Origin of the sequence: Dokdonella sp. (assembly GCF_019634815.1) — a bacterium.
Lineage (GTDB): Bacteria > Pseudomonadota > Gammaproteobacteria > Xanthomonadales > Rhodanobacteraceae > Dokdonella_A.
Window position 1 is genome coordinate 1 of record NZ_JAHCAP010000028.1, and the last position, 43,434, is coordinate 43,434.

General features: G+C 65.0%; 33 protein-coding genes and 1 pseudogene. 16 read left to right on the forward strand and 18 right to left on the reverse strand.

The genetic code is table 11. The annotated features are described in order from the left end of the window. Positions 1-1,713 (forward strand): hypothetical protein (locus tag KF759_RS12380; protein ID WP_291225970.1); only part of this gene is annotated, 1,713 nt, incomplete at its 5' end. A gap of 10 nt (positions 1,714-1,723) precedes the next feature. Continuing rightward, positions 1,724-3,787: a hypothetical protein gene (locus tag KF759_RS12385; RefSeq protein WP_291225972.1), complete on the forward strand. Its 2,064-nt coding sequence runs from the start codon at positions 1,724-1,726 to the stop codon at positions 3,785-3,787. A 53-nt stretch (positions 3,788-3,840) separates the two neighbouring features. Here the strand turns inward: KF759_RS12385 and KF759_RS12390 are convergent, their stop codons facing one another. The 3 genes from KF759_RS12390 to rpsU all read right to left on the reverse strand — a co-directional run bounded on the left by KF759_RS12390 (position 3,841) and on the right by rpsU (position 6,537). Further along, positions 3,841-5,661 carry a DNA primase gene (locus KF759_RS12390; protein ID WP_291225974.1) on the reverse strand — a complete coding sequence of 607 codons (1,821 nt, stop codon included), beginning with the start codon at positions 5,659-5,661 and terminating at the stop codon, positions 3,841-3,843. 54 nt (positions 5,662-5,715) lie between these two features. Continuing rightward, complete coding sequence (locus KF759_RS12395) at positions 5,716-6,159, reverse strand: GatB/YqeY domain-containing protein (protein WP_291225976.1); 444 nt, start codon at positions 6,157-6,159, stop codon at positions 5,716-5,718. 162 nt (positions 6,160-6,321) lie between these two features. Then, positions 6,322-6,537, reverse strand: coding sequence for a 30S ribosomal protein S21 (gene rpsU, locus KF759_RS12400; RefSeq protein WP_131996031.1), 216 nt, complete (start codon positions 6,535-6,537; stop codon positions 6,322-6,324). A gap of 61 nt (positions 6,538-6,598) precedes the next feature. On the opposite strand from rpsU, the gene tsaD reads away from it, so the two are divergent. After that, positions 6,599-7,657 carry a tRNA (adenosine(37)-N6)-threonylcarbamoyltransferase complex transferase subunit TsaD gene (tsaD, locus tag KF759_RS12405; protein ID WP_291225978.1) on the forward strand — a complete coding sequence of 353 codons (1,059 nt, stop codon included), beginning with the start codon at positions 6,599-6,601 and terminating at the stop codon, positions 7,655-7,657. Between the two features lie 69 nt (positions 7,658-7,726). On the opposite strand, the gene KF759_RS12410 is transcribed toward tsaD, so the two are convergent. After that, positions 7,727-9,757, reverse strand: coding sequence for a choice-of-anchor Q domain-containing protein (locus KF759_RS12410; RefSeq protein WP_291225980.1), 2,031 nt, complete (start codon positions 9,755-9,757; stop codon positions 7,727-7,729). 221 nt (positions 9,758-9,978) lie between these two features. Continuing rightward, positions 9,979-10,992, reverse strand: coding sequence for an alpha/beta hydrolase (locus tag KF759_RS12415; RefSeq protein ID WP_291225982.1), 1,014 nt, complete (start codon positions 10,990-10,992; stop codon positions 9,979-9,981). Between KF759_RS12415 and KF759_RS12420 the strand changes: the two genes are divergently transcribed. Beyond that, positions 10,991-11,350, forward strand: a complete 360-nt coding sequence (locus tag KF759_RS12420; protein ID WP_291225984.1) for a dihydroneopterin aldolase — start codon at positions 10,991-10,993, stop codon at positions 11,348-11,350. The genes KF759_RS12415 and KF759_RS12420 overlap by 2 nt on opposite strands. After that, positions 11,350-11,754: a 2-amino-4-hydroxy-6-hydroxymethyldihydropteridine diphosphokinase gene (locus KF759_RS12425; protein ID WP_291225986.1), complete on the forward strand. Its 405-nt coding sequence runs from the start codon at positions 11,350-11,352 to the stop codon at positions 11,752-11,754. The genes KF759_RS12420 and KF759_RS12425 overlap by 1 nt, the downstream gene beginning before the upstream one ends. 27 nt (positions 11,755-11,781) lie before the next feature. On the opposite strand, the gene KF759_RS12430 is transcribed toward KF759_RS12425, so the two are convergent. Next, positions 11,782-12,528 (reverse strand): pteridine reductase, encoded by a 747-nt coding sequence (locus KF759_RS12430; protein ID WP_291225989.1) that lies wholly within the window; start codon positions 12,526-12,528, stop codon positions 11,782-11,784. 75 nt (positions 12,529-12,603) lie between these two features. On the opposite strand from KF759_RS12430, the gene KF759_RS12435 reads away from it, so the two are divergent. Continuing rightward, positions 12,604-13,776 carry an SAM-dependent methyltransferase gene (locus tag KF759_RS12435; RefSeq protein ID WP_291225991.1) on the forward strand — a complete coding sequence of 391 codons (1,173 nt, stop codon included), beginning with the start codon at positions 12,604-12,606 and terminating at the stop codon, positions 13,774-13,776. A 27-nt stretch (positions 13,777-13,803) separates the two neighbouring features. Here KF759_RS12435 and KF759_RS12440 read toward each other — a convergent pair whose 3' ends face one another. Together KF759_RS12440 and KF759_RS12445 are read right to left on the reverse strand one after the other, a co-directional pair. Beyond that, on the reverse strand, positions 13,804-15,033 hold the full coding sequence (locus KF759_RS12440) for a multifunctional CCA addition/repair protein (RefSeq protein WP_291225993.1): 1,230 nt from the start codon (positions 15,031-15,033) through the stop codon (positions 13,804-13,806). A 69-nt stretch (positions 15,034-15,102) separates the two neighbouring features. Continuing rightward, positions 15,103-17,193 (reverse strand): transglycosylase SLT domain-containing protein, encoded by a 2,091-nt coding sequence (locus KF759_RS12445; RefSeq protein WP_291225995.1) that lies wholly within the window; start codon positions 17,191-17,193, stop codon positions 15,103-15,105. A 310-nt stretch (positions 17,194-17,503) separates the two neighbouring features. Here KF759_RS12445 and KF759_RS12450 point away from each other — a divergent pair, with 310 nt between their 5' ends. Next, positions 17,504-20,410: a TonB-dependent receptor gene (locus KF759_RS12450; protein WP_291225997.1), complete on the forward strand. Its 2,907-nt coding sequence runs from the start codon at positions 17,504-17,506 to the stop codon at positions 20,408-20,410. Between the two features lie 107 nt (positions 20,411-20,517). Here the strand turns inward: KF759_RS12450 and KF759_RS12455 are convergent, their stop codons facing one another. The 4 genes from KF759_RS12455 to KF759_RS12470 form a co-directional block, all read right to left on the reverse strand. Continuing rightward, the gene (locus tag KF759_RS12455) at positions 20,518-21,312 is read right to left on the reverse strand and encodes an endonuclease/exonuclease/phosphatase family protein (RefSeq protein WP_291225999.1); all 795 of its coding nucleotides are present in this window, start codon (positions 21,310-21,312) and stop codon (positions 20,518-20,520) included. A 53-nt stretch (positions 21,313-21,365) separates the two neighbouring features. After that, the gene (locus KF759_RS12460) at positions 21,366-22,037 is read right to left on the reverse strand and encodes a thiol:disulfide interchange protein DsbA/DsbL (protein WP_291226001.1); all 672 of its coding nucleotides are present in this window, start codon (positions 22,035-22,037) and stop codon (positions 21,366-21,368) included. A gap of 36 nt (positions 22,038-22,073) precedes the next feature. Continuing rightward, positions 22,074-22,787: a thiol:disulfide interchange protein DsbA/DsbL gene (locus KF759_RS12465; RefSeq protein WP_291226003.1), complete on the reverse strand. Its 714-nt coding sequence runs from the start codon at positions 22,785-22,787 to the stop codon at positions 22,074-22,076. Positions 22,788-22,894: 107 nt separating this feature from the next. Further along, positions 22,895-23,629 (reverse strand): c-type cytochrome, encoded by a 735-nt coding sequence (locus KF759_RS12470; RefSeq protein WP_291226005.1) that lies wholly within the window; start codon positions 23,627-23,629, stop codon positions 22,895-22,897. 73 nt (positions 23,630-23,702) lie between these two features. Here KF759_RS12470 and yihA point away from each other — a divergent pair, with 73 nt between their 5' ends. Together yihA and KF759_RS12480 are read left to right on the forward strand one after the other, a co-directional pair. After that, positions 23,703-24,317 (forward strand): ribosome biogenesis GTP-binding protein YihA/YsxC, encoded by a 615-nt coding sequence (gene yihA / locus KF759_RS12475; RefSeq protein ID WP_291226007.1) that lies wholly within the window; start codon positions 23,703-23,705, stop codon positions 24,315-24,317. A 64-nt stretch (positions 24,318-24,381) separates the two neighbouring features. After that, positions 24,382-25,746: a glutamate--cysteine ligase gene (locus KF759_RS12480; RefSeq protein WP_291226009.1), complete on the forward strand. Its 1,365-nt coding sequence runs from the start codon at positions 24,382-24,384 to the stop codon at positions 25,744-25,746. 17 nt (positions 25,747-25,763) lie between these two features. Here the strand turns inward: KF759_RS12480 and KF759_RS12485 are convergent, their stop codons facing one another. From KF759_RS12485 to bioD, 3 genes are read right to left on the reverse strand one after another with little or no spacing between them, the layout of a single operon-like run. Continuing rightward, a complete protein-coding gene (locus KF759_RS12485; RefSeq protein WP_291226011.1) occupies positions 25,764-26,114 on the reverse strand; it encodes a hypothetical protein in 351 nt (116 codons plus the stop codon). 32 nt (positions 26,115-26,146) lie between these two features. Further along, on the reverse strand, positions 26,147-27,499 hold the full coding sequence (locus tag KF759_RS12490; protein WP_291226013.1) for a hypothetical protein: 1,353 nt from the start codon (positions 27,497-27,499) through the stop codon (positions 26,147-26,149). Beyond that, positions 27,489-28,145: a dethiobiotin synthase gene (gene bioD / locus KF759_RS12495; protein WP_345777433.1), complete on the reverse strand. Its 657-nt coding sequence runs from the start codon at positions 28,143-28,145 to the stop codon at positions 27,489-27,491. The genes KF759_RS12490 and bioD overlap by 11 nt, the downstream gene beginning before the upstream one ends. A gap of 216 nt (positions 28,146-28,361) precedes the next feature. Between bioD and KF759_RS12500 the strand changes: the two genes are divergently transcribed. Further along, positions 28,362-28,754 (forward strand): MAPEG family protein, encoded by a 393-nt coding sequence (locus KF759_RS12500; protein ID WP_291226018.1) that lies wholly within the window; start codon positions 28,362-28,364, stop codon positions 28,752-28,754. A gap of 265 nt (positions 28,755-29,019) precedes the next feature. Then, positions 29,020-30,429, forward strand: coding sequence for an FAD-binding oxidoreductase (locus tag KF759_RS12505; protein WP_291226020.1), 1,410 nt, complete (start codon positions 29,020-29,022; stop codon positions 30,427-30,429). Positions 30,430-30,443: 14 nt separating this feature from the next. On the opposite strand, the gene KF759_RS12510 is transcribed toward KF759_RS12505, so the two are convergent. From KF759_RS12510 to KF759_RS12520, 3 genes and pseudogenes are all read right to left on the reverse strand, one after another. Next, positions 30,444-31,160 carry a hypothetical protein gene (locus KF759_RS12510; protein WP_291226022.1) on the reverse strand — a complete coding sequence of 239 codons (717 nt, stop codon included), beginning with the start codon at positions 31,158-31,160 and terminating at the stop codon, positions 30,444-30,446. Next, positions 31,157-33,901: a DUF2339 domain-containing protein gene (locus tag KF759_RS12515; RefSeq protein ID WP_291226024.1), complete on the reverse strand. Its 2,745-nt coding sequence runs from the start codon at positions 33,899-33,901 to the stop codon at positions 31,157-31,159. The genes KF759_RS12510 and KF759_RS12515 overlap by 4 nt, the downstream gene beginning before the upstream one ends. Positions 33,902-33,933: 32 nt before the next feature. After that, positions 33,934-34,338 (reverse strand): annotated as a pseudogene (locus KF759_RS12520) (2-oxo acid dehydrogenase subunit E2); the annotation flags it as partial. 363 nt (positions 34,339-34,701) lie between these two features. Here KF759_RS12520 and KF759_RS12525 point away from each other — a divergent pair. The 5 genes from KF759_RS12525 (at position 34,702) to KF759_RS12545 (ending at position 43,239) form a co-directional block, all read left to right on the forward strand. After that, positions 34,702-40,710: an RHS repeat-associated core domain-containing protein gene (locus KF759_RS12525; protein ID WP_291226026.1), complete on the forward strand. Its 6,009-nt coding sequence runs from the start codon at positions 34,702-34,704 to the stop codon at positions 40,708-40,710. Between the two features lie 19 nt (positions 40,711-40,729). Beyond that, complete coding sequence (locus KF759_RS12530; RefSeq protein ID WP_291226028.1) at positions 40,730-41,128, forward strand: hypothetical protein; 399 nt, start codon at positions 40,730-40,732, stop codon at positions 41,126-41,128. 238 nt (positions 41,129-41,366) lie between these two features. Continuing rightward, complete coding sequence (locus tag KF759_RS12535) at positions 41,367-41,972, forward strand: hypothetical protein (protein WP_291226030.1); 606 nt, start codon at positions 41,367-41,369, stop codon at positions 41,970-41,972. Positions 41,973-42,044: 72 nt separating this feature from the next. Further along, complete coding sequence (locus KF759_RS12540) at positions 42,045-42,899, forward strand: RHS repeat-associated core domain-containing protein (RefSeq protein WP_291226032.1); 855 nt, start codon at positions 42,045-42,047, stop codon at positions 42,897-42,899. Continuing rightward, entirely contained in the window at positions 42,865-43,239 is a 375-nt protein-coding gene (locus KF759_RS12545; protein ID WP_291226034.1) for a hypothetical protein, read from the forward strand. The genes KF759_RS12540 and KF759_RS12545 overlap by 35 nt, the downstream gene beginning before the upstream one ends. The last annotated feature ends 195 nt before the right edge of the window (positions 43,240-43,434 follow it).

The following is a 43,434-nucleotide window of genomic DNA, read 5'->3' on the forward strand; positions in this document are numbered from 1 at the left end:
CCGAGCTGCAACACCTGCACGACCACGCATCCGCTCAACCCGATTGTGAGCCTGGTGAAGGCACTGACCGCCGAGAGTGGAACCGTGATGGGCGTTGCCGAGCCGGGCGAGACCCTCACCTACACCATCACGCTGAGCAACAGTGGCGGTGTGAATGCCACTGGCGTGGGCGTCACCGATCCACTCGATCCGAATGTTGGATTCCTCAGCGCGGACAACGGCGGCGTGTTTGGCGCTGGCGCGGTGACGTGGAGTGGACTCACGGTGCCGGCGGGCGGAACTCTGGTACTGACGGTGCAGACCCAGGTGGCGGATCCGATCCCGGCGAATGCGACGCAGATCGTCAACTTGGCCTATGTGACCGGCTCGACGCCTCCGGCGTGTCCGCCGGACGGTCCGCAGTGCGTGACGATCCCGACCCTGGCCAACCTCGCAGTCAACAAGGTGCTGTCGGGCGAGAGCATCACTGCGGACGGCATTGCCGAGCCGGGTGAAGTCCTCACCTACACGATCACCGTGAGCAACAGTGGTGGTACGGCGGCGCTCAACACGATCGTCAACGAAGTGGTGCCGCAGAACACGACCTTTGTCGCCGACCTGCCCAATATCTGGGTTGGCTGCGCCGACGGCGCGGTGGCGGGAACACCTTGCGTCACGATCGTCAACGTGCCGGCGCAGTCGGGTGGTACGCCGGGCAGCGTGAGCGTGACCTTCAAGGTGCGGGTCGACGATCCATTGGCAGCAGGTGTGACGTCGATCTTCAACGCGGTCGCGCTCAACGACGGTACGCCGCCGGATTGCGTGGCGTTGCCCACGAGTGCCGGATGCGCGGTGGTGCCGACCTCGAACCTGCGTCTGACCAAGGTGGTCGATTCGGTTACGCCGACCGGCCCGGGGCGCTATCTGGTTGCCTATCGGATCGACGTCGTCAACCTTGGCGGCTCGGCGGCGACTTACACGCTGACCGACACCTTCGGCTTCACCAACGCCGGGGTGGTGTTCACCGGCAACGCCCAGGTGACGACGATTGGCGGCACGCTTGATCCGGGGCTGGTCGGTGGCCAGTTCCCGCCGGTCAACGGCTCGATCGTGCAGATCTCGGCGCCCGGAGTGGCGCTGGCAATCGGTGCGACGCACAGCTACACGGTGCGGGTGCCGATCGGGGTGCAGCCGGCGAATCTGCAGAACGGTACCTGTACCGGCGCCGCGGGTCATGGCCTCTACAACGAAGCTTCGCTCACGGGTTCGGCCGATCTCGAAAGTGCCGCGTGTGCGCCGGTGACGGCTGACGTGCCGCTGATCAATCTGGTCAAGACCGTGACACTCGGTCAGGACTTCAACAGTGACCACTACGGCGATGTCGGTGACGTGCTCGAGTACCAGTTCACGATCAGCAATCCGGGTGCGTTGCCGCTCAGTCCGGTGCAGTTGTTCGATCCGCGCCTGCAAAGCCTGCAGTGCGATCCGACGACGATCGGCGGCCAGCCGTTCCGCGTGGTGCCTGGCGACGAGCTGTTCCGCGACGAGTTCAACGGAGCGACCACCGGTACGCTGGTGCCCGGCGATTCGGTACTGTGCACGGGTACCTATACGCTGACCGCAAGCGACGTTGCCCGCCGTCAGGTGGTCAACACAGCGGCGGCGACCGGTATCGCGCCTGGAGGTCAGGCCGTATCCTCGGTTTCGACCGCCATCTTCACAATGTTCCGCTGAGGACCTGCACATGAACGGATTGATCAAACAGGCAACACGTGCACTGGGCCTGCTTACGGCAACGGTCATGGCAGGCATGGCCTTGCCGGCGATCGGTGGAACCTTGAGCTTGAGCCAAACGACCGGTGCGGCCGCGAGCCACGCCAATGCGCTCGCCGGAGAGTTTGCCGTCACCGTCAGCAATGACGGTGACGGGAGTCTGGGCGAAGTGCGATGGCTGTCCGACCGCGATCACATGGTCGATTGCGGCATGCAAACGGTGCAGGGCCGGGGCTTTGCCGGGCAGGTACTGGCTGCGGGTGACAGCCTGCGGTGCATGGTCTATCCGCTGGCGCAGACGCGCCTGCGCAATGCCAGCATCGTGGTGCTGGCGCGCAATGCGGACGGCAAACGCGTGCAGCGCACGCTCAACCTGATGCAGCCGGCGGCAACGCCGGCGCAGGGGATCGCGGTGCTGGCGGGCGGAGCCATCCACATCGACAGCAACACCGATGGCCTGCTGCAGGCCGGCGAGACGATCAGCTACGACTACACCGTACTCAACCTCGGCACGCTGGCGCTGTCATCGCTGGCAGTGACCGATATCGACGGCGCCGTGACCTGTCCGTTCACGACCCTGGCGGTCGGCGCGTCGATGAGCTGCTCGCGCACGCACTCGATCACGATCGCCGAGGCGGGCGCAGGCATGGTTTCCAACCAGGTCGACCTCAATGGCGTGGATGCGGCCAGCACGCCGATCATCGCCGGTGATTTCATCGTCACGCAGAACCTCGGTGGCGATGCCGGCATCCGCGTGTTCAAGAGCCCGATGCTGTTCGACGATGTCGACAACAGCCTGTATGCGAGCCCGGGCGACGTACTGCGCTACACCTTCGTGATCAAGAACGACAACGCGCAGACGCTGGCGTCGGTCAACCTCGTCGAGCCCGATCCGAGCCGCATCGATACGCCGATCACCTGCAATCCGACCACGCGCAATGGCCTGCCGTTTGCGGGCTTGGGCAGCGGCACTCTGCAGTCCAACGACCTCGTGCTGTGCCGCGCCGATTACACGATCGTGCCGGCGGACGCGACGCAGGGTTCGGCCGACAACCTCGCCAATGCGAGTGCGCAGCCGGGGATCGGCGGGCCGGTGCAGGGCACGGGCGCGTCGGCCGTGGTGATCCCGACGCCGGCGAATGTGGCGATGGCCAAGGCACTGACGGGCGAAAGCGGCAGCCAGCCAGGTGTCGCCGAGCCCGGCGAAACGCTGACCTACACGATCACGCTGACCAACAGCGGTGCAGCCACTGCCTTCAATGTCGGCGTGGTCGATCCGCTCGATCCGAACGTGAGTTTCGTCAGCGCCAATAATGGCGGCAGTCCGTCCGGTGCCACCGTGGTCTGGAGCGGACTCACCGTGCCGGGCAATGGCAATCTGGTGTTGACCGTGGTGGTGACGGTTGTCGATCCGCTGCCGATCAACGCCACCCGCGTGATCAACCTGGCCTATGTCGGCGGCACCACGCCGCCCAATTGCAATGCCTTGCCGCTGCCGCCCAATTGCACGGACACGCCCACGGTGGTGCCGCCGCGCCTGCAGGTGACCAAGACCGTGGATACGCCAAGCATCGATCCGGGTGGCGTGGCCACCTACACGGTGACGGTGAGCAATGTCGGACCCGTGGTGGCGAACAACGTGGTGATTTCCGATCCGCTGCCTGCGGGCATCGTTGCCTTCCAGTGGACTTGTGTTGCAAGCGGCGGCGCCAGTTGCGCGAACGCGAGCGGAACCGGCGCGATCAACGAGACCATTCCTTCGCTGCCGATCGGTGGCGTACTCACCTACACCGTCGATGCGACGTTCTCATCAACTGCAGCCGGTACCGTGCTCAATTCGGTGCTGGTCACGCCCTCGCAGAACACCGTGTGCATGCCGCAACAGGTGCCCGGTCCTTGCGATGCAACCGTGCCGGTGACGGTGCGCGGAACCGCGCCGACCAAGGTGCCGACCTTGGGCAATCTGGCAATGCTGTTGATGGGTCTGGCGATGGTTGCGCTGGTCTGGCAGCGGCGCGAGCGTCATTCCCGCTGAGCTTGAGCGGGCGCCGTCCGGTGACGGCGCCCAGCGGCCAGCAAGGGGCGAGTTCAGCGCGGGGTCTGACTGCGCGAGGCAAGCAGGCCGCGCAATTCATCCTTTTCGTCCTCGCCAAGGCCCCCTTCACCGAGGCGGGCCTGCAGGTCCTCGATGCGTTGATGCCGCGTCTGCCGTTCGAGCTGGCGCATGGCGTCGGCAAACTCGCTGCGCGCGGCGTCGACGTCGCCCGGAAATTCGCTGACCGCAAGCGTCTGCAAGGCATTGATCTCGGCGCGGTCGGCAAAATGCTCGAGCAGGGCGCCGGTGGTGAGCTCGGGTCGTGCGCGTCCGAGTTCGATCAGTTCGACCAATAGTGCGACGCCGCGCTGGCGCAAGCTCGCAAACTGCCAGGGCGGCTCGATCGTCGAGGCGAGGCCGGGTTGCTGCACGAGCAGGGTGATGGCGGCGCGCACGAGTGAACGTTGTGGCGGCCGCACCGAAGCGCGGTCGCCCTTGCCGGCATCGGCGCTTGCCACCTTGGCAGGCAGGGTCTTGGCACCACTGCGGCGTTCGAGTTCTTCGAACATGAGGTCGCGGAATGCGCCGTCGGGGATGTGCGCGAGCAAGGGTCGTGCGCGTTCGGCCAGGCGTGCCTTGCCGTCGAGCGTGGCGAGGTTGACATCCTTGGCCAGATCGCCGAACAGGAACTCGCTGAGCGGCGTGGCGTCCTTGAGGCGCTGCTCGAAGCCGGCCAAGCCTTCCTTGCGCACGAGGCTGTCGGGATCCTCGCCATCGGGCAGGAACAGGAACAGCGCCTGACGCCCGTCGCGCATTCGCGGCAGCACCGACTCCAGCGCACGCCACGCGGCCTGGCGACCGGCACGATCGCCGTCGAAACAGAAATAGACATCGCTGCATTGACGAAACAGGATTTCGGCGTGATCGCGCGTGGTTGCGGTGCCGAGCGTGGCCACGGCCTGGGTGATGCCGGCTTGATGCAGGCTGATCACGTCCATGTAGCCCTCGACCACGATCAGGCGCGGAATCTTCGCGTGTGCTTCGCGCACCTGCCACAGGCCGAACAGCTCGCGTCCCTTGTGAAACAGTGGCGTCTCGGGCGAATTGAGGTATTTCGGGCCGGGATCATTCTTGCGCGCGTCGGTGGTGGTCGGTCCGGGATCGGCTGCGCTGCTGGCCTGGCCTGCGTCCGTTGCTGCTGACTTCGCAGCCGGCTGGGTGAGGATGCGCCCACCGAAGGCGATCGTGCGACCTCGGCGGTCGAGGATCGGAAACATCACGCGATCGCGGAAGCGATCGTACTTGGAGCCACGCTCGCCGCCGCTGAACATGCCGGCCTTGTCGAGCAGGGCGATGCGCTGCGCGTTGGTGCCGAGCGCACTCTTTAGGCCATCCCAGGCGTCGGGTGCATAGCCGAGCCGGAAGCGCGCAACGATCGCGTCATCGAGTCCGCGGCGCTGGAAATAGTCGAGCGCACTTGTGCTCGCGGCGAGCTGGCGGCGGTAGTAGCCGGTCGCTGCATCGAGCAATTCGTAGAGCTCGCTGGAGTCCTCGCGCGGCGCCGCCTTGCCTCCTTCGAAGGGCACCTTGAGCCCGGCACGATTCGCCAGTTCCTCGACCGCGTCGGGAAATTCGAGGCGGTCGTAATTCATCAGAAAGCCGATTGCGCTGCCATGCGCGCCGCAGCCGAAGCAGTGATAGAACTGCTTGTTCGGACTGACCGTGAACGAGGGCGAGCGCTCGTCGTGGAACGGGCAGCGTGCCGACCAGTCGCGGCCAGCCTTCTTGAGCTGCACACGCTCCTGGATCACATCGACGATGTCGATGCGGGCGAGCAGTTCGTCGATGAACGTGTCGGGGATGCGTCCGGACATGGGATCACCCGCATGCCATGCTGCAATGATCCGGGCAGGCGGTTGGCCGGGATCTCAGCCGAGGCGGGTCTTGATCAGGGCCGACACCTTGCCCATGTCGGCGCGACCGGCAATGAGTGGTTTGACCAGACCGACCACCTTGCCCATGTCCTTGGCGCTGCTGGCGCCCGCGTCGGCAATTGCCTTGCTGACGATCGCCTCGACTTCAGCCTCGTCGAGCTGGGCGGGCAGATAAGCCTGGATCACCTCCATCTCGAAACGCTCGACCGCGACCAGGTCATCGCGTGCGGCGGCTTCGAACTGTGTAACCGAATCCTTGCGCTGCTTGAGCATCTTCTCGAGCACGGCCAGGACCTGGGCATCATCGAGCGTGATGCGCTCGTCGACTTCGCGCTGCTTGATCGCGGCGTTGATCAGGCGGATCACGCCAAGGCGCTGCTTGTCGCCGCCCTTCATGGCGGTCTTCATGTCGTCGTTGATGCGGAGCTTGAGGGACATGGCGCACTCTTTCGGGTTGGGGCGGGTGATCGGGTGGGGCGGTGGCGCGTTCGGTTCGCGGGCAGGGTCCGGCTAACGCAAAAAGCCGGCGGCGCTTGCGCACGGCCGGCTCTTCACAGCCCTGGAATCGACAGTGGCGGCCGCGCGGGCCGCCCGACCGCATCAATACAGGCGTTGGCGCTTGGTCACGTCGCGCGAAACGCGGCGCAGGTGGCGCTTGACCGCGGCAGCACGCTTGCGCTTGCGCTCCTGGGTCGGCTTTTCATAGAACTCGCGCTTGCGCACTTCGGCGAGCACGCCGGCCTTCTCGCAGGTGCGCTTGAAACGGCGCAGGGCGAACTCGAACGGCTCGTTTTCGCGGACTTTGACGCTGGGCATTGGAACTCCACTTGCCTGTTGCCCGGGGTTTTCGGGCGGGTGAGCCGTGTATTCTAGCGTGATGGACGAGTCATTTGCAAAAGCCCCGGGTGTCGTCCCGGTCGGGCCGGTGCTGGGCATCGAGACCTCCTGTGACGAGACCGGCGTGGCAGTCTACGACGCCGGTCGCGGTCTGCTCGCGCACACGCTGTACAGCCAGATCAAGCTGCATGCCGATTATGGCGGCGTGGTGCCCGAACTGGCCTCGCGCGACCACGTGCGCAAGCTGCTGCCCTTGGTGCGCGAGACGCTCGAGCGTGCCGGGATCAGCAGCGCGGACCTCGGCGGTGTGGCCTATACCGCCGGGCCGGGACTGATCGGTGCCCTTCTGGTTGGCGCCGCGGCCGCACGTTCGCTGGCCTGGGCGCTGGGCGTGCCCGCGATCGGGGTCCACCACATGGAAGGCCACTTGCTCGCGCCCCTGCTCGAAGCCGATCCGCCGCAGCCGCCCTTCGTCGCCTTGCTGGTGTCGGGTGGGCACTCGATGCTGATCGAAGTCGCCGCGGTCGGGCGCTATCGCTTGCTCGGCGACACGCTCGACGACGCCGCGGGCGAGGCTTTCGACAAGACCGCCAAGCTCATGGGCTTGCCGTATCCGGGTGGCCCGGCGCTGGCCAAACTCGCCGAACAGGGACGCGAAGGCGTGTTCCGCTTTGCGCGGCCGATGACCGATCGGCCCGGACTGGATTTCAGCTTCTCGGGCCTCAAGACCCAGGTGCTGCTGGCTTGGCAGGGCAGTGATCGCAGCGCCCAGACCCAGGCCGACATCGCGCGCGCATTCGAAGAGGCGATCGTCGAGACCCTGGTGATCAAGTGCCGCCGGGCGCTGGCCGCGACCGGCGCGAAGACGCTGGTGATCGCCGGTGGCGTCGGTGCCAATCGGCGCCTGCGCGCGCAACTGGCGCAGGCCGGCGAGCGCGAAGGTTTCCGCGCCGCGTTTCCGCGGCTGGAGTTCTGCACCGACAACGGCGCAATGATCGCGCTGGCCGGCGCGCTGCGCCTGGCTGCGGGCCAGCACGAAACACCTTCGATCTTCGTGCATCCGCGTTGGGACCTGCAAAGCCTGCCGGCCTTGCGTTGACTGCGCGCCCGTCGCAGGCATGAAAAAGCCGGCTTGCGCCGGCTCCTTCATTGCGCACATCGGCTTGCGCTACGGGCCACCCAATCGGGCATCGAAGCCATCGGTGAAGATGCGGTCGTTGTCGACTTCGAATGCGCCGACGTCGGGATTTGCTCCCACGGTCCTCGCATAGCCGCGCTGATCGAAATCCACGGGCAGCGGATTGCTGCCGGCGTCGATCGCGGGACTTCCGACGCCCAGTGCATGGGTCTTGGTCGGTCCGCCATTGAATGCGAGCGCTTGCAGCAAGGGATCATCGGTCAACGGCGGCACCGTCCAGGTCACCCCGTTGCTGGTGATGGTGATGTTGTGGTCGCCATCGACCGACGCGCCTGAATCATAGACGACCAGATCAGCTGCGCTCGGGTCGGCGATCGAGGTGTTGTTGGAGATGATCGTGCTTTGTATCACGCGGGCACCCGCGGCCGAACCGTAGAGCATGACACCACCGGCATTGGACGGGGCTGAATTGAAAGCGATCGTGCTGTTGCTCAGCTGCACCGTCGAAGCGGCGATGCCGCCACCCGAGGAGCCATAGCTGGTGAGAATCTGGTTGGCCGAAACCGTGCTGTCGATCAGCGTCAATGGAACGGCGTAGTACATGGCGATGCCGCCGCCCCAGGCCATGGCGCTGCCCGTCTGTGCCTGAGCCACATTGCCGCTGATCGTGCTGGCGAGAACCTGCAGTTCGCCGTAACTCGAGAGTATGCCGCCACCGCCAACGGTGTAGCCGGAATCGACCTCGCTGATCACGTGGTTGTCATGGATCGCACTGCCGGCGATCGTGAGCGGATGTTTGGCATGAATGCCGCCACCGTAGGCATAAGTCGACGTGGTCGTCGCGCTGTTGCCCGCAATCTCGGAATATTTGGCCATGGAATAGGTTGGCGGTCCGGTCACCTCGCGGCCGAGCCATGCGCCTGTCAGCGAACTGGGCGCTGCGCGCCCCGCGCGGGGCGTGGGTGGCACCGCGGCGAGGAACAATCCCCCTCCGAAAGCGTCGCCATTGGCCTGCGCCGTGTTGTTGGCGACGGTCGTGCCCAGGATGCCGGCGAAACCGCTGGCCGTGCCTCCGCCATAGGCTTTGCCGTAGGCGAAGTCGGTAACGGGTGAACCATCGACGACGTGGGTGTAGTAGCCGCCATTGGCGCTGACCGTGTTGCCGCTGACATCCGACTGGATCAGATAAGCCATGGAATCGGGTTGCATCATCGTCACGCCGCCGCCGATCGCCAGGAAGTACGGGGCGGCGGCCGGAAGCGTCCCGTCGGGAGCGAGCACCTGGTTGACATGGTTGCCGCTGATCGTGCCTTGCAGGAACATCAAGTTCTGTCCGGCAATGATGCCGGCGCCGGCGGCAACCCGAAATGCGGTCGCGGAACTGTTGCTGATCGTCGAATACTTGATATAGGCAGTGCCACCCACGGCAACGGCACCACCATAGGCCATTTCGGTTTCGGCGTCGCCAACCGAGCAGCCGCTGATGGTGGCATTCTGCAGATTCAGGTTGCCTGCGGTGTAGAGGCAACCACCCACCGTGCTCCCGCCGCTGGGCGTCGCCCGGCCATTGGTGAGGCTGATGTCCGTAAGCGACAATGAGCCCGCGCTGGTGATCACGCGCCCCTTGCCGCCGCCATCTAGCGTGAGCAGATCGCGGCCCGAGCCTTTGATCGTGACGTCGGCCGAGGTGGTCAGAGGGCTCGACAGCGTGATGCGTCCGGCAAGGCCTTGCAGGTCGATCACGTCGCCATCGGCGGCCGTGGCCAGGGCCTCGCGCAAGGAACCGCTGCCGCTGTCGGCAAGCGAAAGGATCTTGCGCAGGGTCGGCGCTCGCGCAGCGGGCGCAGGCAGCGACTGCGCGAGTGCGAGTGCGTGGTGGAACGGGCCGGAATTCCCGGTTCGCTGCAGAACCTGCAGCGCATCGGCGCGAGCGTGGATCACGCCTGGGCGGCCGGCAGGCTCGTTGGCGGCGGCAGCAGTGCCGACGAGCACCAGGGCGAGTGCCGAGCTCAGGGCGTGGATTTTGAGACGTCGTGTGGTTCGTTTGGTGTGGGTGCGCATGGTTCCTCCTGCAGACGAGATGTCCGGGCTGCGATCGGGCGCGCGTCTGCACGGGGCCGCAAGGCGCGCGTGTTGTCCCGATTCTGCCCCCTGTGAGGCGCCGACATCGCGCGATGTCAGTCGCATCGGTCAATGTGGCCGGGTCAGCATAACGCGATCCGCCCCGATTCTGTGATGCAGTTCGCATTTGATGCCGGCGTCTGCCCGCGATGGGCTCCGCCTCATGGCGGCGCGGCGATGTTCGAGGCCGCCGGCTGCGTGTGGATGAAGGCGAGGATGTCGCGCAGTACCGGTGCCTGGGGGGCGCGGGGGTGGGCCAGCGCAAGCAGCAGTGCTGAATGACCGATCCGCGGATAGACATGCAGGGTGACCGCTTCGCCGTGGGCCTGCAGTGCTGCGGCAAGGCGGCGGCTGTTTTCGGGATCGACCTCGTCGTCATCATCGCCGCTGAGCAGGAGCATCGGCGGTTCGCGGCCGTCCACGAAGGCCACCGGCGCGGCTTGGTGCCATTGATCCGGCGCTTCGCCGAACACGTCCAGCATCTCCTCGTCCTGCGCGTCGGCGGGCAGGAAGGCGTAGACACCGGCCAGACCGATGCAGCCGGCCAGGTCACGCGGCGTCAGGCCTTGCGCCGCGAGCCAGCGCGGGTCGGTGGCCAGCAGGGCGGCAATGTGTCCGCCCGAGGAATGACCCATCACGAACAATCGCTGCGGATCGCCGCCATAGGCTGCAACGTGTGCGCGCACCCAGCCAATCGCGCGCGCCGCGTCACGCATGAAGCCGCCGAGGTCGACATCGGGCAGCTTGCGGTAGTCGGGGATCACCGTGATCACGCCGTGCGCGGCGAGGGCATTGCCGACGAAGCGAAACCAGCCACGTTCGCCACCGAGCCAGCTGCCACCGTAGAAGAACACCACCACCGGGGCGTCATGGACATTGATCGGCGCATACAGATCGAGCGAGAGTGCGCGCCGGTTGTCGAACTCGATGTGGTCGAAGTGGCGAACGCGGTTGCGAGTGCCCGCCGCATCGACGCTGGAGAACCAGCGTCCGTGGCAGGCACCGAGCAGGAGCGCAAGCGCCAGCCAGACGACGCCGAGGCGGCGCCCTGGGCGATGCGTCAGCAGGGCGGTCGCCGCACTCATCGCCGCGCAGTATGCGCCGCTGCCGCCGGCTTGTCGCCGCGCTGTGGAATGTCGATCATCGCTGCCTTCGGGACAACGAACGTGCGTCATGGATCAAGTCTTCATCGATGCCCTGCAAGTGGGAACCTGCATCGGCATCCATCCGGGGGAGCGCGATCGCCTGCAGCCATTGCTGCTCACGCTCGAACTGGGCTTCGACAACCGCGCGGCTGCAGCCAGCGGCAAGCTCGCCGACAGTTTCGACTACGCAGTGATCGCCACGACCTTGCGCGAATGGGCGCAAGCCTGGGACGGTGACTTGCTCGAATCCTTCGCCGAACAGGCTTGCCAGTTGCTGCGCGAGCGCTTCGCCGCGCGCGAAATCGACTTGCGCGTGGCCAAGCCCTTGGCGGCGCAGACGCTCGGCTGCGCCAGCGTCGGTGTGCGTCTGCGCCGGACCTTCGCCTGATGTCCGCGCGCTACCTGCTGCTGCTCGGCTCGACCCGCAGTGATGACGGGCACGTCCGTGCGGCCTTGCATGATCTGGCCAACCTCGGCGCGGTCAAGCTGTGCGCGCCGATCCAGCACGGCCCAGGCAGCCGCGATCCGCGGCGCATGTACTTCAACGCCCTGGCCGAACTCGAGTTCGACGGCGAAGCCGCTGCGCTCGTTGCTGCTCTCAAGGCGATCGAAGCCGGCCTGGGCCGGCAGCGCGGCAGCGCCGAGGTCGCCATCGACATCGACCTGCTCGCGCGCTGGGTCGATGCGCGCTGGCTGGCCGATCCGCACGCGCTGGCGAAGGGCGAATTCGTGCAGGCCCACACGCGCGCGCTGCTGGGCGCCGCAGACATCGACATCGATGGCGTGATCTGAGCAGACCGCTCGGGCGCGTGCCCGGCGTCAGATGTGCAGCAGGCGGCCGCCATCGACCGGCAGCACGATGCCGCTGCAATAGCCCGCATCGCGCAGCAGGAACAGCACCGCGTTGGCGATGTCCTGCGGCGAACCCTGTCGACGCAGGGTGGTGCGCTCGGTCACGGTCTGCTCGGTCTCGGCCTTGATCGGATTGGTCGACCACAGCACGTTGCCCGGTGCGACCGCGTTGACGCGCACCTGCGGCCCGAGTTCGAGCGCGAGGGCTTTGGTCGCCATCAACAGTGCAGCCTTGCTGATGTCGTACAAGGCATGCCCGGCGAGTGGACGCTGCGCGTAGATGTCGGTGATGTTGACGATCGCGCCTTGTGCCTCGCGCAACGCCGGCGCAGCGGCGCGGGCGAGGAAGAACGGCGCGCGTGCATTGACCGCGAGCAGCTCGTCCCATTGCGCGACGCTGACGGTGTCCAGTGGCGTGGCATAGAACTGCGATGCGTTGTTGACCAGTGCGTCGAGCCGGTTGAAGCGCGCCAGTGCGGCATCGACAAGTTCGGGCAGGCTGTCGGGATCGCCAAGGTCGGCATGCAGCGCGATCGTGCTGTCGCGTCGTGCGGCCTCGAGCTCGGCGCTCAATGCCTCGAGCTCGGCGAAGGAATGGCGCCCGTGCAGGGCGAGGTCGTAGCCGGCAGAATGCAGGGTGCGTGCGATCACCGCGCCGATGCGGCGGGCTGCGCCGGTGACCAGCGCCACCGGCCGGGTGGTGTGTGCGTGCATCGTAGGGCGTCCCCGCAGGTTATGCTGGCCACATTGGCACCGCGCGAGTGTCGCAGAAATCCACGCCCCTGTTTCGTGTCCGACCGACTTCCCGAACCCGACGCCGACGAACGCACTCACTCGGACCAGCTCGTTGCCCTGATTGCCCAGGAGATCGCGACGCAGGGACCGATGCCGTTCTCACGCTTCATGATGCTGTGCCTGTATGCCCCGGGTCTTGGCTACTACAGCGCAGGGCGCATGAAATTCGGCGCCGCCGGCGACTTCATCACCGCGCCCGAACTCGGACCGCTGTACGCGCGCTGCATTGCGCGTGCCCTGGTGCCCAGCCTGCGTGAACTCGGGCCGCAGGCCGACTTCCTTGAGTTGGGTGGTGGCAGCGGCGCGTTCGCGGTCGATGCCCTGCGCGAACTTGCGCAACAGGACGCTCTGCCACGCCGCTATTTCATGCTCGAGCCCAGTGCCGATCTGCGCGCGCGCCAGCATGAACACGTGCATGCGCAACTGGATGCAACCCTTGCAGCGCGCGTGAGCTGGATCGAACGGCCCCCGGAAGACGCGTGGCAGGGCGTGCTGTTTGCCAATGAGGTGATCGATGCCTTGCCGGCCACGCGCTTCACCCTGCGTGATGGCGAGGTGTACGAGGAATGCATCGCGCGCGAGCATGGCCGCTTCGTCCGTGTCGATCGTCCGGCCGATGCGCTGGTCGCCGGCGCCGTGCGACAGGTCGAACGCGCGCTGGGTGCGCCTTTTGCCGATGGTTATCGCAGCGAGATCCTGCCGCAGCTGCCGTACTGGCTGCAGGCCATCGCGGCGCCGTTAGAACGCGGCCTGCTCTTGTTTGCCGACTACGGCTATCCGCGCGCCGAGTTCTATCTGCCGGAACGCAGCGACGGCACGCTGGTTTGCCACTACCGCCATCGCGCGCATGCCGATCCCCTGCACTGGCCCGGACTCACCGACCTCACCGCCTTTGTCGATTTCACCGCGTTGGCCGAAGCCGGCGTCGGCGCTGGCTTCGATTTCGTCGGCTATGCGCCGCAGGGCCAGTTCCTGCTGGCCAGTGGCTTGCTCGATCTCGTCGATGCGGAAGGGGATGAAGTCGAACGCGTGCGGCAGTTGACTGCGGTCAAGCGCCTGACCTTGCCGGGCGAGATGGGTGAGCGCTTCCAGTTGATGGCCTTCGCGCGTGGCCTCGACGTGGCATTGCCGTGGCTGCGCGCCGTGGATCTGTCGCGCCGGCTGTAGTCGAGCGAAACGAGCGTACTTGCGGCCTCAGGGCGCCTGATTCCCGAGCGCCGCGATCGCGCGGATACGCGCCTTGCGCAGCGCCGCGCCGATCGCAGGTCCTTGCAATCCTTGCGCGAGCAGCGGCGCCGCCTCGACCGCGCGTGCGGCGGCGAGCGCTGCATGCAGGCGACCGGCTTGCGGATAGGCGGTTTCGGCGTAGCCATGGCGGCCGCGTGCATCGGCCTCGCAGGCGAGCAGGAAAGGCGAGAGGCGTTCGGGCCGGCGCAGGCAATCGAGTGATTCGAGCAGGCGCAGCAGCGTGCTCGCGCGCAGTTCGAGCGCGCGATGCGCGCTGAGGTGATGCCGGCACACCAGTTCGGCGAGCGCGCAATGTTCGGCTGGTGGCTTGAGCCGCGCGCACAGCGCGCGCAATGGCGCCACGCCACGCCGCTCGTGCAGGACATGACGCGGCAGTTCCGCCGCTGGCGTGAGCGCCTTGCCCAGATCATGCGTGAGCGCACAGAAGGCGACGAGATCATCGTCTGGCGCAAGCCGTGCGGCCATGTCGAGCACGAGTTCGATGTGAATGCCGGTGTCGATCTCGGGGTGATACTCGGCGCGCTGCGGTACGCCGTAAAGCGCATCGACTTCGGCAAACAGCACGCGCAAGGCGCCGCAGGCGCGCAGCGCGCGCAGGAAAGCCGACGGCGTCGGTTCGGCAAGGGCCTTGCGCGTTTCCTGCCAGACCCGCTCAGGCACCAGGTGATCGATTTCGCCGGCTGCCACCATCTGTTGCATCAACGCGAGCGTCTCATCGGCGATGCGAAAGCCCAACGGCGCGAAGCGCGCGGCAAAGCGTGCAACGCGCAGCACGCGCACCGGATCTTCGGCAAAGGCCGGCGTGACGTGGCGCAGCAGGCGCGCTTCGAGGTCGCGCTGGCCGCCAAACGGATCGATGAGCGCGCCATGCTCGTCCTGCGCGATTGCGTTGATGGTGAGGTCGCGGCGCGCAAGGTCCTGCTCCAGTGTCACCGAAGGTTCGGCGTGAAAGGCGAAGCCGTGGTAACCGTGACCGCTTTTGCGCTCGGTGCGCGCGAGTGCGTATTCCTCGTGCGTGTGCGGGTGCAGGAATACCGGGAAATCCCGCCCCACCGGCCGATAGCCGTGATCGAGCATGGCCTGCGGCGTGGCGCCGACGACCACGAAATCGCGATCGGCCACGGCGCGACCAAGCAGCCGGTCACGGACCGCGCCGCCGACGAGATAGGTGCGCATCGCTGGATGTTCCTTGGCCACGCCGCATTGTGCCAGCGATGACGCAGACGCCGATCACCGCATGCCGAGCTAATGCGCTGGCGGGGTCGGACTGGCGACGGCCGGTGTGGGCGCAGAATCCTGTGCGGCCGTTGGTGCGGCGTTGGGCGTGGCCACGGTTTCGCCCGGCGCGCAGATCACCGCCTTGCGCGGCGTGTCGGCATCGGGCAACACATAGGCCTGGCCGATGCGGGGCATGCGCGAGGACAGCGTGAGCACCTTGCCGTTGAGGCGCCAGTCGTAGATGACGCTGAAGGCCATCACGCGCGCGACGTATTCACGGGTTTCCTTGTACGGAATGGTCTCGACGAAAAAATCCGGATCGAGCGTGCCGCGTGCCGCCACCCAGCGGTCGACCGCACCTTCGCCGGCGTTGTAGGCGGCGCTGGCAAGCCAGGGGCTGCCCTGGAAGGCGTCGGCCATCTGCGCCAGATAGGCCGTGCCCAGGCGGATGTTGAAGTCGGGCTTGAAGAGGTCCTGCGGGCCGGCATAGGGCAGTTTGAGTGACTTGGCGACCTGTTTGCCGACGGCGGGCAGGAGCTGCATGAGGCCATAGGCATTGGCATGCGATCGCGCATCGCTCATCCACGCGCTCTCGGCGCGCAGGATGCCGTAAGCCCAGCTTGGATCGATGCCTGCCTGGTTGGCGGAACGGTGCATCACATCGGCCATGCCGAGTGGAAAGCGCTGCTCGTAGAGCCGCTGCGTGCCCGGGTCGGCGGAAAACGCGAACACCGCGCGGTCGTACCAGCCGAGGCGGTAGGCTCGGTCGGCGGCGAGCCGGCGATCGTTGTCGTCGAGCTTGGCCATTGCGAACGCCCACTCGCGTCGCGCCTCGCGCAACATGTCGAGGGCATGGAATTCGAAGGCACGGGCGAGATCGGCTTGCTGCGCGATGCGTGCCTCGGCGGCGTCACCACCGGCCAGCGTGTCGGGACAGATCGAATAGGGTTGGTCGAGCCAGTCGGCGGCCAGGAAGCCGTGATAGTTCGCCTCGCGCGCCACGGCGGCGAAAATCGATCGCGCCTCGCTGTCGCGGCCGAGCTTGGCGAGGATGCGGGCACGCAGGTAGCGCCAGCGCGCGTCGGCCTTCTGCGTCTGGGTCATGCGATCGAGTGCGCTCAGGGTCTCGGCGTAGTCGCCGCCGACCAGCGCCATCCTCACGTGCCACTCGCGTGTGGCATCGTCGTCAGCGGCATCGGGCAGGGCCTTGAGGCGGGCCAATGCATCCGGCGAATAGCTGGTCGCGCGATACAGCGCGATCGCGTTGAGCACGCGATCCTTCTGCGTGGCGTCCCATTTGAAACGTGTTTCGAGGTCGGCCCACAGTGTTTGAGCGTCCAGGCTGCTGCGGCGTGCCAGCCGCGTCAGTCCCCAGGCGATCGCGTCACGCGTGCGCGGCGTGTCGGTCCAGGTCTTGGCCTTGGCCAGTTGCGTGGCCGGGTCATTCAGGGTGGCCGTGATGCGATCGGCCTCGGCGCGCTGCTTGCCGGTCAGCAGGGCGGCGGCATCCTTGGCTGCCGCGGGATTTCCGCTGGCGGCGCTGCGCTCGATCCGGGCCCAGACCTCGGCATCGGTGAGCAGGCCCTGCGCGCGAGCGGTGGCCAGCACCGGCGCGCAGGCGTCGGGCAGTGCGCGTTCGCTGTGCCAGATCGCTTCCAGATCCTTGGCAAAGGAGAGCGTATCGCCCGCGGACAGCCGTGCCTGCAGCGCGTCGCATTGCAGGTCGAGGTCGGTGAATGACGCTGCGAATTGACGAAACCTGGCCCAATCGCCACGGCGCGCAAGTTCGCGCAGCCAAGCCTTGCGCAGGTCATTGGCGGGCAAGGTATCGGGGAAGCGATCGAGGAAGGCCTTGATTTCGCTTGCGGTGCGCGACTTGAGGTTGCCACGCAGCGCGGCCAGCTCGACATAGGGGTAGAGCGGATAGTGGTTTTCCCGCAGCAGCGTCTTCCAGTGTCGCGAGGTGTCACTGTCAGGCTGCGACGCGGCCGCCAAGGCGGCGCGGAAGGCTTCACGCTGTGCGTCGAGGTCGGCAGGGCTGGCCACGACGAGCTTGCTTGCGGCAATGAATGACGCGGCGCACAACAAGCTGTGCCGCCATTTCAAACGGAAACCCATGCTGCTCCCAGGCATTCGGCCGTGCCTGTCAGTTTAAGGCAAGGCTGATCCAGTGGCGAAATCATCTGCCCCAGTCTGCGGCAGCGCACCACATCCGTGTGCGGGTGGGCGGGGAGTCTGGCGGGTGCATCGTTCGTTCCGAATCGCCTTGGTCGATACGCACCCCGCGCCTGCTTGCAACGGGAGGCCCTGTACAAGACGCAAACATTTCATTTACATTTTCCTAATGCCTGCCGGTTTGGGGGTGGGCCGGTGTGGCCCGGCAGCAGGCGCGACCGCGGTCTTCCTTGATTTCCATTTGGAGAGTTCCATGCGTTCAAGAGGTCAGGTTCAAGTTGCATTCCACGCGCTCGCCGGCGCGATTCTTCTGTCCCTGTACGCGATGCCCGCATTTTCCCAGGACAGCGGCGACAAGCCCCAGCAGCTTCAGTCGATCGAAGTGACCGGCTCGCGCATCAAGCAGACCGAAATCGAGACCCAGTCGCCGGTGCTCGTGATCGATCGCAAGCAGATCGAGCGTACCGGCTTGCTCACGGTCGGCGACATCCTCCAGCAGCTTACCGCCGGCGGCAAGGCGCTCAATGCCAAGTTCAATTCATCGGGCAACTTCGGTTTCCCGTCCGATGGCGGCGGCATCGGCGCGGGCTCGGCCCAGGTCGACCTGCGCAACCTCGGTTCCAAGCGCGTGCTGGTGCTGGTTGACGGCATTCGCTGGGTCAATGAATCGTCCGCCTCGGGCGTGAGCGGTTCGGCCGACCTCAACACGATTCCGGTGTCGATCATCGAGCGCATCGAAGTGCTCGAAGATGGCGCCTCGGCGATTTACGGCTCCGACGCAATCGCCGGTGTCATCAACATCATCACCCGCAAGACATTCGACGGCGCTGAAGTCAGTGGCTACTTCGGTCGTTACTCGGGCTTCGGTGGCGACACCAAGGAAGGCTCGCTCACGATCGGCGGCAGCAGCGAACGCTTCTCCGCGATCGTCAATGCCAGCTACTTCAAGCAGGACGGGATCAGCGCCGGCAAGTGGTGGCAGTCGGCGATGCCGCAACCGTATGCGGGTCTGGCCGCGGGCAGCTCGGGCATTCCGCAGGGGCGCTTCACCTTCTGCGATCCGGCACGTCCGATCACCAGCTACGGCGGCTGCGATGCCGCGCAGGAAAACTGGTACGACATCACCCTCAATGGCGGCACCACGGCGCCGGTGTGGGATCCGACCGATCCGTCGGCGGGCACCTATCACAACTTCAGCGGTGCGGACCGTTTCAATTTCGCGCCGTTCAACTTGCTGCTCACGCCCAATGAGCGCAAGGCGATTTTTGCCAGCGCGACCTATTCGGTCAGCGATACCATGCGCCTGCACGTGCGTGCGCTCTACAACAACCGCACCTCGGCCAACCAGGCCGCACCCGAGCCGATCTTCGTCGGTCCGTATGCGGGTACCGGTGGCATTGCCGACACGATCTATATTTCCGCGCAGAATCCTTACAACCCGTTCGGCATCGATCTCGACCCGGCAAGCAACCTTGGCTGGATCACCAAGCGTCCGATCGAGGTGGGCCCGCGCATCTTCAATCAAGCGGTGGATACCTGGTACTTCAACGCCGGCCTTGACGGCACCTGGGACTTCGGCCGCGGCCTGAACTGGGATGCCAACATCGTGCATTCGGAGAACAAGGCCGACCAGACCTTCTACAACGGCTTCAACCTCTCCCACCTGTCCTTGGGCCTGGGCGACCCGGCGATCTGCGCCGCGGTGCCGAACTGCGTGCCGATCGATCTGTTCGGTGGCCAGGCGCGGCCGATGACGCCCGAAATGATCAACTGGATCCGTTCAACCCAGGTGGATCGCAGCCAGCAGAAGCTCGACCTGGCTTCGTTCAACGTGTCGGGCGATCTGTTCAACATCATCGACTCGCGTGCGGTCGCGTTTGCGGCCGGCGTCGAGTACCGCCGCTATTTCGGCTCCTTCGACCCCGATCCGCTGCGTCAGTCGGGCGAATCGCAGGACTCGCAGGCAAAGGCCGTTGCCGCCTCGTACCATGTGAACGAAGTTTATGGCGAGCTCAACGTGCCGGTGTTCGACTCGCTCGATCTCAGCGGCGCGGTGCGCTATTCCGATTACTCCACCTTCGGCGGCGAGACCACCGGCAAGGTCGGCTTCCGCTGGCAGCCGACGGCCGACTGGCTGTTCCGTGGTTCGTATTCGACCGGCTTCCGCGCACCGTCGATCGGCGAGCTCTATGGCCTGACCCAGTTCGGCGCCACCCTGACCGACCCTTGCGGTACCACGGGTTCGCCAGGCCCGGCCGGTCCCGAGTATGTCGCGGGCTGCCAGGCGCAGGGCGTGCCGGCCTCGTTCGAGCAGGCCAACACGCAGATCACCACGATCACCGGTGGCAACCCCAACCTCAAGCCGGAGACCTCGCGCAGCTATCAGGTCGGTACCGTCTACAGCCCGAGCTGGGCTGAAGGCCTGGCCGGCACCGAGCGCCTCGATTTCGGCGTCACCTACTACCACCACAAGCTCAGCGATGCAGTGGGTGCGCGCGATATCCAGGCTCTGCTCGATGACTGCGTCCGCTCCGGAGGTGTCGACCCGGTGCTGTGCGCGCCGTTCACGCGTCAGGCGGGCGGCAACCTCAATCCGCCCGAGAACAAGTTGACCAACCTCGGCACGATCAAGACCGACGGCGTCGACGTCAAGATCAACTGGTCGAGCGACGAGTTCAGCTTCGGTCGCCTGCGTGTCGCACTGCAGGGCACCTGGGTGCACAAGTACGAGGAAGTCGACGCCTGGGGTTCGGTCTCGACGCGCGCGGTTGGGGTTGAAGTCAGCGACAGCTCGATCCCGAAGTGGCAGATCAATACCCAGCTCGGTTGGGCGATGAACGACTGGAGCGTCAACTGGAATGTGCGTTACATCCACAAGGTGTACGAGGATTGCGGCGCGGCTGCAGTCACCGGACCGAACATTCCAGGCTGCGCCAATGCGAGCATGAGCCACGAGCTCGGCGACACCTACTACCACGATCTGCAGGTCGGTTGGACCAATGCGATCGGCGTCGCCAACCTGTCGCTCACGGCCGGCATCAACAACCTGTTCAACAAGCAGGCGCCGGTGTGCTACACCTGTTCGCTCAATGGGTATGACGCAGGCACCTACGACCTGCCGGGCCGCTTCACCTACGTCCAGGCGAGCTACAAGTTCTGATCGGTTCCTGCCGTTGTTGCAAAAGGCCGCCTTCGGGCGGCCTTTTTTTTCGCGTGTTGTCTGTCGTGGAAGGCGCGAAAGCCGCGCGCCGGAATCAGTCGCGTGGTTCAGGACCGCGGCAGCGAGGCCGGAACGCGAATTCGAGCGGCAATCGGCAAGTGGTCGGACACCGGGTGCGACAGCGCCCAGCGTGCTTCGACCGTGATCGAGCGCGAAACCAGGATGTGGTCGATCGCGCGTTTGGGTTGCCAGCTGGGGAAGGTTGCCGGGAGCTCCTCGGGCATGACCAGCGATGTCTGCCTGAACAGGGGGGCCAGCTCGCGGCTCTGCGCCGAGGTGTTGAGATCGCCCATCAGCACCGCCTGCGCATGACCATCGAGCAGTTCGGCGAGGAAGGCAACCTGACGCGCCCGCGCCTGCGCACCGAGCGAGAGATGGGCAACCACCACGATCAGTTCATCGGCGCCGTTCCCAAAGCGCACCCACAGGGCGCCACGGCCGGGAATCCGGCCAGGCAGCGGATAGTCGAGTACCTCGCGCGGCTCCTCGCGTGCCAACAGCCCATTGCTTGAGGTCGCCAACTTCGACACGCGCCGGTTGGGCTGATGGGTCCAGAACGGAAAGTGCGCGGCTTCCGCCAGATACTGGGTCTGATTGAGAAAGCCCGAACGCAGGCTGCCGGCATCGGCTTCCTGCAGGCCGACGAGGTCGAATTCACCGAGCAGGCGTGCCAGGCCGTCGAGGTTTTCGCGCTTGCCGTGCGGCAGCACCTGCTTCCAGCTGCCGGTGACGTAGTCACGGTAACGCTTGACGCTGCCACCGGCGAGTATGTTGCAGCTGAGCAGGCTCAAGCTGCGTCCCGTCGCGGGATCGCTGCTTGCTGGAGCAGGTGCGCGCATCATGCTTCGAGGCCGGCGATGTCACCGGCGCCAGCAGCAGCGCCGGTGCGCGCGGATCACTTCTTGGCAGCCTTGGCCGGCTTGGCCTTGGCGTCGTGTTCCTTCTTCACCAGCCAATCGACGAGTTCGACCATCTGCGGAAAGCCGCCGGCCGAGGCGCCGGTGATGCGGTACTTGCCGTTGACGACGATGCTCGGCGTGCCGTCGATGCCGTCGTTCTTGACGATTTCCATCGAGCGCGACAGCTTGCTCTCGACCTCGAACGATGCCGCCGTGGCGAGGAACTTGGCACGGTCGACGCCTTGTTGGGCGTAGAAGCTCGCGAGGTCCTCGATCGAGCGCATCGGAATGTGATCGCGATGGAGCGCGTCGAACAGCGCCTGGTGGGTCTTGCCTGCAACGCCCATCGATTGCGCCGTGTAGTAGGCGCGCGCGAACGGTTCCCAGCTCGCGTTGAATATTGCCGGCATGTACTCGAACTGCGCATAGGCGGGCAGCGACTGCTTGATCTGCTCGGCATAGGGTTGGAAATGTGCGCAGTGCGGGCAGGCGTAGGAGAACACCTCGAGCACCTCGACGCGATCGCCAGTGGCGGTTGGCTGCGCGGGCGAGATGAGGAAGTAGTTGGTGCCTTCCGTCCATTTCGGCGTATTGGCCGGGGTATCGGCGGCAATGGCGCCGGTGCAGAACAGCAGCGTGGCCAGCAACAGGCCGATACGCTTGATCATGGGTTGATCCTCGTGGTTTGCAGGTGGGACGTTAGATCAATTCGCCGGTTTGGCGCCCGCTTCCTTGGCAATCAGGTACTGCACGAGCGGAACGACCTGTTCGAGGCTGCCGACCGAGCGCCCGGTGAAGCGGTACTTGCCGCCGACGACGATGGTCGGCGTGGAGTCGACGCCATAAGCGCGCAGCAGCGAGTCGGCACGCTTCATCTTGGCGTTGACGGCGAAGGAACTGGAAGTCGCCACCACGTCCTCGGGCTTGGCACCAAAACGAGCATAGAACTTCGCCACATCCTCGATCGTCGGCATCCGCTTGACCAGCTGATGAGTGACCGGATCGGTGATGCGCAGGCTGCCATCATCCTTCCAGATTGCGTCGAACGTGGCGTCGTGGACCTTGTCGCTGATGCCCAGCGCCTGTGCGGTGAAGTAAGCGCGCTGGAACAGCGGCCAGTTCTCTGCGGTATTGAACGAGGCCGGCAGGTAGGTCAGCACGGCATTGGCGGGCAGCGTGTCGTGAATCTTCTTCATCGTTGCCTGGAACGCATTGCAGGCCGGGCAGCCGTAGGAAAAGATCTCCACCACTTCGATCTTGCCGTCGACCGTGCCCGGCTGGGCCGGTTCGATGAGGAAATACTGCTTGCCTTCGACGAAATTGCCGGCGGCAGGTGTCTGCGCATGGGCAACCGAGAGGGCGGCAACGAAGCCGAACAGCATGGCCGCGGCGCGAATGAAGGTCGGACGCTTGAACATCGACACGGACTCCGGGGAAAAAGAGGAAACACCCGCGCTTGCGGCGGGGATGGGAGGCTGACTGGCCGCAGCGCATGCGCCGCGGCCAATCCGGCGCAGGCATGGGACTACGGGGTGGCGCCCTGGGTTCCCGAGCCCGCGCTGTGCAGGCCTTCGATATAGGAGGCAACCGCGGCGATGTCCTCGGCCGACAGGCGCTTGGCGATCGTCGGCATGATCTGCGCGTTGGTGTCCTTGCCCCAGGTCGTGCCGCTCTTCCACTCGGTGAGCTTGGCCTGTACGTAGTCGGCCCACTGGCCGCCCAGTTCGGGGAAGCCGGCGCCGGCGATACCGCGGCCGTCGGGACCGTGGCAGGCCATGCAGGCCGGTACGCCGAGCGTGGCATCGCCGCCGCGGTAGAGCGCCTGGCCGCGCTCGACGAGCTTTTCATCGGCCACGCCGGGCACGATCGACTTGCTGGCGAAGAACGCCCCCAGGTCATGCGCATCCTGCGCCGACAGCGTCGAAGCAAAACCGAGCATGATCGCGTTTTGCCGCGCCTGCGACTTGAACAGCTCGATCTGGCGCGCGATGTAGGCCTCGTTCTGACCGGCGAGCTTGGGATACTGCTTGTCAGAGGAATTGCCATCCATGCCGTGGCAGGCAGCGCAGACCGCCGACTTGGCCTCGCCGGCCTTGGCGTCGCCGGGATGTACCGAAGTGCTGCCCTGCGCCAGCACATCGGCGGTGCAAAACGCGGTCAGGAGCAGCAGGGATGAAACCGTGGCATGCCGAAAACCCATACACTCGCTCCACAGATCGGGGATGATGACTGCACCGACACCGCAAGCATTCACTGCCACGGCACGAATGCGAAATTATCCCCGCGACTCCAAGGTCGGTCAAACCGGCCCCTCATCCGGCCCGTAACCACCCATGTCGTCCAATCCGTTTCGCCAGGCGCGTTTCCTCACCAGCGCCCATCGCATCGACCAGTTGCCGCGCGATGAAGGCGTCGAAGTCGCCTTTGCCGGCCGCTCCAATGCCGGCAAGTCGAGTGCGCTCAATGCAATCTGTGACCAGCAGAGTCTGGCGCGCACTTCGAAAACCCCGGGGCGCACGCAGTTGCTCAACGTGTTCCCGATCGGCGAGGACGGCCAGGCACGCCTGATCGACCTGCCCGGTTACGGCTACGCCAAGGTGCCCGAGGCAATGCGCGATCATTGGCGTGGCGTGATCGACGCCTACCTGCGCACACGCCGGTCCCTGTGTGGCCTGGTGCTGGTGATGGACGCGCGCCATCCGCTCAAGGATTTCGATCGCCAGATGCTCGGCTTTGCCGCCGCCAGCGGGCGCGAGAGCCATTGCCTGTTGACCAAGGCCGACAAGCTGTCGCGTGGCGAAGCCGCGCGCACCCTGCAGCAGGTGCGCAAGGAGCTGGATCTGCTCGCGCACGGCGCCACCGCCCAGTTGTTTTCGTCGCTCGCGCGCAGCGGACTCGACGAGGCGCGCACGCGTGTCGGCGATTGGCTGGGGCTGGGCAGCGGCTGAAGCGCCCTTTGGTTCTTCCGCAGCGACCCCATTTCGTTTTCCCCTGCACAAGAGGCAGTTCGTGATGTCCGGCCCGAGCAACGTCCACGACGATCCCCTTGCGGGCCGCCAGCAGCTGGTCGACTACATCGCCGCGGGCGAGAAGCCCGCAGCGCAGTGGCGCATCGGCACCGAGCACGAAAAGTTCGGTTTCCGCCTCGACGATCTGCGTCCGCCGACCTGGGACGGCGAGCGCGGCATCGGCGCGCTGCTTCGCGGGCTGACGCGTTTCGGATGGGAGCCGATCGAAGAGCACGGCAAGTTGATCGCGCTCGCACGCGAGGGCGCCTCGGTGACGCTCGAGCCGGCGGGTCAACTCGAGCTTTCAGGCGCGCAGCTCGAAAACGTGCACGAAACCTGCTGCGAGGTGACCTGCCATCTGCAGGAGGTCCACACGGTTGCCGATGAATTGGGTCTGGGCTTTCTCGGCATGGGCTTCCAGCCCAAGTGGCGACGACAGGACATGCCGTGGATGCCCAAGGGCCGCTACAGGATCATGCGTGAATACATGCCCAAGGTTGGCGCCCTGGGCCTGGACATGATGACGCGGACCTGCACCGTGCAGGTCAATCTCGATTTTTCCAGCGAAGCCGACATGGTGAAGAAATTCCGTGTCGCGCTCGCCCTGCAGCCGGTCGCCACTGCGCTGTTCGCCGATTCACCGTTCACCGAAGGGCAGCCCAACGGCTTCCAGAGTTATCGCTCGCACATCTGGACCGACACCGATGCCGACCGCACCGGCATGCTCGACTTCGTGTTCGAGGACGGCTTCGGCTACGAGCGCTACGTCGATTACCTGCTCGACGTGCCGATGTACTTCAGCTATCGCAAGGGCGAGTACATCGACTTGTCCGGCAAGAGTTTTCGCAAGTTTCTCGACGGCAACTTGCCCGAAATGCCGGGCGCCAAGGCGAGCCTGCGCGACTGGGCCGATCACATGACCACCGCGTTTCCCGAGGTGCGTCTGAAGAAATTCCTCGAGATGCGCGGCGCCGATGGCGGGCCGTGGAATCGCCTGTGCGCGCTGCCCGCATTCTGGGTGGGATTGCTCTACGACCAGACCGCGCTCGATGCGGCCTGGGACCTGGTCAAGGACTTCACGCGCGAGCAGCGTCACGCGCTGCGCGATGGCGTGCCACGCGATGCCTTGGGCCTCAAGTTTCGCGGCGGGAGCGTGCGCGATCTTGCGCGCGAGGCACTCGCGATCAGTGCACAGGGCCTGCAGCGGCGCGCGCGCCGCAACGCACATGGTGCCGACGAGCGCATCTTCCTCGACATCCTCACCCAGATCGTCGAGGCCAACCAGACGCCGGCCCAGCGCAAGCTGGAATTGTTCCACGGGCCGTGGCGCGGTGACATCGACCGCGTGTTCAGCGAGTTTGCCTACTGAAATCGGCGCGCCGCGGATCAGACCGTGCTGACGTCGCGCAGCGTCCAGTGACGGCCGATCAGCAAGGTCAGGCGATGTGCGATCACCGCATGTTGCAGCGTCGTGCAGATGGTGACGCGGACGTGGATGTCTGACTGATGCGCCTCGACCGTCGCATTGGGATCGCTCGCGCCCAGCGCGGGATCGACAGCATCGGGATCAGGCTGCATCGCGCGCCAGCGCCGCCACAGGGTCGGCTCGCGCAACGCCTGCTGCAACAGCGCCGCGAGACTTTCCGGCGCGTCGCCGTCGAACGAGAGTTCCTTGAACTCGCCGCGTGCGCGCGCGAGGTCGTCGATCGTGAATTCGTAGCGTTGAATCGTGCCCATGCCAAGTCTCCGTGGAGCCTGCGGCCAGTGTATCAGCGTGCATCGGCCGCAGTCGGTACGAGCGTGCACGCAAGCGCGAGCAGGCTCGCCACGCAGGGCCAGCCCAGATAGCGTACTTCGGCCGAAGGCGCGAGCGCGAACAGCGGCAGGAGCAGCAAAGCCGCGCTCGCCAATGCGGCCCACGCCACGGCCGCCGACCGAGCATCACGCCGACGCCACGCGATGAGTGCCGCGCACAGGCCGCACATCAGATACGGCCAGGCCGCGAGCGCGGGGCCCGCACGCAGCGCATCGGCCGCATGCATCAATTGCCGGTGCAGCGCGCCATCGTTTGCCGCCAGCGGCGGGTTGTCTCCATAGTCCGTCGGCGTGTCAACGTAGATCAGGCTTGCGGGCCAGTCGTGCGGATGCGTGCCCACGAGCGCGTGCGTAACTGCCCAGCGATGTGCGAGCCATGCGCGCGGATGATGCACGATGGCATTCAACCAGACGCCGCGCAGCTGCGTGAGCTCGCTGTCGGACAGCGGCGGCGTGAACGGCGAGCGCACGCCGTGGCGAGTTTCGAACAAACTGAGATTGCTCCACGGGCGGAATGCTGCGGCAAGTTCATCGACATCGAGACCGGGCCCGATCATGAAGGGGGGCAGCAGCATCCGGTGTGTCTGTACCGACATGCCCGCCAGATCGAATTGCGCGAGCGAGGGCCACACCGGGGTGCGCCCGCGCACCTGTGCATCGAGCGCGCTGCCGAGGGCAAGCAGCGCCGCAAGCAGGATGCCGCTGCTGACGAGGATGCGCGCAAGACGGTGTCGCATCGTGCTCGCAGAGGGCCAGGCCAGAACGCTCCACCAAGCGAGGATGGGTGCGACCGCGGGCAGGGCGTTGTGGCGCAGCAGGGCGGCGTAGGCCAGGCAGGGCAAGGCGGCCAGCAGCCAGATGCGGCGCGCAGCCGAGACGCGGGCGCGCGCCAGCAGGCCGATGGCGCAGGTCGCCGCTGCGAGCACGCCGACATCGGTCCAGACATGCGCGCGCAAAAGCCACGGCAAGGGCGCAAGCGCGATCACGGCCAGGGCGATGCTGCCCGGCACGGCTCGCCAGCGCAGCGATGCGGCGAGCAAGGCCAGGCCGCTCCAGAACAGCAGCAGATGCAAAGCGAAAACACCCGCGGGTCCTGCGCCGAGCCAGTCGCTCAAGCTCAGCGCGAACACGAAGGCCGGTGGCGTGATGCCATCCATCGCGGCGTGGCGAGCCTGCCACCAGGCATGCGCGGTATCGAACGACACCAGGCCCGGCCAGAACGCTGCACAGTCGAGCAAGACTCCGCACGCGGCGAGCAGCCACGGCCAGTGGCGGTGCCAACGTCCAGGCGGTGCTTCACAGTGCATCGAGGTCGATCGCCGGCCGTGATTCATCGCGGCCGAGCGTGCCTAGCAGCAGCGCGTCGATGCGCGCGGCAATCGCGGCGATGGTGTCATCGGCATGTGGCATTTCGGGATCGATGCGGTTGGCGATCCAGCCGGCCAGCGTGCAGCCATCGGCCTTGATCGCGCGCGCACTGAGCAGGGCGTGGTTGATCGCGCCGAGTCGGATGCCGACCACCAGCACCACCGGCAGGGCAAATGCGCGCGCGACATCGGCCTGGGCCAGCGATTCGGAAAATGGTGCGAGCCAACCACCGGCGCCTTCGACGACCACGCGGTCGCAACGCGCGGCGATGCGTGCATGGGCGCTGCGCAGCGCGCCGAGATCGACTTCGCGGTGCGCGAGTCGCGCCGCGACGTGGGGCGCGATCGCCGGCGCAAAGGCGTAGGGATTGCAGTCGTCATAATCGGGCTGTGGATCGCTTGCGGCGATCAAGGCGAGCGCGTCGTCATTGCGCAGTCCCGCAGGTGTCGCCGCACAGCCGCTGGCGACCGGCTTCATGCCGCAGGCACGCAGGCCGCGCGCGCGCCAGGCGCCAAGTACGGCGCAACTGGTCCAGGTCTTGCCGATGCCGGTATCGGTACCGGTGACGAAGATGCCGCGCATCATCACGACGCCACGCTGCAGCCCACGGGCCGCCAGCGGGCGACCGGGCATCGCGGCGCGGACGAACGAGCTTGCCTGAATTCGATCATCACCCAAGTATGCCAGCCGGGCACGCAGGCGACGTGCAGCCGGCTTGCGGTCGCTGCAGCGCTTCCCGGTTCCCGATGTGCCACGGTGCCTGTAGCCTTCGGCTTCTCGACCTGACCCGGGGAATGCCTGATGTCGCACCTGCCTGAACTCGTCACCCTGCTCAATGTGCTGCTGCTGTTTGCCACCGCGCTGGCGGTCGGCTATGGCCGCCACCGCTACCAGATCAGGGCGCCGGCGGTGAGTGGGCATCCGCAATTCGAACGTGCCTATCGCGTGCAGATGAACACCTTGGAGAACACCGTGGTGTTCCTGCCTGCGCTGTGGCTTGCCGCGCTGCACGGCTTTGCCCTGTGGGCGGGGATTGCAGGCCTGGTCTGGCTCGTGGGTCGGACTTGGTACATGGTGGCCTATCTGCGGCGGCCCGCTTCGCGCGGCCCGGCCTACTTGCTTGCGACTTCGGCCTGGTTCGTGGTGGTGGGCATGGCCGGCTGGGGCGTGGCCAAAGCGATGCTCGCCGGCTAAGACAACCGGTGCGCCGCGGCGCGGCCGCCGCCCAGCCTTGCAAACGTTCCGAGCGAGGCTGCGCCAAGGGGCGCGCGGGCGTTGCCGCGAAGGCCTCGTTCGTCCGCGGTGGAACAATCTTGTCCGCGCAGTCTGCGCTGCGCGAAGACGATGAGTGTTCGCCCACGCCTGCCGATCAAGCCGACAGATCCCTGAGCCACGAGCGGCGGCGGGCCCAATTGCGCGCGACTACAATTGCGTCACTGCAGTTCGGCGGGAACGGTGGATGGAAGTGCTCGATGCCCTGCGTGCGATCGTCGGCGATGCCCATGTGCTCATGGGCGCGGAGGCCGAGCCGGCGCTGCTGGATTGGCGTGGACGGTATCGGGGCCGCGCGCTCGCGCTGCTGCGGCCTGAAACGAACGCGGAGGTCGCCGCACTCGTGAGCCACTGCGCGCGGCAGGGCATCGGCATCGTGCCGCAAGGTGGCAACACCGGGCTCAACGGTGGCGCCACGCCCGACGCATCCGGCGCCGCCGTGGTGCTGTCGCTGGCACGCCTCAAGCGCATCCGCAGTGTCGATGCCGCCAACGATTCGATCGTGGTCGAAGCCGGCTGCGTGCTGCAGGACGTGCAGCGCGCAGCGCAGGCAGCCGGTCGCCTGTTCCCGCTCAGCCTAGGCTCCGAAGGCAGTTGCACGATCGGTGGCAACCTCGCCACCAATGCCGGCGGCACCCAGGTGTTGCGCTACGGCTCGATGCGCGAGCTGTGTCTCGGGCTCGAAGTGGTGACTGCGCAAGGCGAGATCTGGCACGGGCTGCGCACATTGCGCAAGGACAATACCGGCTATGACCTGCGCGACATCTACATCGGCAGCGAAGGCACGCTCGGCATCATCACCGCGGCCGCGCTCAAGCTGTTTCCGTTGCCGGCCGCGCGCATGACAGCCCTGCTTGCGCTCGATTCGATCGAGGCCGCGGTGGACCTGCTGGCACGTGCACGCGCGGATTTCGGCGCCGCGCTCACCGGGTTCGAATTGATTGCAGGTGACTGCCTGCGCGCGGTCACGCAAACGTTCCCGCAGTTGCAGGCGCCGCTCGCGTCCGCGACCGCGGCCTTGCCTTGGCATGTGCTGATCGAGTTGTCGGACAGCGAATCCGAACAGCACGCGCGCGCACGCTTCGAGGCCGTACTCGGCGCGGCAAGCGTGGAAGGTTTGATCAAGGACGCCGTCATTGCCACGTCGATCGCGCACAGCCAGGCGTTGTGGCATTTGCGCGAGAGCATTCCGCTGGCCGAAAAGGCTGCCGGCATCAGCATCAAGCACGACATCGCGCTGCCGATCTCGGCGATCGCGGGTTTCGTGCGCGATACCGGTGCGGCCTTGCAGACCTCGTTTCTCGGGGTGCGTGTGGTCGTGTTCGGCCACCTCGGTGATGGCAACCTGCACTACAACGTTGCCCGCGGCGCGGACATGGACGAGGCTGCGCTGCTTGCGCGCGAGGCCGACATCAACGCGCTGGTGTACGAGCGCGTGCATGCGCTGGGCGGATCGATCAGCGCCGAGCACGGCATCGGCCAGCTCAAGCGTGAGCTGTTGCCGCGCTATCAGGATCCGGTGGCGCTCTCGCTGATGCGGCAGATCAAGGCAGCGCTCGATCCGCAGGGAATCATGAACCCCGGCAAGCTGCTCTGATCACGCTTGAAGGATCACCCAAGTGCCGAGCTCGGCTTGATGGCCAGGCGGGATCCCGGGCAAGTGTGCCACTCCGCGGCCGGTGCTGGCATTGCGGCTATTCGAAGCCGTTGGCGAAGATGGAATCGCAGGCTTGCCACCATGGTGTCACGCCGGTGGCAGCATTCCAGTTCGCATCCGTGGGCGACGGGAAGTCCAAAGGGTTCGGGCACAGGCGTTGACCAACCGGGAAGCAGCGCCGACGGCGACGGCACTGCCGGTGGCGTGCCGGTCAGCTGGTTGTTGCCAACTGAGAAGGCTCGCAGCGACGTCAAGCCGGACAGCGACGGCAGCGCGCCCACGAGAGTGTTGTCGTACAAGTCGACGCCAATCACATGCCCGTTGCCACTGTCGCAGGTGATGCCAAACCACGTGCATTCGGTGCCGGCGGCGCCCAGCCAGCCGCTGCGGTTGGTCCAGCTGGCGCCCTGGGTGTTGTTGTAGAGATCGACCAGCACCTGGCGCTCGGAAGCCGGAATCTGCGCGAAGGCCGGCAGCGCGAGGGTCGCCAACGCCAGCGTGGTCAGTGTGGCGCGGAAGAACTTCCGGAAACGAGTCATGATTTCTTCCTTGAATGGACAAGTCAGACCAGGAAATCCGTAAATCGCGTTTGCTTGTAAACCGGAACCCTGCGGATTCACCGCCCGAGCCGGGGCGAGCAGCGTGAGGCTGTGGGCAAGGCGCAAGTTCATGCGCTGGCAGCCTGCGTTGTGGATGCGCTGCGCCGCGGCGGTGCCGGTGCCATCCAGCCGACCAGGGTGCACAGCAGGCCGAATCCAAGGAAGGCGCCAATCCCGAGCAGGTCGCCGAGGTTGTCGCGATCGATCAGCAGGAGCTTGGCCAGCACCACGCCCATGAGGATCGCGCCCGCGAGCCACACGCCCCACAGGCCACGACGCGAGCCGACGATCCAGCCGGTCACGCCGAACAGGCTCCACACCACGCTCAGGCTGGTCTGCGCGAGCGCGCTGGACAGCAGCACCTCGCTCCACGGTAAATCGCCCCAGTGGTGCACGCCGCGCAGCGTGATGATCGTCACCAGCGCTGCGCTCGCCAGCGCCAGCAGCACGCGCAGCTCTTGTGCTGCGCTGGCGGCGGGCACGCGCGCACGCAGCCAGGCCAGCGCCAACAGCAGGAACGCGCCTTGCGCGAGATCCAGCGGATTGAGCAGCGCGATCCATGGCAGGGGAGCGCTGGCACCATCGCTGCCCAGGGCGACCAGCCACCACAGTGCAAGCACGATCAGGCAGATGCGCTGCAGTACGCCGCGCATCGGATCGAAGGCGGCGCCCAAGGGCAGTCGCAGCCATGGCCAGTAGCGCAGCACGGTCGCCAGCAAGGCGAGCCACGGCAGTGCGAACAACATGCCGACCCAACCCGCGGCCAGCGCAAGGACATCGCCCAAATGCCAGGCTTCCAGCGACAGCACCAGAGGCAAGGTCAGCCACCATCCCAGTTGCGCCAGTCGCGGCATCCTGCCTTCGACATCGCGCAGACAGCTCACGGCACGCCAGCCCAACAGGGCAAATGCAGGCCAGGCCCAGATGCCGATTCCGGCCAAAGGATGAGTGACCATCGTCGGCAGCAACAGCGCGATCGGCACGGCAAGCCACAGGCCGATCAGCGTGGTGGTGGCAAGCAGGCGTGACGGGATGTGGCGGCGTGCTTCGGCGGCGAGCCAGGCGGTGATGCCCAGCAGCAGCAGGACCGCGTGCAGGCGACGCCACGGTTCGATGAACGTGATGATTTCGTGGACGCCATTGCCCAGCCACCATGCCAGCGCCCACAGGTAGGCGAGCGCGGCAAGTACTTGGTTGCCTGCGCGGCGTTCGAGCCAGGCACTGGCAAGACCTGCCACCGCGATCAGCAGGGCGCCCATGAAGTCGGCATTGATGATCGCCTGCGCATCGTACGCATGCGTTTGGCTGGCACCCAGCAGCAACGCGCCAGCGGCCAGCACCTGCAGCACATAGCCGGCCAGATGCACGAGACGCCGCTGCTGGACCTGGCCCAGCCAGACCAGCCCGGCGCCTTCCAATGCGAACACGGCAGCGGTGGCGCGCGCCGACAGCGCCAGCGGCACCGCGAGCGTGGCAAAACCCGCCGCGAGAATCGCGTGTGCGCGTCCGAGCAGGCGCAGGCGCGGCGTGCGCAGCAGCCACCACGCGAGCACCGCATAGAGTGCGGCCAATCCCAGCGCATTGAAAGCCAGCGGCATGCGCGCGCCTTCGAGCAAGCTTGCCTGCAGGCCGAACGCGATCAGCGGCGTGCCGAACAACAGGCAGCCGTCGATGCGTCCCCCACCGGGACGCTCCACCTTGCGTGCGTAGAGGATCGGCAACAGCAGGTAGAACGCGAAGAACAGCAGCAGGAAGGGTTCGGTGCTGGAAAATTTTTCCGGCACATAACTGAGCACACCCCAGAACGTGCCGATGCCCCAAGTGAAGATGAAGCCAAGCAGGTTGAGAATGCGCCAGGGCTTGATCCAGGCAATCACAAGGATGCCCAGATTGAGCAGCGCGTAATAGCTGAACAGCGCGACATGATTGCCGCTGCCGCTGGACAGCCACAGCGGCGCGAGAAATCCCGCGAACACGCCCAGCACGGCAAGAGTGTGCGAGTCCTGCGCTACTGCCAGCACCACCAGGCCGGCGATCAATGCGATGCTCAGGGCGAACGCTGGTGCCGCGTCGATCAGACCATACAGTTTGAACGCCGCAAACACGGTCAGCAGCAGGACGCCGATTGCGCCACCCTGCAGCGCCTGCGCGAACGCGCGATGGCTCTCGCGCTTGCGCCAGGCGAAGGTCAGGGCGGCGAGCGCAGTTGCACTCACGCCGATCAAGCGCAATTGGATCGGCAGCGTGAACCAACCCTGGTCGTTGGCGTACCGCAGCAGTGCGGCCACGCCGACCAGGAGCACGAGCATGCCGACCTTGACCGGCAAGTTGCCGGTCGTGAACCAGAGTTTGATGCACTCGATCAGCTTGAGGATGGGATCCGGGCGGGTTGCTGCCTGTTGTTGCGGTGGACGCGGCGCCACGGGCGGTGTCGCGGTCGGCGTCGCCGCCGGCAACGGGCTGACGCGTGCGGGCGTTGCAGGCGCGTCCGGTTCCGTGATGGCTGCGGCTGCCGGCGTGTTCGCAGGCAGCGGTGGCGGCGTGGCCGCATCGATCTCGAACCGATGCTCGGTGATGGGCTGCTGCGAAGTCGGGCTTGCCGGGACCGGCGCAGGTGGAGCGGACCTTGGTGCGGCTTGAGCGGGTGAATCTTGCACGGGGCCGGCGCGCGATGGTGCGGACCGCAGACCGCGTAGTTCGGCTTCCAGGCCCTCGACGCGGCGGCGCAGCTCCGAGGTCTTCACCATCGCGATGATCGCCAGGATCGGCGTGATCAGGATGGCCAGCACTACCAGCGTGATCAAACCTTCCATCGACCCGACTCCCATTGTCCGCGAATATCAGATCACAGTTCGCAGCGAGCTGGAATCAACGTCGCAGACAAGGCGCGTGCACCCGGCAGTGCCGGCACGAACAGGCCATCGGGCGTGTCCACCGCGATGCCCAGGTCCACGTGCGGATGCTTGGTGAGGCTGAGGTTGGCATCGTCGAACCAGGCATTGAGCGCAGGCTCGATGCGGCAGGCGGTGACGATCGCGCGGATCGTGCGCGCGGTGATGTCCTGCTTGCCCAGCCAGGCGTGCAGGTCGGCGTCATCGACGATCGTGGTCCGCACCACGCGCGCATGCGCATCGGCCATCACGCGCGCCATGTTGCGACGCACGCCCTTGAGCTGTTCGGGTTGGCCGCTTGCGGAGACGGTTGGCGGCGCGGCGCGCATCGGCTTGCCTGCCTGCGACAGCGTGCTTCGGTTTCCCTCTCCCGTTGGGAGGTCGCGCCGCGGGACGCCTGAGTGTACGCAAGTCCAATCGCAGCAACGTCGACTCACCAAGCGCGCACGGTCTCGACCAGGCCTTGGCGCCAAGCGCAATTTGCGATGCGCTTCGCAACATCCTCATGGGGCGCTTGACACGGGGGGGGGGGGCAACTTGGACGATCACGTGCGCCCCGGGCATCGAGGCGCATCGGGGCGTGAGGGGGCGGGCAATTTGGGGAAGCGAGGTGATCGGGCCTGCGCGCCATGTCTGCGCGTGGCTCGCAGGCTGTCAGTACGGTCGTCTCAATCAGTCTCATCGACAAGCATTTCGTGGAGTGCTGGACAAGGAGGATGGATGTGATTGCGTCAATGTCGAGCAAGCAGTTTTCGATCACTCGCGCGCTTTGGCTATTCGGCGGTCTCGTGCTGTCAGGCGCGACACTCGGCCTGTCCGCCACGCAGTTTGCTCGCGGTGCAATAGGCAGCGGAAACCCTGATCCAATCTTTGCCGACAGTTTCGAGCTGACTCCTGCGAGCTGCGTGGGTGGTCAGGCAGACGCCGATGGTGATGGCCTGCTCGATCTGGCTTGCGTCGAGCCCTTCGTGCCACCCGATCCGAGCGACGTCGCGCCACCGATCGATCCCACCGTGATCACCGATTTTTCGGTCGCCAACGATTTCATCCACGCGGGTACGACGCCCATTCAGCGCGGCGTGAATCCGGCGACGATCCAGCCTTACCGGATGGCGATCCTGCGTGGTCGCGTGTTCGATGGCAGCGGCCAACCGCTGCCTGGGGCCTTGGTGCGGGTGCTCGATCACCCCGAAGTTGGTTATACCTTTTCACGCGCCGACGGCCGCTATGACATCGTGGTCAACGGCGGCGGCGAGATCGTTGCGGACTATCAAAAGGCAGGTTTCCTGCGTGCGCAGCGGCGCGTGACCACGCCTTGGCAAGATTGGGTGCTGATGCCGGATACGGCATTGATCCCACTCGATTCGGCTTCGAGCACAATCGTCTTCAACGCCACCGTCGATCTGCAAGTCCATCGCGCCTCCGCGATCAGCGACAGCGATGGCGATCGCCGAGCGACCTTGTTTTTCCCGGCCGGGATCCGCGCCGATATGGTCGCGCTTGACGGCAGCCGTACGCCGGTCAGCGCGTTGACCGTGCGCGCGACCGAGTACACGGTGGGCCCGAACGGACCGGCACGGATGCCGGCCGTGCTGCCCGCAACCAGCGGCTACACCTATGCAGTGGAGCTGAGCGCCGATGAGGCCCTGCAAACGGGCGCGAAAGGCGTCGAGTTCGATCGTCCGGTCGTGCTCTATTTCGAGAATTATCTTGGCTTTCCCATCGGTACGCGCATCCCGGTTGGCTATTACGATTTCCGTCTCGGCTCCTGGCTGCCCTCGACCGACGGCCGCGTCATCAAGATCCTTGGCGACGCCAACGGCCTGGCTGCGCTCGATGTCGATGGCAGTGGCCAGGCCGCCGACGCAGTGACCCTGGCAGCGCTCGGGATCGACGAAGCGGAGCGCGCCAAGCTCCTCGCGCTGTATCCCATCGGACAGGTACTGTGGCGTTCAGCGGCAACGCACTTCACCCCTTGGGATTGCAATTTCCCCTTCGGCCCGCCACCCGACGCCGAGCCGCCGCAGCCACCCGCGGATCCGCCGGGCGAGCCCGATCCGCCGGAGGATCCCACCAATCCACCCAACCCGAACGATCCGCCCGACGACAATCCCGACGGCCCCGAGGATCCTGATCCCTGCGAGACCTCAGGCAGCATCATCGACTGTTCGAACGCCGACCTGGGCGAGGACATTGCGATCGCGGGCACCGAGCTGGTCTTGAACTATCGCAGCAACCGTATGCGCGGGGCCAACCCGCAGCGCTTTCGCGTGCGTGTCAACGTGACCGGGGCGGCGTTTCCCCCGCTCGTGAAGAAGATCCATGTGCGGCTCACGCTGGGCGGCTACCACGATGAATTCACACTCGATCCACCTGTCCCGAACTACTACCACGAGTTCAATTGGAATGGGCTCGATGTCTACAAGAGACGGTGGCAGGGCGAGGTGCGTGTCAAGGTCGAAGTGGGCTATGTCTACGATGGCGTCTACTACGCTTCGTCGGACGCGTTCAACCGCAGTTTCGGTTCGGTCTCCGGCCAGCTTGTTACCGGCGATCCGGTGAATCGAGAGATCACGGTGTGGTCGAGCTGGTTCGCAGTCGGTGCGATTGCGGGCCGCCCGATTCGGCAGAACTTCTGGGACGCGACGGGCCTGGGCCTGGGTGGCTGGAGCGTATCCGGTCACGATGTGCTCGATCCCGCCAATCACATTCTCTACGCGGGCGATGGCACGACCCGGCGCTTGGGAACGGGCGCATCGGCGGCCTTGGTCGTGGCCGAACCCTACGGCGAGCTGCCGGAGATCGAACCCTCGATCGTGGCGACCGGGCCCGACGGTACGGTGTACAAGGTTGTCACGCCAAATGAGAAGAACCCGCGCGAGCGACTCACGATGCAGCGCCCGGGACAATCGCCGCAAGTTCTGGCCTATTCCTGTCCGGCGGCCGAGGACGGCCGCGAGTACTGCGGCGTTGATCCATCCAGCCCCGAGATGATCTGGCAGGGGGCTCGTCGTATTCAGGTTGATTCGCTGGGCCGTGTCGTCCTCGTGGCAGGAGACGGCGTGCACCGGTTCGCGGCGCCTTCCTGGGCCGTCCAGCACCTGTTTGCTGCAACGAACTGTGCAATCCCTGAGGGTGGGCAGCTCTTCGAGGGCCGCATCGTGTTCACCTGCGGCGCGGCGATCCATGCCGTATGGCCGGATGGTCAGGTGACGCCGTTGACAAGCGCGATACCGGGCCCGCAGCCACGCAAGGAGCGCGCATCCGCGGTGCCGCAGGGCGCAAGTTCCGTAGATCACCTGACGATCGCTGCCAACGGCGATATGTATTTTGTCGATTTCGAATCGGGTGCGCGTATCCGCAAGCTCTCCGCGACTGGCCTGCTCAGCACCGTCATCGGCAACGACACGACGGGTTTCACGCCTGATGGTGCGATGGCCGCTGGGTCGGCGATCACCTATCCGTCGGCCTTGCGTGCGCTGCCCGATGGCCGACTTCTGTTCGCCGAGCAGGGGCGCATCCGCGAGATCCGTCCAAACGGACAATTGCGTACCTTGGTCGGCGGCGGCGATGAGATCATTACTGCAGGTCAGAACATCGGCAAGCGGACGACGGTTTCGCCAACCTGGATCGATCAGTTGCCTGATGGCAGTGTCCTGTTCAACGAGGCGGGGCATATTTTTCGCATCGATCTTTCAGGTCGTTTCAGTTTCGGCAACCTCGATGGCAAGCGACTGGTACCCGCGCCCGATGGCCGCAGCGTGGGCGAATTCGATGTCCAGGGCCGACATCTGCGCACCCTCGATGCAGTCACCGGCGCGGTGTTGCGCGGTTTCGAGTACAACGCGAGCGGTCATCTGATTGGTATCGTCGATCGCGCCGGCAATCGCACGCGCATCGAGTGGAATGGTTTGCAGGCCAGCGCGATCGTGAGTCCGTATGGCGTGCGCACGCAGCTCGCCATCGGTGCCGACGGTTTGCTGCGCACCGTGGCAAACGCCGAGAACCACCAGTGGAAGCTCGATTACCACGGCACCCTGCATGGCCTGCTGACGCGTTTCGAGCGCCCCGGCGGGGTGGGCCATGCAAGCATGTTCGCCTGGGATCTATTTGGCCGCCTGCTCAAGGACACCGACTCCGAAGGGGGCTTCACGCAACTGGACCTTTACAAGTGGGCGGTTGGGCGCGCCAGCACTGGACAAGCCAGGACCGCGCTCAAGCGCGAGCGCGGTGTGGGTTTCTCCACCGACGCCAATGGCGACACCTATTGGAGCCGTTGGGTGAGCGGCGATTCGAACCCGGAATCACGGGTTCTGCGCCGCGATGGCCGCGAGCTGGCCATCTCTTCCCGTGGTCTTGCAACCGAAACGCGCTACGATCCAGACCCGCGCTTTGGCCTCGATGCAGCCTATCCGGCGGCGCAGACGATTTCGATGCCGATCGGGCCGACGGTGAACCGGCAATCGAGCCGCTCGGTATCAAGCGCGGGCGGAACACCCGGTCTCGGCGCGTTCGATCTGTCGGAATCCACCACGATCAACCAGCGGACCCGTACCAGCAGCTACGAAGCAAGCGCGCGGGCCTGGACCTTCACGACACCCGAGCAACGCGGCAGCCGCGTCGAGCTCGATGCGCTGGGCCGGCCCGCGCGCATGGAACTGCCCGCAATGCCCGCAATGACTTGGCACTACGATGCACGCGGACGTTTGCACGAGGCGATCTGGGGTGATGGCACCGAGGCACGACATTGGATCTACGGCTATGACGATCATGGCTACCTCAAGACCCTGACCAATCCGCTCGACCAGACGGTCACCCTCACGCGCGACAGCATCGGCCGCGTGCTCACGCAGAAATTGCCCGATCAGCGGATCGTCGGCTTCGACTACGACGCCGAAGGCAACGTCACATCGATCGTGCCGCCCGGACGTCCGGCGCATGGTTTTCGTTACAACAGCCTCGGGGCTGCCGTCGGCTACGATCCGCCCACCGTGCCCGGCAGCGGCAGTGCCAGCTATGGATGGAATCTCGATCGCCAGTCCAGCGGCGGTACCGATGCCGATGGTCGAGCCGTTACGGTCGGCTATGTCGCCGATCGCTTCGAACCGCAGACGTTGATGACGCCGCAGGTCACACGCACCTACGGCTATGAAGGCGGTGGGCGGCTGAGTTCCATCGTCTCGCCTGCGGGCGCGGGCAACGATGGGACCCATGTGTGGTGGGCAGGTCCGCTGGTGCGCGGATTGGGCTGGACAGGAGCGGTTTCAGGCAGCGTCGAATTCGAATACGACCCCAACCTCTGGCTGCGCAGATTGACGGTGCGCTATGGAAGCGGCGTGCCGACACAGGTCGACACGGTTCACGACTACGACAACGACGGCTTGTTGCTCAGTACGGATCTGGCTGGCGCCCACCTTGCATTCGCCAGAGACGCCGCCAGCGGGCGCCTGACGGACAGCACGTTGGGTGTTGTCACGGATGCCTGGACGTACTCGACCTTTGGCGAGCCAGCAACGCACACGATCCAGGCTGCGGCGGCGCCCGTGCTTGACTTTTCCTACACACACGACAAGCTGGGCCGCATCGTGCACAAGGTCGAGACCACGCCCATGGCGAGTCATGTGACCGACTACGGATATGATGCAGCCGGTCGTCTGGAGACGATCCAGCGCGACGGCGTGCTGGCGGTGACGTATGTGTACGATGCCAACGGCAATCGACTGCACGAGATCACGCCAACCGCGACCACTAGCGGCAGCTACGATGATCAGGACCGCCAGTCATCCTGGGGCAGCGAGAGTTTCCAGTGGAATGCGAGCGGCCAGCTCACGAGCCGCATCGGCGCTGACGGCACCACGAGCTACGCCTATGATGCGCTCGGCAACCTGCGCGGCGTGGCCTTGCCGGGCGGCGCGAACGTCGAGTACGTGATCGACGGTCTCGACCGCCGCGTGGGCCGCAAGGAGAACGGCGTGTTGACGCGTCAGTACCTGTACAAGGATGGCCTCAAGCCGGTGGCCGAGCTCGATGGCAGCGGTGATCTGGTCGCGTTGTACGCCTACGCCGAGTGGTCGCACGCGCCGAGCCTGATGCGCAAGGGCGACAGGACCTATCGCATCGTCAGTGATCACCTGGGCAGCCCGCGCCGCGTGATCGACATCGACAGCGGCGCTGTCGTGCAGGCGCTCGATTACGACGAGTGGGGCAAGGTGCTGGCCGACAGCAACCCGGGCTTCCAGCCATTCGGTTTCGCCGGCGGGCTGTACGATCCGGCGACCGGGCTGTTGCGCTTCGGTGCCCGCGACTACGACCCCTCGACCGGGCGCTGGACGGCCAAGGACCCGATCGGGTTTGGTGGAGGGGATACGAATCTTTATGCGTATGTAGGCAACAATCCACTTAGTTACACTGATCCCTATGGATTGTCGAAACTTGACCCGTTCTACGGTCTCCCGAAGAAATTCTGGAATTGGTTGCACGCAGAAGATGGCGGCAAGCTGATTAAGGATTTGAAGGATGGGACGGGAAACGTTCCTCCAGATATCGCCAAGGATTACCACAAGGAATGGGAGAACCTTGGCAAGCCCAATCAACGCAAAGAAAAGGGCTTTGCCGATCCGGAACTGCTGGAATGGCTCTTTCCTTGGTGGTTAACGCCTTCGGAACTTGGCGCTGATCCCTGTGAGATGCCTGGTGGACCTGCCTGTGCGCCTCCACCAAGTTGCCCGTAGCCAAGAAGCGAGGACAGCAATGGCCTTTATCTTATTTAGCGCGTTTGGCCCTGATTTTTCGGCGAGCACCTTTGTTTCGAAGCATGGCCTCAAGACAGATTCCACTTGGTCGAAAGGAAAGCCTCTTCGTTCAGGAAATCTCCACAAAGATGCTGGCTTCAGTCTGAATTTTGACGAGGTACAAACAACCAACGAAGTTGTCCCGTTGATTGAAACCTTCCTTAAGGAAAGCCAGGGATGGCTTGCTGATTTGCGTGAGCAACCGGTAGTACGTCTTCTCCATCTTGGTGTGACGGTCGGTGAGGAGAGTTCGTTTGTGCCTTGCCTTGAATTTTGCGTCTCTTTCCTAAAGCTGCTTGTTGATGAACGAATTGAACTACATGTTTCGGCGTATCCAACGAACGATACGGATGAATAGATAGATACATCCAGGCAGCAACCCGGATGATTTCACGGGGCTGTTTCGGAGTTGGTAATAGACGTTCGCCAGACTTTCTTGGCGGTACACGGGCGACTCAGGAAAAGATTCTTTCTCTGATCAATGCCGATGGATCTGGGAACATTAATGTAACAGTTAATGAGGTCCCGCCGCTTGGGCCGGTGTCTGCATGGACGGAAAGTCAATTTGGCTTCCAAATGCCATGAGGCGCGAAAACATGAATGATATTTGCAGGAAAGTATTTGCACCATGGTTTAGGCCCCCCCAGATATTGGCCGCGTTATTAGCTTGTAACTTTTCGCTTGAGTCCTTCGCAGGCGAGACCTCGCCCCGGTGTTATGGGGCGGTCAGCATGTTCATTCAGCGCGCAGACGAAAAGACTTTGGCCGAACTGAGGGCGGCTGATCCAAAGGAATGTTGGATCTATTTTGACCTGTGTGACGATAGGCGGGGGGCTTTGCAACAGCGAGTGGCGGAAGGGAATCGCCCTGCGGCGACGTACCTCGCATCGAAGCTCAAGTTGCTTGGCGGCGGGAATTTGGAGGATGCAATGGTCGCCTTGGGAGAATTCTCGGAGAAAGACATGGAGAGCTTTCTTGCCTTTGCGCGAGACCATGTACTTTCGCCCCAAGTGATCGCGGATGCGGTTGTCATGCTTCCCTTGGAGACAGTGGATGAGCCAGCGTTGCAACTTGGCGAAATCGTGAAGCGCCGGAATGCAGCAGCAAAGGTCTCCGAGCAATCATTGCAGGAGTATCGAAGAGGCGTCTTGGCCGCACTCGATGCGGCTGTGCTCAGGATCAAGAAGAATTACGGTGAATGACACCATCGGCGGAAGTGTGGAGTGGAAGCGGGCGGGCAGCTCGCACGCCGCATCGGTCGCAAGGAGAACGGCGTGTTGACACGTCAGTACCTGTACAAGGATGGCCTCAAGCCGGTGGCCGAGCTCGATGGCAGCGGCGAGCTGGTGGCGCTGTACGCCTACGCGGAGTGGTCACACGCGCCCAGCCTGATGCGCAAGGGCGACAAGACCTACCGCATCGTCAGTGATCACCTGGGCAGCCCGCGCCGCGTGATCGACATAGACAGCGGCGCCATCGTGCAAGCGCTCGATTACGATGAGTGGGGAAACGTGCTGGCCGACAGCAACCCGGGCTTCCAGCCATTCGGTTTCGCCGGCGGGCTGTACGATCCGGCGACCAAGCTATTGCGCTTCGGTGCCCGCGACTACGACCCATCGACCGGGCGCTGGACGGCCAAGGACCCGATCGGGTTTGCGGGTGGGGATGCGAATTTTTATGCGTATGCTGGACTTGATCCGGTGAATTTTCACGATCCCCATGGTCGGGACAAAGTGAATTTCCAGGCGGGCTTCCATGTTCCCCTCACCGCAGGAACCGCATTCGGACCAAATGTATCAAGCACATGGTCGAGTCCTGATCTTTCCGATGCAACATATAATGGCGTCGTCGGAGATCTTGCGCTCGGAACAATATGGGATGTCGGCGTGTCTGTTGGAGTAAGCGACATGAGCGACAGTGGTGGTGATTGTGCCGATGATTATTCAATAAACATCGGGGTGGGGACAAAATTTGGAATACAGATAACACCACGAAAATCAATCGACACAGATAGATTTATTCTTAACCCTGTCCGCTATATTGATGGTATATCTGTTGGTATAGGGCGCGGTGTTTCTTTGCCTGTGAATGTCAGTGGAAGAGCCACCGAGCCGTTCTTCTGGCCATGATAAAGTGAAAAGGCAAGTTTTGGATGGTGCTTTTGGTCATCAGCGCCGGCTTGAGCCCGGTCACTCTTCGTTGATTGATGTGCGTTGTTTCTATTGGACGCGCTGCGGATTGCTGTTCAACAGCGGCGGGATCTTGGCCAAGAGGTTCCGGTTCCATGATGAGTATTTCACGATTGGAAATACCATCGAGATCGAATACCGAGAGATTGAGCGCGTTTCGTTGAAATTGTTCTGGGTTTTGGGGATCGTCATCATGCGGCTGGCTTGCGGATCCACGTTCTACATTGTGTCAAGGCGAGCCGACGAGATCGCGAACTTTCTTGAGCAGGCTGCCGAGTGAGCGGACGGCGCGAGCCTGCAAGTTGAACTGAATTGCTGCTCCTTGGCAGGCCATGGCGGCGCAGGCCGCGAGGTGCCGATGGCCGCCGTGGCGCGGATGCTGGGCACATCGGGTGATCGGGTGGGCCGTGTGCTGGACTTCCACGTCAACACGGCCCGCGATCGTGTCCTGGTGTTCCGGACGCTCCGTTATTGC

Excerpts from the sequence above, each read along its gene's own strand:
- KF759_RS12385 (WP_291225972.1), top strand. The coding sequence starts at position 1,724 with ATGAACGGATTGATCAAACAGGCAACACGTGCACTGGGCCTGCTTACG.
- KF759_RS12390 (WP_291225974.1), bottom strand. The coding sequence starts at position 5,661 with ATGTCCGGACGCATCCCCGACACGTTCATCGACGAACTGCTCGCCCGC.
- KF759_RS12395 (WP_291225976.1), bottom strand. The coding sequence starts at position 6,159 with ATGTCCCTCAAGCTCCGCATCAACGACGACATGAAGACCGCCATGAAG.
- rpsU (WP_131996031.1), bottom strand. The coding sequence starts at position 6,537 with ATGCCCAGCGTCAAAGTCCGCGAAAACGAGCCGTTCGAGTTCGCCCTG.
- tsaD (WP_291225978.1), top strand. The coding sequence starts at position 6,599 with ATGGACGAGTCATTTGCAAAAGCCCCGGGTGTCGTCCCGGTCGGGCCG.
- KF759_RS12410 (WP_291225980.1), bottom strand. The coding sequence starts at position 9,757 with ATGCGCACCCACACCAAACGAACCACACGACGTCTCAAAATCCACGCC.
- KF759_RS12420 (WP_291225984.1), top strand. The coding sequence starts at position 10,991 with ATGGATCAAGTCTTCATCGATGCCCTGCAAGTGGGAACCTGCATCGGC.
- KF759_RS12415 (WP_291225982.1), bottom strand. The coding sequence starts at position 10,992 with ATGACGCACGTTCGTTGTCCCGAAGGCAGCGATGATCGACATTCCACA.
- KF759_RS12425 (WP_291225986.1), top strand. The coding sequence starts at position 11,350 with ATGTCCGCGCGCTACCTGCTGCTGCTCGGCTCGACCCGCAGTGATGAC.
- KF759_RS12430 (WP_291225989.1), bottom strand. The coding sequence starts at position 12,528 with ATGCACGCACACACCACCCGGCCGGTGGCGCTGGTCACCGGCGCAGCC.
- KF759_RS12440 (WP_291225993.1), bottom strand. The coding sequence starts at position 15,033 with ATGCGCACCTATCTCGTCGGCGGCGCGGTCCGTGACCGGCTGCTTGGT.
- KF759_RS12445 (WP_291225995.1), bottom strand. The coding sequence starts at position 17,193 with ATGGGTTTCCGTTTGAAATGGCGGCACAGCTTGTTGTGCGCCGCGTCA.
- KF759_RS12450 (WP_291225997.1), top strand. The coding sequence starts at position 17,504 with ATGCGTTCAAGAGGTCAGGTTCAAGTTGCATTCCACGCGCTCGCCGGC.
- KF759_RS12455 (WP_291225999.1), bottom strand. The coding sequence starts at position 21,312 with ATGATGCGCGCACCTGCTCCAGCAAGCAGCGATCCCGCGACGGGACGC.
- KF759_RS12460 (WP_291226001.1), bottom strand. The coding sequence starts at position 22,037 with ATGATCAAGCGTATCGGCCTGTTGCTGGCCACGCTGCTGTTCTGCACC.
- KF759_RS12465 (WP_291226003.1), bottom strand. The coding sequence starts at position 22,787 with ATGTTCAAGCGTCCGACCTTCATTCGCGCCGCGGCCATGCTGTTCGGC.
- yihA (WP_291226007.1), top strand. The coding sequence starts at position 23,703 with ATGTCGTCCAATCCGTTTCGCCAGGCGCGTTTCCTCACCAGCGCCCAT.
- KF759_RS12480 (WP_291226009.1), top strand. The coding sequence starts at position 24,382 with ATGTCCGGCCCGAGCAACGTCCACGACGATCCCCTTGCGGGCCGCCAG.
- KF759_RS12485 (WP_291226011.1), bottom strand. The coding sequence starts at position 26,114 with ATGGGCACGATTCAACGCTACGAATTCACGATCGACGACCTCGCGCGC.
- KF759_RS12490 (WP_291226013.1), bottom strand. The coding sequence starts at position 27,499 with ATGCACTGTGAAGCACCGCCTGGACGTTGGCACCGCCACTGGCCGTGG.
- bioD (WP_345777433.1), bottom strand. The coding sequence starts at position 28,145 with ATGATGCGCGGCATCTTCGTCACCGGTACCGATACCGGCATCGGCAAG.
- KF759_RS12500 (WP_291226018.1), top strand. The coding sequence starts at position 28,362 with ATGTCGCACCTGCCTGAACTCGTCACCCTGCTCAATGTGCTGCTGCTG.
- KF759_RS12505 (WP_291226020.1), top strand. The coding sequence starts at position 29,020 with ATGGAAGTGCTCGATGCCCTGCGTGCGATCGTCGGCGATGCCCATGTG.
- KF759_RS12510 (WP_291226022.1), bottom strand. The coding sequence starts at position 31,160 with ATGAACTTGCGCCTTGCCCACAGCCTCACGCTGCTCGCCCCGGCTCGG.
- KF759_RS12515 (WP_291226024.1), bottom strand. The coding sequence starts at position 33,901 with ATGGAAGGTTTGATCACGCTGGTAGTGCTGGCCATCCTGATCACGCCG.
- KF759_RS12530 (WP_291226028.1), top strand. The coding sequence starts at position 40,730 with ATGGCCTTTATCTTATTTAGCGCGTTTGGCCCTGATTTTTCGGCGAGC.
- KF759_RS12535 (WP_291226030.1), top strand. The coding sequence starts at position 41,367 with ATGAATGATATTTGCAGGAAAGTATTTGCACCATGGTTTAGGCCCCCC.